Consider the following 56084-nt stretch of genomic DNA (forward strand, 5'->3'; position numbering starts at 1 on the left):
ACCCCGCTCTGGCCGCCGAGCAGAAACACCCGGCGAAAGATCGGGCTGGTGCGCACCAGGTAGGGGGTAAAATCGGTGCCGTTGAGGTTGGCCGCAAACGGCGTGCCGGTCAGCAGGCGCGCCGCCAGGTTGAGGGCCACCCCGTCGTTGGCGATGAGGATGCCCGGCTCGCTAAAACGCGCCGCCTCGCCGTGGCACAGCTGAAGCAGGTTGCTGTTGGCGTAGAAGAGGCACAGGGGCCCCGACACCTGCCCGGCGCGGCGCTCCAGCTCGGCGCGCAGCGCCTCGCGCGAGCCGTTGAAGATGGGAAACCCCAGGATCGTCTTGCACTCGTTCATCATTGGCTCCCTGCCGCTGGGGCGAGATAGTCGGCCAGCACGGCCATCTGTGGTTTGTCCTGCCCATCGCCGCTGGGCTGCACCGAGAAGGGGTAGCTGCCCCACCAGGGGCCGCCGGCCCAGTAGGCCCACCCCATCCAGGGGGCGCGCGTCAGCTCGGCCAGCATCACGTCGAGCACCGCCAGGCAGCCGCGGCTGGCCGGCACACCAAACTCGCCGAGCAGCAGCCGCTGGCCGTGCTGACTGCCCCACTCGCCGGCGGCGCGCAGTATGGTGCGCATCTTCTGCGGGTCGATGCAGTCGTTGTGGGTGCCCGAGTAGTCGCTGTCGGCGTACTGGTGCAGCTCGATCACGCTGCGCCCGAGCGGATCGCGCCAGCCGGCCAGCAGATCGGCGTTGCTCGGCTGGGCCGCGCTGCCGCTAAACCAGGCGTGGGCGCCGCTCCAGTTGCCGCCCGACACCACCACCAGGTTGGCCACCTTGGCCTCGCGCAGCCGGGTCAGCACCTCGCCGGCCAGGCTGACCCACTGGCTGCGGCCGATCAGGGCCGGCTCGTTCATCAGCCCCAGGGCCACGTGATCCTGTTGTTCTGCCAGCGCCCCGGCCAGCCGCAGCCAGAGATCGCTCAGGGCATCGGCGGCCTGCGGCGCCTGATCGAGCGGCAACCCTTGGCGCTTGCCGAAGTTGTGCAGATCCACCAGCAGGCAGAGATCGTGCAAGGCGCTGTAGCGCGCCAGCCGCTGCAACTCACCCAGGTGCAGTGGCGAGAGGGCGCCGCCGGTCTCGGGTTGCAGCCGCTCCCAGGTCACCGGCAGGCGCAGCAGGCGCATCCCCTTGCCACGGAAGTAGTCGAGGGTTTCGTTCGACGGATAGACAAAGTCGACGTTGATGCGCCCCGGCAGCGCCGTCGCCTTGAACTCGGCCCCGGCCAGGTTGACGCCGGGCAGGGGGCCTTCACTGAGGCAGTCGGCCCGCCCCGGCAGGGCCAGCAGCAGCCACAGCAACCACAGCAGGCGGCTCATGAGGGCTGCTCCTGCAAGCGCGGGCCCGACACCGCGTCCGCGTAAGCGGCCATGTAGCGCTGCGCCACCCCCTGCCACGAGTAGTGGGCGATCGCCTCGACCAGCCGCGCGCCGAGCGCCGGGTAGTCGCCCGCCAGCGCCTCGTGCCGGGCCAGCAGGCATTCCAGCTGGGTCGCCTCGTCCCCCTCCAGCAGCAGGCCGAGACCGGTCTCCTCCACCAGCCGGCGAAACGGCGGGATGGGGCTCAGCAGCGGATAGAGGCCGCCACTCATCGCCTCGATGGCGGCCAAACCAAACCCTTCGTGGCGCGACTGGCAGATGAAGTAACCCGCCTCGGCGATGAGCCCCTTGAGCGCATCTTGAGAGGGGTTGGCGGCGATCTGTACCGCCTCGCCCACCCCGAGCCGGCGCGCTTCGGTGGCCAGCTCGGCCGCATCGAGGTCGTACTCGCGCCCGGCCAGGGTGAGGCGCCAGCGGGGATCGCGCCGGTGCAGCGCCGCAAACAGGGCCAGCGTCTCCTTGAGCCCCTTGTTCTCGGCCCAGCGGCCGAAGTAGATGAGGTGGCGCGGCAGCTGCGCGCGCGGCGGCAGGCGGAACTTGTCGACGTTGACGCCGTTCTCGATCACCTCGATGCGCGCCGGGGCGGCCACCTGACCGAACAGGCGGCCGTCGTTGGCGCTGGTGGCGAAGATACGTCGGTAGGCGAGGCTGCTGGCGCGGGTGACGGTGTTGAAGAAAACCTTCTTGGCGCCGCTGGCAAACTCGGTGTGAAAGAAGATGCCGTGGGAGCAGGCCAGCAGCGGCTTGCGGTGCAGCGGCCGGGTCAGCGCCAGGAAGTCGAAGAAGAAGTCGACCCCGTGCACGTGCACCACGTCGGCCTCGCGGATGGCCGAGAGGATGTTCCAGCACAAGGGGTAGCGACTCGAGCCCGAGTAAGGCAGGCGGATCACCGGCACCCCCTCGCGCACCTCGTAGGCGGGCAGGCGTTCGCCTTCACCGCGAAACAGGCGATCCAGGGTCACCACGGTCGGCGCCTGCTGGCCACTGTGCAGCTGCTGCTGGGCGATGTTGTAGACCACATCCTCCAGCCCGCCGATGGAGGGGTGGTACTGACGCACCACATGAAACACCTTAATGGTCATGACGCTGCACTCCGGCATGGGAAAGGGCCTCCTGCCGTGCGCCGCCCTCGGCGCACAGGCTGCCGACCAGGAACCAGAGCAGGCCGGCCGACTTGAGGGCAAACAGGGAGGTGCCGCTGATCGAGAGGATCATGGCGATGTAAAGAGAGATGAGGGCGCGCACCCGCAGCGCCGGCGCACTGTGCAGCGGGATCAGCCACAGCAGCCCCCACCCCAGCAGCAGGAAGGGCAGGCCGAAGCGGGTCAGCACATAGGCATAGCCCATGTCGCCGTAGTTGCCGAGCGGCGATTGCAGCCCCAGCATGTCGCCCACCTCGAGGGTGCCGAGCACCTTGCCGGTGTAGGTGAGGCGGCCGACAAAGGAGTCGCTGTAGGCCCCCTCGAAGAAGCAGTTACTGTAGATGTAGACGGCCGCCATCATGGCCCATGGCGCCAGCGCCAGCAGGGCGGTGGCACGCAGCGGCAGCAGCAGGCGCAGGGCGATCAGCATGGCGCTCATGGCCAGCCCGAAGCGCGAGTCGGACAGGGCGATCAGCATGGCGGCGCCGGCGGCAAGCAGCAGGCTCACCCGCCGCTCCCCTTCCCGGCACAGGGCCCAGATCAGCACGATGACCGAGAAGTTGCCAAGTGACACTGGCTCGAGAAAGATCGAGGAGATGCGGTGCGGCCCGAACAGCCAGGGCAAGATGGTGCGGCCGATGCCGTCCGGGCGAAAGCCGTTGAGGGTGAGCGCCTGGCCGCTGAAGATGGCGCCGCCGTCGCGGCCGATCCCGCTTTGGTTGACGAAGTAGGAGAAGGTGTGGAACACCCGGATGTACCACTCCAGCGCCAGCCACTCGAACAGGCCGAGCAGCAGCGCCACCCCCACCACCAGCAGCAAGACCTTGTCGACCAGCGCCGCCGAGCCGTGGCGCAGCCCCAGCCAGAAGAAGAGCAGGATGATCAGGATGTCGCGCACCGACTTGGCATCGAGCAGGCCGCGCAGCACCGTCAGGGAGAGCAGGTTGACCAGCGCCAGCAGGGCGAGCAGGGCGAGGCCGAGGGGCAGGCGGCGGTAGACCAGCAGCAGCACGCCGCCGTAGATGAGCGCCTCGACCAGCGCCACCAGGGTCGGGTTGATGGCAAACAGCAGGGTGTTCACCATGCACAATAGGCTCTGATAGAGCACGCTCGCCAGCAGCAGCGCCAGCACGGCGCGCTCGCTTGACGAGGTGTGCGCCTGCAAGGCGGCCGGCAGCGGCCGGCTCCAGAGCAGGGCGCTCATGCCCCCGCCCCCGCCAGCAGGCGCCGGGTGGCCGGATCGACCGCGGCCAGCAGCGCCGTCAAGAAGCGCTGTTGCAGGGCGAAGGCGTGCTCGCCGCGCTCATCCAGGCTGGAGACCCGCAGCAGCACCCCGTCCGGGATCTCTTTGCGCAGGGCAAAGCCGAGCTGGGCCCATTTGCGCTCGAGGCCGGGGCGCACTACCTTGTCCCCCACCACCATCCAGTAAGTGAGCGGCTCGACCCGGCTCCCCTGACGGGTCAGCAGCCGGGTGGCGGGCAGCGCCTGCCCCAGCGGGGAGAGGGTGATGGGCTCACGCCCTTCAATCTGAAAGCCCTGCGCCACGTAGCAGATCTCCGGGCGATGCGCCTGGGAGAGATCGCTCGACTGATCCCGGCCATAGACCAGGGAGAGCATCACCTCGCTGCCGTCGGCGGCGCGGTAGACCCGGGCGATCTGCTGCTCGTAGAGGCTGGCCAGGGCCTGACGCGCCTCGCCGGAGACCTCGACCACAGCCCCACCCGGCACCAGCTGCCAGTCGGCAAAACGCGCCGGGATCTGCTGCTCCAGCGCCACCTGGTGGCGCTCGGCCAGCCAGACCCGCCCCTGCTGCCAGTGCCGGCCAAGCAGGCCGATGACCAGCAGCAGCGCCAGCAGCAGCAGGGTTTGTACTGCGTAGCCCTTCATGGGGTCACCTCCCGCGGGCAGGCAAGGCCGAGGCGATCGAGCAGGCCGTCGAGGCCGATGATGAGCAGCAGCGCCACCACGAACAGGAACAGGCCGGAGAGCTCGTGCACGAAGCTCTGCCCCACCGCGTTGCCCTGGTGATAGGTGAGCAGGGCGATAAAGAGCACCCGCAGCACGTTGGCCAGCACCGAGATGGGCACGATCAGCAGGCCGATGACCGCTTTGCGCGCCGCGCCGCCGCGCTTGACCACGTGCAGGTAGAGCAGGGCGATCGCCTCCAGGCTGAACAGGGAGTTGATGCCGGAGCAGGCGTCCGCCACCAGCAGCTGATAGGGGCCGAGGTAGAGCACCACCCCCTGGCGCGCCACCGGGTAGCCGAGCAAATAGAGCAGCCCCTCGGTGACGGCGGAGATAAACAGCTTGAGCGGCTGCACGATGACGTCGGTCAGCACATAGGGGAGCGGGATGACAAACAGCAGCAGCAGCAGCGGCAGCAGGAATTCGCGCAGCGCCGCGCGGCCAAAATAGAGCAGCACCACGGCGGCCAGCATCAGGATCAGCGAGCCGGCCGAGAACATCGGCAGTTGCAGCAGCTCGCCGAGCAGGTAGAGGGCGGACGCCAGCAGCAGCGCCACGGCGCCGAGGGCGCGTGCCGGCGCACCGCGCAGCGGGCAGGCCAGCAACTGCTGGATGAACAACCCGAGGGCCAGCACCAGCAGCAAGGCGGCGGTGCTCCCCCCCAGGCTCTCCCCTTGCGCGAAGTAGAGGCCGTGAAACAGGGGCACATAGAGGGCCGCCAGGGCGGCCAGCGCCAGCCAGAGGGCGGCGCCATGTCGCAGCTGCATCGCGTCAGTCAAGGTAGACACACCCCAGCAGCTCGGCCCGGATCAGGCGCAGGCGCGCCACCATGTCGGCCAGCGCCGGCAGCGGCGTGCCGTCGCGCCGCGCCAACAGCAGCACGCCGGGCACCAGGGAGACGAGGATCTGGGTGTCGTACCACTCGTGCTGATCCGGGGTGTGGTAGATCACCACCTCGTAGCGCTGGGCCAGCTCGGGCACCAGCTGCTGCATCCGCTTGCGCGACAGCAGCTCCTGCGGATTGGGGGCCGGGGTACCGGCCGGCAGATAGTCGAGATCCTCAAGCCCCGCCACCGGCTCGACCAGCCGCTCCAGCTCGCCGCGACCGGCCAGCAGATCGGACAGGCCGACCCGGCGCCGACTGCCGAGCAGGGCGGGCAGCGCGCTGCCGCGCAGGTTGGCGTCCACCAGCAGGGTGGCAAGACCGAGCTGGCTGAAGGCGATGGCCAGGTTGCCGGCCAAGGTGGCACGCGTCGCCTCGTCATCGACCCCTCCCAGCAGCAGGCTGCGCTGCCCCTGAGCCAGCCAGGCGAGCTGCAACTGGCTGCGCAGCGCCTTGATCTTCTCTTTTTCCAGCAACCGCTCGGCATAGGCCATGTAGAGGCGTTCGCTGAGCGCGCTGCCCGGCTCGGCCAGGAAGCTGGAGAACTGGCGCGCCACCATGGCGTGCACGTCGGCTTCGCTGAGCAGCCCCAGCTGCTGGGCCGCCTCGCCAAAGCGGGTGCCGTGCTCGTGCTGGTGCTTGAGGATCTGGCCGAGTTGCAGCTCGGTCAGCTTGCCGGCGGCCAGCAGCAGCTCGCCGACGCGCGGCATGCCGGCCGGCTCGAGCAGGCGTTCGCGGGAAGAGAGGGGCATCATGATTGACCTCCGCGCCAGTTGAGAAGCAGCCGGGGGGCGCGGGCGGGCGAACGCTCCCCTTGCAATGTGATGAGCACGGGCAGCCCCAGAGTGTGGGTGAGATCGTCGGCGCAGCGCACCCGGCGCGCGCGCAGCTCGACCAGAAAGCTCGCCAGGGCGCCGCAACCGAGCGCCAGCAGGGTGCCGAACAGCAGGTTGAAGAGCGGGCGCGGCGACACGGGGCGGGCCGAGGGCTGGGCCCGTTGCAGCACTGTGATGTTGGTCAGGCTGGCGTTGGACTGGATGGCCGCCTCGGACCACTTCTGCATCACCAGCTCGTAGCTGCGCTGGGCGTTGTCGACCCCGCGCTGCAATATGTCGAGCTCGGCCAGGCGATCCTTAAGAGCCAGCACCCGCAGCTTTTGCTGCGCCAGCTCGTCTTGCTGCGCCTTGAGGCGGGCGGCCATGGCCTCCACGCTCTGGCGGCGCTGCGCCTCGATGCGCCCCTGCTGATCGGCCCGCTCGCGCTCGGTGGCGGCGATCTGGGCATTGAGTTGCTGATATTGGGGGTGGCGGGTGCCGCTGCGCTCGGCCACCAGGCTGCGCTGCTTGCGCAAGTCCGCCAGCGCCAGGGTGAGCTGGGCCAGCAGCGGGTTGTCGTTGTTCTGGGCATCGGTCACCCGCGAAGAGGCGGCGATGTAGTCGGCCTCGGCCTGGGTCACTTGGCCGGTCAGCTCCATCAGGCGCTGACTCTCGGTGTCGATGCGATCGCGACTGCCGGCCAGGATGCCGTGCTGGCGCTGGTAGTCGGACAGGCGCGCCTGACGCTGCTCGAGATCCCGTTGCAGATCGACCATCTGCTCCTTGAAGAAGGATTCACTTTGCAGTGCCTGGCCGCTGCGGTTTTCGATCACCACGTGGCGGTAGGCATCGACAAAGCCGTTGGCGATGGCGGCGGCGAAGGCCGGATCCACGGCGCCGTAGCGCACCGTGATGGTGTTGCTCTCCTTGCCGGGCACCACATCGAGATCGCGCAGCAGGCCGGCTGCCAGCCAGCTGGCGATGTCGCCACCCTCGCCGCTGCGGGCAAAGCGCTCCTGGGCCTGGGGGTAGTCCGCCAGACGCAGATCCCGCACCACCCGCAGGGCGGTGGCGTGGCTGGCGACGATGGCCACCTGGGTGCCCAGATAGTTCTGCTGCACCACGGGGCCGAGGGAGCTGAACTGCACCGGATCGCTGCCGCCATCGACGGCGATCACCGCCTCGCTCATGTAGCGCTTGGGCAGCAGCAGGGTCATGGCCAGCACCAGCACCAGCACGGTGAGCGCGACCAGCAGCAACAGGCGGCGGCGGGCCAGCAGGACGCTAAAAAATTGGGTAATGGTCATCATGCTCGCTCCTAGAACCAGCTCTCGCCGACGAAGATGACCGCATCGGCCTTGAGCCCAGTGGTCAGGGTGACGGCCTGGTTGACCAGCTCGCCGTTGGCATCCTGGTGTTGCAGGCTGATGTCGCCGTGATCGGCGCGCGGGGTGAAGCCGCCGGCCAGGGCGATCGACTGCATCACGGTCAGCCCAGCGCCAAGCGGGTAGCTGCCGGGGCGCAGCACCTCGCCATAGACGTAGACCTGCGGCTGACGTGGCACCACCAGCTGATCGCCCGGTTGCAGCAGGGGATCGTCGTGCAGCCCCTCGGCACCGAGCTCGTAGCGGGTGCGCTGGTTGCCACGCACCAGCTCGATGCTCTGGCCCCCGGTCGGCGCGACGCCGCCGGCAGCGGCCAGCATGCCCGAGAGGCGGGTGTCGACCTTAAGCGGGTACTGGCCGGGGCGGTTCACCTCACCCCATACCGAGACCAGCTGGCTGCGGTATTCGGTCACCAGCAGGTTGACGTGGGGCTGGGAGAGCACGCCGGCGGCGCGCCAGCGCTCGGCCAGCAGCCGCTCCCCCTCATCGAAGCTGAGGCCCGCCATGGGCACCTGGCCGAGCAGGGGGACGTTGAGGCGCCCGTCGGCGGCGATCTCCGCCTCGAGGGAGAGATCCGGGTTGCCATAGACGCTGACCCGCACTATGTCGCCGGCCCCCATGCGATAAGGGGCGGCACCGGCCCAGCCGGACAGCAGCAACAGTGACAACAGGGCCAGGCCCCGGCGCAGTGAGACGTTCATCATTGCAATCCCTTGAGGCCGGTGGCGAGTTGGGCGGTCTGGGCCGGCCCCTCCTCGGCCGCGGCGGCGAAACGTTGCAGGTACTCGACGCTGGCATCGCCGCGCAGAGCGACCAGCTGCTGCTCGAGACGCTGCTGCTGACGTTGACGGGTCAACTCGGCGAGGATCTGCGCCTTGGCCTGGCTCAGGGTGAGTGGCGCCTCCTCGCGAAGCTTGAGGCGCATCAGCACCCGCTGGCCGTTGGCCCGATCCACCAGGGTGTCACCCGGATTGAGGGTGCGCAGCTGGGTGGCGAGTCGCGCGGGCAGCCCCTCGCTGCTCACCTGCACCTGCTGGCGGTTGAAGGGCACCCCCTTTTGCTTGAACCAGCGCTCGGCGGCCGTCTCGTCGGCGAGGGCGTCAAACTCCCGCAGCGCGGCTTGATCGAGGGCGGCCTCCGGCACCAGAAACGCGGTCAGCTCATAGCGCTGGCGCTGGCGAAACTCCGCCTCGTGCTGCTGGTAGTAGGCGCGGATCTCCTCCTCGGCCGGCGCCGCGAGCGGCGCCCCAGGGTGGCGCGCCAGCACCGACTGGGCCAGCACCTGACGGCGGGCAAACTCGAGCGCCTGCACCACCTGCGGGTCCCGATCCAGCTTGTCGGCCTGGGCGCGCTGCACCAGGATCTCCTGGCGCACCAGCTCGTCGAGCACCAGCTGCTTCTGTGCATCGCTGAGCTGACGCCCCGGCGGCTGCTGGGCCAGCAGGTAGTTCAGTTGCAGCACGGTCAGCTCCTTGCCGTTGACCCTGGCCAGCACCTGGCTGGCGGCCGGTTTTTCCGCCTCGCCGCAGCCCCCCAGCACCAACAACACGGCGGCGCCTAACAGCGCCACTCCCCTGTCTCTTTGCTTCATCCTCAATCCTTACGCTCAGTAGGCATTGCCCTTGGGTTTGACGGTCTGATAGGCGGTCATCAGGACGATGCGCAGGTCCATCCACAGTGACCAGTGGCGCAGATAGGCCAGATCGAACTCGATCCGTTTCTCCATCTTGTCGAGGGTGTCGGTCTCTCCCCGGCAGCCATTGACCTGGGCCCAGCCGGTGATGCCGGGGCGCACCTTGTGGCGGATCATGTAGCCCTTGATCAGCTTGCGGTAATACTCGTTGTGGGTGTTGGCGTGGGGACGCGGGCCGACGATGCTCATCTTGCCCTCGAGCACGTTGATGAACTGGGGCAGCTCGTCGAGGGAGCTTTTACGCAGGAAGCCGCCGATGGGAGTGAAGCGCTGATCGCCTTGGCGCGCCTGCACCACCTTGTCGCCATCCTCCATCACCGTCATGGAGCGGAACTTGTAGACGACGATGCTCTTGCCATCCATGCCGTAGCGCTTCTGGCGGAAGATGACCGGCCCCGGCGAGGTGAGCTTGACCGCCAGCGCGGTGCCGAGCATCAGCGGCCAGATGAGGGCCAAGATGGCGAGGGTGAGCACGATGTCCTCGGCGCGCTTCACCACCCCCTTGAGGCCGGTGAAGGGGGAGTCGCAGACGCACACCACCGGGATGCCGGCCACGTTGTCGACGTGACCCTGGATCATGTCGAACACGAAATAGTCGGGCACAAAATAGATGGAGACGGTGCTGTCTTGCAGGCTGTCGAGCAGGCTCATCACCCGGGGCTGAGAGGACATGGGCAGCGAGATGTAGACGTGGCTGATCCCCTCGCGCTGGATCACCTCGGCCATGCCGGCCAGGGTGGCCAGCAGCTCGCCCGGCTTGATGCGACCGGCGTCGAGGCGGGTCAGCTCGCGATCGTCGAAAAAGCCGACGAACTCCATGTTGAGATAGCCGTTGGCCCCGATGCGATCGCGCAGGGTCATGCCCGCCTCGTTGGCACCGACGATGGCCACCTTGCGCTTGGCCACCCGCTCGCCTCCCCCCATCAACAGCTGCACCAAACCGTGGGACGCCAACAGGGTGGCGGGCGCCAGCAGGGCCCAGGCCAGCAGATAGGGGGGATAGAAGTAGAGGTGCCAGGAGGCCAGGTAGCCGATGAGCGACAGGGTCGCCACCACGAAGCACCAGCCGAGCACGAAGCGCAGCAGCCCCCACCACATCAGCCCCTGGCTGCGCACCAGCAGCACAGAGCCATCCATCACCAGCATGGTGAGCAGGAAGGCCAGTGCCGCGAGCACCAGTTCGGTGCTGCCAAACGCCACGTCGAACAGGGGGTGCAGCAGATAGAGGGTCGCCACCACCAGCACCGGATCGATCACCGACTTGAACAGGGTCACCAAGGGTGAGATCCGCTCCAGCTCACCTTGCAGGGTGTCGAGGGAGGGGTAGAACGCCGCTCCCTCCTCGCGCTGTGGCTGGATCGCCTCCTGCTTGGCGGCCAGCTCTGCCATCACTTCGCTCATCCCGTACCTCAGTAGATGTAAGACAGGTTCAAGCCTGCGCTCTGGTAGTCATATTCCCGGTAGTCCTGGCTGGCCTCGCGCCGCCCCCACTCCCAGCTCAGCTGGGTGCTCCAGCGCTCACTCGGGCGCCAGTTAAGCGCCGCGCTGTAGGAGAGGGTGGTCTCGTCGCCGAGCAGATCGCCCCCCGCCAGCACGCCCGGCTGATAGTCGGCGCGTACCTGGGAAAGACGCTGCTCGAGGCCGAGCCGCTCGCTCCACTGCCAGACCCAGCCCAGCCGGGCCGTGTCATTGATGACCGACTGGTAGCGCTCGCCGCTCGGGGCCTCGCGCCGTTGCCAGCTGGCATCGAACTGGTGGTGGGCGCCCGCCTCATAGCGGGCCGCCAACCGACCCACCCAGTAGTGGCGCCGGCTGTCACCGGCATAGCGCCAACCGAGCCGGCCCAACTCCGCATCCAGGCTCAGGCGCGCCGTCACCGGCCAATGGCCGGTCAGGCTCAGGGTGTCCTGATCGCTGTCGCGCCCGCCCCCCGCCTGCTGGAGATAGTCGGTCTGCTTGTGCTCCCACCCCAGTAGCAGGCTCGCCCCCTGCCGGCTGCGCAGCCCGCTGGTCGCGCGCCAACCGCTCTCGTCCAGATCGAGCGGCTGGTAGAGGTGGCTGCCGTGGCGCAGCGTGCGCCAGCTGCCAGCGAGAGAGAGGGCCAGCATCCGCTCCTGCGGGTTGGCCAGCTCCCCCTCCAGACGCCGCTCGTCCTGCATGTCCTTGATGCCGAGCGCCACATCCTCGAAGGCACCCAGCCGGCGGCTCTCGCCATAACTCAGGCTGGGTCGCAGCCAGGGGCCCATGACCCCCTGCCAGCCCACCCGCCAGCTGTGGCCGGTGTGGGACATGCCACTGTTGCGGCGATATTCCTGGCGCTCGATATTGGCGCTGGCAAATAGCTGTTGCCGTGACCAGCGGGTGCCCCATCGCCCTTGCAGTGAACCGCTACCAATATCGTCACTGCGATATAATCCGCTGGGCAAAGATGTCTCGTCGTTTAACCGGAAGATATTATTGTCATGGCGGCTATTGACCGCCGTGGTCAGTGACCAGGTATCCCCTTGCTGCTGATTAGCCTGCACATCAGTGCCATATATTGCGGCACCCAATATCACCAGGAGATACCTCATCCCTGTCGCTCGCTTTATCAATTAAAATAGTGATGACCTGCCCGACCCAGCCATTCCTGACTGAGTCTGGGCAATTACACATTCGGCAAATAGCGAATCAGTTGATCAGGCGGCCTGCAGAGTCGGAATACGTTGGCTGCGACGGCGTTTGGACACCAGCAGGGTCAACAGGCCGACACCAATCAGGGCATAGACTTCCGGCTCGGGGATCGGCGCGGTCACGATACCGGCGATATAGGAGCCACCCAGCTGGGTACCGGTGACCACACCGGAGATCAGCAGGTCATAGCGACCGGCATCCGGCAGCACGAATTGCCAGGCGGCATCCAGGCTGTTGACCACCGGCGTGATGGCCACATAGCTGGACTTAACCACATCCCACACCGCCAGGGAGAAGTTGCCCACCCCGAAGATGTCGCCGAAGGTGAAGCTGACCACACCGGAGTTGGCCACCGCGGCCTTGTCCACATTGATCTGCCAGGTATCGGTGAAGTGGCTACCAAAGGCCTCTCCCGCATGGTCAAACAGGGTCGTTGCCGCCCCCGGTACACTGACATCCTGCACCGCCGCCATCGCCTGACCCGCACCAAGCAGCACCAACAACAAGAAAATGTTCCGTAACATTATGCGTTCCTCCATAGAACAGCTTTTAATGACATTTAATTGAATTAACCATTACAACAAAGCCAACCGATATAAATACCACCTCCTGCTTGAATCCAAGCTCCCTGTTATTTGATCAGTCGATCGAAACGGCAAGATAGCGATACCCTACACCGCACTGGCATTTGCTATTTTGTCAGTAAGCAAATTCTACAGGGCGTTATTGTATGTTCTTATCAAATAGATCCAATTACTGAGCGCCCACCCAATAACAAGTGAGCCTTCTAATAATTATTTTCTGAACCTGCGATTGATTTGAGCAGATCTTAACTAGCGTGTTTTTTTTAGATATAGGGGGAAAGACTGAAAATAGATAAAGGGGGATGAAATAGAAAACCACACCTTGGTATGAGGTATTTCTCATACTGGTGTGGTGGTGTCTATTAATATGTATTTACATGCTAGCAACAAGATAGATATTGCGCCGAATTGAAATAACCATAACCGCTTCAGCCCCCTCAATCCTTGACCCAGATCCCACCCGGCTCTTTTTCCACGGCTTTTTTCCACCTCCTCTGGCTGTTAAGCTGGCGCCCTTTCCCACAGGAGCCTCCCATGCTGACACTGCTTTCCCATACCCGTTATCGCCAGCAACCGTGGAGCAGCGGCAAGGGCAGTACGACCGAGATCCTGATCGCGCCCGCCCACGCCTCACTGGCCCGCCTCGACTTTGATTACCACCTCAGCATGGCCCCGCTCAAAGAGGGCGGCCCTTTACCGCTCTTTCCCGGTTTCTCCCGCATTCTGCTGCCGATCCGGGGGGCTGGTTTCGTGCTCAACGGACACCCCTACACCACCTTTGAGATTGCCCACGTCGATGGCGAGACACAGACCCACTGTGAGCTGCTCAAACGGGAAGTGACCGAGCTCGGGCTCCTCTACCGCCCCTCTCGGGTCAAGGCCAATGCCAGGGTGCTGACCCTTCCCTTTCCGCTGACCCTGACGCTGGAGCCGGCCAACACCTACTTGGTCACCCTGCTGGAGGGGAGCCTGCAAGCCGCCGGTCAGCCGCTGCAAGTGGGTGACACCCTGCACCTCTGCGGCGAGGAGAGTCTGGCGCTGCAATGCGAGCGCTCCGCCACCCTGGCCTTCTTCACCCTGCAACCGCTCACCTGAAGGGTGTACCCGGCGCGTGGCACGGGATAGGATGGGAATGAGAATAGTTTTCATAAGGAATGTTTCATGTCCCTCCCCGCTCCCCAGCGGCCACGCCTCATCCGGGTACGCCGCATCCAGGATGTCACCCCGCACCTGCGCCGCATCACCTTTCACAGCAATGAGCTGACCGACTATCCCTTCACCTGTGGCGGCGCCCACATCAAGCTGATGTTTCCCCAACCTGGGCAGCGCGACCCTGTGCTGCCCACCCTGACCGAGCAGGGGCCGCGCTGGGCGAGCCCGGCGGAAAAACCGCTGCTGCGCACCTTCACCCTGCGCGCCTTTCGCCGTGAACAAAATGAGCTGGATGTCGAGTTTGCCCTGCACGGGGAGAGCGGCCCGGCCAGCCGTTTTGCCCTGAATGCCCGCATCGGCGACACGCTCGGTCTCTCGCAGCCGGGCGGCCCCTCCCCCATGTTGCAGGCGGCACGCCACTATTACTTGGCCGGCGATCTCACCGCTCTGCCAGCCATCGCCGCCATGCTCGAGGAGATGGCCACGGATGCCACCGGCCGCATCGCGCTGCTGGTGCCCAGCCCGGCGGATATTCAGCCCCTGCCGGTGCCGGCCGGGGTACACATCGACTGGATCGTCGGCGGGCCGGAGGCGGCGCCGCAGCTGGTCGAGGCCCTGCTCGGCGCTCCGCTCGAGGCGAGCATGAGCCAGTTCTGGTTCGGCGGTGAAGAGCGCATCGTGGTGCCACTGCGCCGCCATGCCAGGCGCACGCTCGCGGCGCCGCGCAGCTGCGTCTATGCCGTTCCTTACTGGCGGCAAGGTCAAAGCGAAGAGGCCTACCACCCGGCGCGTCACGCCGTGATGGACGCCGAGGCATGAAAAAGGGCAGCCCGCAGGCTGCCCTTGTCCTCTCTCTGCCGGCTTAACCCAGCTTGAAAGAGCCCTTCATGATGGCCCAGTGGCCGGGGAAGGAGCAGAAGAAGCTGAGATCCTTGCCGGCCAGATCCTTGGCCGGGAACGTCACGCTGCTGCTCTCACCGCCACCGATGAGCTGGGTGTGGGCGATGACGCGGGGATCTCCCTCCTTGAGATAGCCGCTGGCCGCCCCTGCACTCATGCCATCGGTGGCCACCCCTTGCAGATCTGCCGTGGCGGCCAGCACCCAGTTATGGCCCATGGCGGTAACCGGCAGCTTGCCCACGTGCTTGAGCGTGACCGTCACCTCCTGACAACTGGCCGGCACACTCATGGCGTCAGTACTGAACTTCATGGCATCATCGGCCTCTATGGTCAGAGAGCACGCATCAGCAGCCAACACCGGCGCCGCTATGACGCCCAGTAACAGAAAAGGGATTGCATATCTCATCGTGATTTCCTCGCGGTAAACGTGGGCTCATCATAGCAAACGGACTCAAGACGGATATTGCGACATCTTCTCGCCCCCTGTATGGGGATGCCCCCCGCGCAGGGAAGCGCGTGCAAGCCACGGCCATGAACCACCGCCTCAGGCGGCCGTATGCATTGATCCCCCCCAGTGGGGCGGGTTTGCATTGTCACTTCATTAAGGAAAAAGAGATGAACCAAGAAATTGTCGTGATCGCCAATGGCGCCCCGTACGGAAGCGAGTCACTGTTCAACGCACTGCGGCTGTCGCTGACGCTGGCAGAGCGCGAAGGGGTCACGCTCAAGTTGTTTCTCATGTCGGATGCGGTCAGTGCGGCCCTGCCGGGGCAAGCGCCGGGAGAAGGGTACAACCTGCGCCAGATGCTGGAGATCCTGCTGGCTCAAGGGGTCCCCGTGCGACTGTGCAAGACCTGCTGCGAGGCCCGTGGCCTCAGCGCGCTTCCTCTCATTGAGGGGATTGAGATAGGTACCCTGGCCCAACTGGCCGACTGGACTCTGGCGGCCGACAAGGTACTGAACTTCTAACAGGGGCGGGCCGGTTACATGGCCGGCCGCCATCCCCCTTCATTGAGCGGCAACTCAGGGGCGGTGCGCAGATAGGCATTGAACTCTTTCATCGTCATGGGCTGGGCAAACCAAAACCCCTGTAGATAAGCGACCTGACGCTCGCGCAGAAAATCCGCCTGCTCCTGATTTTCGATCCCCTCTGCCACCGTCTTGAGGCCGAGCCGCTGCGCCAGATCCAGCGTGCCATCCAGAATATGGCGTGACAGGGCATCGGAGCCGATCATGGCCACAAAGCAGCGATCAATCTTGAGGTAATCCACCCGGAACTGTTGCAGGTAGCTCAGGCTGGAGTGGCCGGTACCAAAATCATCCAGCGCGATCTTGACGCCAATCTGATCGAGACGCTCAAACAGCAGCGTGGTGATCTCGGTCGGCTCAAGCAGTACCCGCTCGGTCAATTCCAAGGTGAGGCAAATCCGCCCCGGCGGAAACGCCGAGAGGAACGTCTGGCAATCTTCCAGCAACGAGAAGTCATGGCACTGGATCGGGCAGATGTTGAAACTAATGTGAAACTCGGGCGGCAACTGATCGAGATGGGCCGACAGCTCCCTGGCCACCTCCAGCATCAGCTCGCGAGTAATAGGAACGATAACCCCACACTCTTCCGCCAATGGCACAAACAGGTCGGGACGGATCATGCCAGAGCGGTAATGGTTCCAGCGCACCAGAACCTCAGCCCCGACGAGGGAGCCATCATGGCCGCTCACGATCGGCTGGATGAAAGGGACAAACTCACCGCGTAGCAGCGCTCTGCGCATCTCCATCTCGGGTGTCAGCATCCGTCCCCAGGTGACATAGACCATACCGCCCATGCCCAGCGCCAGGATCACCAGCACCATCATCATGCCCTCTTCACCGCTTAGCAATAAAGCGAGAGGGGCTTGTTCCGGCCGGCCTTGCCAAATGCGGTAGAGGTACTTGCTCGAACCATAAGACTGCCAGTTGAGATCGCCGTCGGGCCTTTGCTCCAGGAATTGCCCGGATTCATCCAACCAGGTATTGCCAATCTGTAGCAATTGCCGGCTCCCCAGCTTGCGGCTCGATGACTGCTCTATCAGCAACTTCTCACTGAGCTCGCTGGGATAGACCCCAACCAGCACAGCCCCATCCTCACTGTCTTGACGGAAAGAGAGGAGCGGGGTCAGTACATCACTATTGAGTTCATTGTGTTCACGCTCAACCAAGAGCAATGAACGGCCAGGTTCATGCAACTGGTTGACCGGTATATCCATTTCACCAAAAACGGACGAGCAGTAGGCGCGCTCTTTGAAAACCAGCGCCAGCGTTCTGACATAAGGAGAATGGGCCGCCAACATGCGCAGGGGCACCTCGGCACCGGCGCATGCTTTACCCACCAGAGACTGCGCCTCTCCGGCTGAATCTTTGACGTTATCGAGAATGTCATCCACCTGGCTGATCACGAGCGCCAACTCGAACTCCCGCTCAGCATTCAGCTTCGAGTACCCCTGCCAGCAGAGGATGGAAAAACCACTCAACAGCACGAGAAGGATGGTGAATATGCTCCAGAGACTACGCCATTTATTCCCGCGGGATGCGGCAATAGCGACCATTTAGTTATCTACCTCAATCAATAGCTAAATCAGCCTCCAATGCCGATTAATTATTGCCACTCGCATCCATGTTTTTTAGGGGAAAAGCATTCTATGCTGCCAAGTCCTGTATCGCCAGAACTTAACTCATGCTATTGCGTTTTTTGTTACTAACGGTACTCAATCTTGCCCTTGCTGCGTGTTCCGAGCCGGAAACCGCGCTGCGTATTGAAGGGCGCACCATGGGAACCTTCTATGCGGTGACCCTGGCCGACCCCTTCCCTGGCGGGGAAAAGGCCCTGCACCAGCAGGTGGAGGCTCGGCTGGCCCAGATAAGCCAGGAGATCTCCACCTACGATCCGAATTCGGTTCTCTCCCGCTTCAACCGCAGCCCGGCCAACACGCCCTTTCCCATTCCTGCGCTGATGGCCAGGGCCGTCGCGCAGGGGATAACTGCGGGGCAGACCACCCACGGCCTGCTGGATGTGACGGTCGGCCCCCTGGTCAATCTGTGGGGCTTTGGCCCGGACAAACGTCCGCAGCACACCCCAAGCGACGCCGAGATAGCCGCCGCGCGAGCGCGGGTGGGGATCGACAAACTGCACCTCACCCAAGGCAAAGAGGGGGCGTTACTGAGCAAGAGCCGCACCGATCTCTACCTCGATCTCTCCACGCTGGGTGAAGGTGTCGGAGCCGACGCTATCGCCGAACTGCTCGAACAGTCAGGAGTCCATCACTATCTGGTGGAGATCGCCGGAGCGGTGCGCAGCAAGGGACACAATCCCAACGGCGCACCGTGGCGCATAGCCATCGTCGATCCTTCGGATAAGCCGGGCGCCTTCCAGGCCGTGGTGGCCCCCAAGGAGATGGCGGTCAGCACGGCGGGGAGCTATCGCAACTACTACGAGCTGGATGGCAAGCGCTACTCACACATCATCAATCCGCGTACAGGAAAACCCATCACCCACAGATTGGTGTCGGCCACCGTCATACTGCCAACGGCGCTAGAAGCGGATGCCTATGATACCGCACTGATGGTAATGGGGCCTGAACAGGCCCTGACATTTGCGCAAAAAAACCGGCTGGCCGTCTACCTGATCGTCAAGACAGACAGGGGATTCGAAGCGCGCTACACGCCCCAGTTCACCCCCTATCTGGTGCAGTAAAGGGGCCCAGCAGCCCCTCGCTTCCATCACTCGATGGGGATGCGCTGGCCGCGCGGCGCCTCGGCCTGCTTGGGCAGGCTCAGGGTCAGCAGCCCGTTGTCAAACTTGGCCGTAACCCCCTCCAGTTGCACGTCCATCGGCAACTCGAAGCTGCGGGCCACACTGCCGTAGTAGCGCTCGCTGCGCAGCATCCTCTCTTCTTGCTCCTGGCTGTCGTGCTGGCGTACCTCGGCCCGGATGGTCACCACCCGGCCATGGATATCGAGATGGATATCCTCCTTACGCACCCCCGGCAGTTCGGCCAGCACAGTGTACCCTCCCTCCGACTCTTTCACGTCGAGGGTGATCTGGGAGGGCAGGGGCTCACCGTGCAGCGGCTTGATGGTAAACCCGGAGGCCAGGTCGCGAAACAGATCGTCGAACAGGTTGGCGCGGGCGGGTAACAGGCTCATCACATTCCTCCTCTTCGTGGGGCCTCCTCTGAGTGTAAAAAGGCCCCCTCCTACCGCAAGTCGATCCCGTTTGCGCTTGATCGCGATCAAAAAGTAACCGGCGGCAGGCCGTGAGACGGCTCGCAATCTTCTGTTCTATCAAATAATTACGTGGTCATGGCCCAAGCGGGCACAGTAAGATGAGGCATATCGACATGCAAGGAGCCACAGATGAAACTGCTATTGCTGGTCGCGGCCATCGGCCTCGCCTTCTATCTCTACTCGAGCAGTCAAGCCCGCCGCCAGGCCGGGGAAAACATGCGAATGGGTGATCAGTTTCTGCAAGAGAACCGGGGCAAACCGGGGATCAATGAGACGGACTCTGGGCTGCAATATGAAGTGCTGCACGAGAGCGAGGGGCCGCAGCCGCAAGCCGGCAACCGCGTCAAGGTGCACTACGAGGGACGTCTGCTCGACGGTACCGTGTTTGACAGCTCCTATGCCCGTGGTGAACCCATCAGCTTTGGCCTCAACCAGGTGATCCCGGGTTGGACCGAAGGATTACAACTGATGCACCAGGGCGAGAAGATGCGCCTGTTCATCCCCGCCCGCCTCGGTTATGGCGAGCGCTCTGCCGGCAAGATCCCCCCCGGCTCCCTGCTCATCTTCGACGTCGAGCTGCTCGGCATCGAGTAAGCCTGCACAGCAAAAGACCCGCGCCATGGCGCGGGTCTTTTTCGTTAGTCCCCCTCTCCCCCTGGTGGTTAGGCTCGCAAAGAGCAGGCCAGGAGCCCCCACCGCCAGGCTCTAGACAACGTCCGCAGAAGCCGCAAGATGCAGGCGGCCACCCAAATGGGTGACAGTGACACACACAAATGAAAACAAATATCATTTAGATTTCACTGCAAATATACTCCCCTCGCCCGGCCTCTTCGACTGCCGGCACACCGTCAAGGGCCAGCAAGAGCCCCCCTCAACGACATGGAGTTTTCAATGCAGTCAGGCAGTTTCCCCCTTCGTCCCCTGGCCGTGGCACTGGGTCTGTTGACCCTTCCCCTGCAAGCTCAGGCCGACGACACCGCCCATGAGACACTGGTGATCACCGCCACCCAGACCCAACACACCGAGCTGAGCGCTCCGGCCAGCGTCTCCGTGGTGACCCGCAGCGATCTTGAGAAGATGAACGCCACCACCCTCAGCGAAGCGCTCAAGGGGGTGACCGGGGTCAACATAGCCCCCGCCAGCGCATATGGCCGCAGTGAAATCCGCCTGCGCGGGCTGGAGGGCGACTACACCCTGCTGCTCATCGACGGCCGCCGCGTCAACTCGCGCGAGGCCCTGAGCTCGGCCTACGCCAACGATTTTGACCTCTCCTCCATTCCCATGGCGGCCATCGAGCGCATCGAGGTGCTGCGCGGCCCCATCTCCTCCCTCTACGGCGCCGATGCCCTCGGCGGGGTGGTTAACGTCATCTTGCGCAAGGCCGGTGAACACACCGAGGGGGCAGCCTCTTACACCTCGACCCACCCGACCGAGGGCGACGGAGGAGACGGCAACCGAGGCAGTGGCTACCTCTCGGGCGCCCTCATCGATCGGGTACTGCTCGGCAATCTGGTGGTCGAAGGCAACCACAAGCAGGCATGGCAGAGCGATCTCAGCCGTAACGCCAGCAGCGATGCCAGTGAGAAACGTGAGAAGTGGAGCGCCCTCTCCAACCTGACCTGGCTCATCGACCCGCGCCAAGAGCTGGAGCTGGGCGGCAGCTATGCCAAGGATGACCGGCTGGCCCACTGGAACAACTACGGCGCCACGGTGAAAAACGATCAGCAGATGGAGCGTCTTGGCCTGCATCTGACCCACAGCGGACGCTGGGAGTATGTCGACAGCCGGCTCGGCTATGCCTTCGAGCAGGCCGATCTCCATGATGACTCGCAGCTGATGACGGCACTGACCCAGCGGCCGGGAGAGGTGACCCAGACCAACCACACCGTCGATGGTCAGCTCAGCACCCTGTTGGGCGATCACCGGGTGACGGCAGGCAGCGAGTACCGCATCAGCGAGCTCAAGCACAACGTCAACCTGACGAAAAAAGCGAGCGTCGATCAGTATGCGCTCTACCTGCAAGACGAGATTGGCCTGGGCGATCTGACCCTGACCCTCAGCGGCCGGCTGGACGATCACCAGACTTATGGCAGCGAGTTCAGCCCGCGCGCCTATGCCCTCTACGCGCTCACCGATGCCTGGGTGCTCAAGGGGGGCATTGGCCGCGCCTTCAAGGCGCCGACCATAGCCCAGACCGACGCCGATTATGCCGTTCCGGCCTGTCGCGGCCGCTGCTCCATCATCGGCAACCCGGATCTCGAGCCGGAGACCGCAGTCAGCTATGAGGCGGGCACGGCCTACAACAGCCAGCACTACGGCGGCGCCCTCACCCTCTTTCACAACGATATCCGCAACAAGATCCAGAGCGATGCCTGGAGCGCCAACCACAGACCGAGCGTGATGACCTACTACAACGTCGATGACTCGCGAATTCAGGGGGTCGAGCTCAGTGGCTGGCTGGCGCTGCAACCCGGGCTGACCCTGTCGGCCAACGGCACCGTGCTCAATGCCGAAGACAAGAGCACAGGGCTGGATCTCTATAAAACCCCGGAGCACACCTTCAATGCCGCGCTGGCCTGGCAAGCAGTACCCGCTCTGGATACCCGTCTTGGCTGGAACTATGTCGGCAGTCAGACCATTCCGGTACCGCGCATGAGCGGCGCCACCTATGAACGCAGCGAAGGCTACCACACCTTCGATTTCGGCCTGGTGTGGCAAGCCATGCCCCAGCTCGACATCCGGGCGGGCATGACCAACCTCACCAACACCCAACGTGACGGGGTGGCCACCGACGCCGACCTGATCCTTGAAGGACGCACCCTCTACGCCGGACTGGATTACCGGCTCTGACCGACAGCCCCGCCATGCGGGGCTGCTCTTTTTCAGGGTGACTGGATCTGCTGCGCCGAGAAGGCAATGCTGTAGGGGTCTTCACGATGAAGGGAGTCATCGTCTTGCTGCTGCGTCTTGCTGCCCTGCTCTGCACTTCACTGGCCCTGGCCGGCCAGCCGGAGCCCGCGCCAGTGGTCACCACCACCGCCAACCGCCTCAACGCCACGGCACCCGACACGGGCCGCAAAGAGCGGATCGAGGTCTATAAATTCCGCCAGGCCAACGGCGTGGTCAGCTACTCGGATCAGAGCCCGAGCGACGGCCACTACGAGCTGCTGGTGTTCGAGTACTGCTATGCCTGCGATCCCGCCTCCCCCATCGACTGGCGCCGCACCGGCCTTTATGTGCAGGACTACGCCGCCACCATCCAGGCGGCGGCCCGCGCCTATCAGGTTGAACCGGCCCTGATCCGCGCCCTGATCCACGCCGAGTCGGCCTTCAATCCGCAGGCGGTCTCGCGCAAGGGCGCCATGGGATTGACCCAACTGATGCCGGGCACGGCCCGGGATCTCGGGGTGGGCGATGCCTTTCTCGCCGAGCAGAACATCTTCGGCGGGGTCAAATACCTCTCGGCCCTGCTGCGCCAATACAAGGGCAATATCCAGCTCGCCACCGCCGCCTACAACGCTGGGCCCGGCGCCGTCGATCGCTACAAGGGGGTGCCCCCCTATGCCGAGACCCGCGCCTATGTCGAACGCATCGCGCTACTTCACCAACGCTACCGGGATGCCCTCGGCAGCGGCAATCGCCCATAAAAAACGCACCCCGAGGGGTGCGTTTTGCAAGGGAGATACACATTACTCTTTTTCGGCCACCATGCGGTAAGCCAGGGCACCGATCACACCACCGATGATCGGGGCGACCCAGAACAGCCACAGCTGGCTGACCGCCCAGTCACCCACAAACAGGGCCACTCCGGTACTGCGCGCCGGGTTGACCGAGGTGTTGGTCACCGGGATGGAGATGAGGTGGATAAGGGTCAGGCACAGGCCGATGGCAATCGGGGCAAAACCGGCCGGAGCACGGCTGTCAGTGGCGCCCATGATGACAAACAGGAAGAAGGCGGTCATGACCACTTCGCACACCAGGGCTGCCATCAGGCTGTAGCCACCCGGGGAGTGTTCGCCATAACCGTTGGAGGCAAACCCAGCCGCCACGTCAAAACCGGCTTGGCCGCTTGCGATGACATAGAGTACGGCACCCGCCAGCACGCCACCGATCACCTGAGCAACGATATAAGGCAGTACCTTGGACGCGGGGAAACGACCACCGGCAAACAGACCGACAGTCACGGCCGGGTTGAGGTGGCAACCGGAAATGTGGCCGATGGCGAAGGCCATGGTCAGCACGGTCAGACCGAAGGCAAGTGACACGCCCAGCAGACCGATACCCACATCAGGGAAAGCGGCGGCCAGTACGGCACTGCCGCAGCCACCCAGCACCAGCCAGAAGGTGCCAAGTAATTCAGCGGTATACGATTTCATTTGTGATCTCCTCTGTTGTCATGAAGCGGCCCGCAGACCGGCTCCGGGCGCATTATGGAAACTAGGCGCCATTTGACCAGTACGCCAGCGGGGGATGGAAATTGTGACTCAAATCACAACCCAATGATTAATAACACAAAAAGTATACACACATAAAAAAAGAGCCTGATGGCTCTTTCCGGTACCACGACAGTTCTTGTCCGTTTGGCTAGCGAAATCGCCCATGAGCAGTGCCGGTGACGCGTCCGGCCATGCGGATCAGGCTCTGCCGGGTGTGCAGATGACACAGGGCGATGGCCAGCGCATCGGCAGCATCCGCCTGGGGCGTGCCCGGCAGTTTCAGCAGGTGCTTGACCATATGCTGAACCTGCGTCTTATCGGCGCCCCCCGTCCCCACCACCGCCTGCTTGATCTGGGTCGGTGAGTACTCCCCGACCGGCAAACCGGCGTTGACGGCCGCCACGATGGCGCTGCCCCGTGCCTGACCGAGCTTCAGTGCTGAGTCTGCATTGCGTGCCATGAAGACCCGCTCGATGGCAAATTCATCCGGTGAGAACTGGGCGATGATCTCGCTCACCCCGTCATACACCTGCTTGAGGCGCTGCGGCAGCTCGCCGAGATCGGTGCGAATACACCCCGAGCCCAGATATTCCACCAGCCCCCCCGTCACCCGGATCACCCCGTACCCCGTGATCCGCGACCCCGGATCGATTCCCAAAATAACGCTCATCGACTCACATAGATTGAACTGCAATGGGCGCCACGATAACAGAGTTGCGCCCCCTTGGCCTCTTTCACCTTGCCCAAGGCTGAGCTGGCGCGCTTGCCAACCACAGGGCGGGCCGAGCCATGAAGCAAAGACCACACCTCAGAGACGCGGGCGATGGAATGCGTCACGCCTTAGCGCTGCGGCACCTGGTGGAGGCACCTGCGCGGGCTCATTGCCCTGGCTGGGCCAACTGCTGACGATAACGCTGGGGGGCGCAGCCCTGCTCACGCTGGAACATGGCGATAAAGGCCGACGTGGAGCTATACCCGAGCCGCCAGGCAATCTCTTGTACCGGCATGTCGCCGCGCAGCCAGGCCAGCGCCTTGACCATGCGCAGCCGGGTGCGCCACTGGCCAAGGCTCATGCCGAGCGCCTTCTGACAACGGCGCGCCAGGGTGCGCTCCGTGGTGTGCAGTACCCGCGCCCACTCGGCCAGGGTACGGTTATCCTCCGGCGCCGCCTGCAACGCCGCCAGCAAGGGGGCGAGCAGCCGGTCGCGGCTCTGGGGCAGATAGCTCGGCTGGCAGCGGGTGCGCGCCAGCTTCTCGATAAAGAGCGCCCCCTGCCGCGCGTCCCACTCGTCCACCATGTGGCCGACGCGGCGCTGGGTGAAGTCTTCTAACAGGGCGCGCAGCAAGGGAGTGAGCGCCAACAACTGGGGCTCGCGCGGCAGGCGCGGGGCCAGCTCGTGACTCACGTAGATCGAGGTGTAATCGAGGGTCTGCTCGTTGAAGGCGCTGTGGGGCATATCCGCCGGGACCCAGATGAGGTAATCCGGCGGCGCCACCAGCCGCTCTCCCCCTATCTCCACCACCATGACCCCCAGACTGATGAGGCTGAGCTGGCCCCAGGGGTGGCTGTGCTCGGCGCAGGCGTTGCCCCCCTGGATCTGGCTGTAACGAAAATAGAGGGGATTGGGGGGAGCCAGCAGGCGATCCTGCTCGGCCAGGGTGAGCGCGCTCATAGAGAATGTCTCAAAGCGATGATGCGATGTCTTATTTACGCTACTTGCCGAGTTAAAGACAAGGTTAGACTCCTGCCATAGACCCAAGGAGTGCCTATGCCTGTTCTCTTCCCCCTGCTCGCCATCCTGATCTGGGCCGCCAACACCGTGGTGTCCAAGGCGGCGGCCGATCTGATCGATCCGGCCGCCATCTCCTTTTATCGCTGGGTGATAGCGGCGCTGGCCCTCTCCCCTTTCTGTCTGCTGCCACTGTGGCGCCGCCGCGCCGACCTCCGCCCCTGGCTGGGCAAGCTGCTGGTGCTGGCCGCCCTTGGCATGGTGCTTTACCAGTGCCTCGCCTACTACGCCGCCCACCAGACCTCGGCCACCAACATGGGGGTGATCGGCTCCCTCATCCCCCTGTTGACCGTGGTGCTCGGCGCCCTGTTTTTTGGCAACCGTCCCGGTCGGCAGGCCATCAGCGGCGTACTCATCTCCCTGCTTGGCGTGCTCTGGCTGCTTGGCAAGGGCCATCCGGCCACCTTGCTCGGTGGCGTCAATCCGGGGGATCTGATGATGCTTGCCGGCTCCACCAGCTACGCCCTCTATGGCCTGCTGCTGCGCCGCTGGCAGCTCCCCTTCGGCCCTTGGCTCAACCTCTATCTGCAAGTGCTGCTGGCGGTGTTGTTGCTGATCCCGGTGGCCGCCAGCGCCGACTCGCTGGCCGTCACCGGGGAGGCTATCGGGCTGGTGCTGTTTGCCGGCCTCGCCTCCTCGCTGTTTGCCGCTTACTGCTGGCTGCGGGGGCTGGCCACCCTGGGGCCGGAGCGCACCGCCATCTTCATGAACCTGATGCCACTGCTCACCGCCCTCATCGCCGTGGTGAGCCTGGGTGAGCCGATCCACGGTTACCACCTGCTGGGGGGCGGATTGATCCTGACCGGCGTCGCCATCAGCCAATATCGGCCGCGCCGGGTGGCGCTTGCCGCCGAGTCGGCCTGAGCGAAGGAAAAATAAAAAGGGAGCCCATGGCTCCCTTCTCTTTCACGCCTCGCCGCGCCAGCGGTAGAGCCGTTCAGGCCGGCCCCGCTGGCCATAGCTGAGCTCCACCACCAGGTGATCTTCCGACTCCAGGTACTCGAGGTAGCGGCGCGCCGTGGTACGGCTCAAAGAGAGGCGCAGCGCCAGGGTATCGGTGGAAAAGCACTGCTCGCGTTCACTGGCCAGCAGATCGAGCACCTGGCGCAGGGTGAGGGCGTCGATCCCCTTGGGGGTCTCGCGCCCCTCGCGGCTGCGCCCCTTGCCGAGCAGGCGATCGAGATCCCCCTGCTCAAGGTGGCCGGCCCCCGCCAGCCGGCGGCACAGGGCCTGTACCTCGCCCAGGCTCTGCTGGATGCGCGACAGGCGCAGCGGCTTGATGATGTAATCTTGCACCCCCAGGTGCAGCGCCCGCTGGATGCTCTCGACGTCGCTGGCGGCGGTCACCATGATCACTAGCGTCTCGATGGCGCGCGCGCGCAAGGAGGCCACCCACTCCAGCCCGGAGCCATCGGGCAGGGAGACATCCACCAGCAGCAATCTGGGCTGCTCGCACTCTAGCCGAGCCTGCGCGTCGGCCAAGGAGGGGGCGCAGCCCACTAACTGGAAGCCGGGGGTGGTGAGGATCAGCTCGCTGAGAATACCGCCGATCCGGACATCGTCTTCGATGATCAGTGTGGTGATGGGTTCCATAATGACACCAGTTGCGCTTTGTCGAGGTAGATGCCGAAGAGGGTGGTACGGGCGGCAGTGCGGCGCCATTCTATCACGCCCCCCAGCCGCTCGGCGGTCTCCTTGACCAGATAGAGCCCAACCCCGTGGTCGCCGCTCTGGCGGCTGACCCCGTAGTCGAACAGATGATCGGCGAGCGCTTCGTCCACCCCTTCGCCGCTGTCCTCTACTTCTATCACCAAACGGCGGCCGGCATCGTTGATCGAGAGCAGGACCCGCGGCATTACCTGCTCCCGGTTGGCCCTGGCCGCACGGATGCCGTTGTCGAGCAGGTTGCCGATGAAGGTGATGAGATCCGCCGACAGCCAGGGGGGGCACTCCTCCAGCGCCGAGCCCTCGTCAAGCTCAAGGTGCACCCCAAGCTCGCGGGCACGGCTGAACTTGCCAAGGATGAGGCCCGCCACCGGCTTGTCGTGGATGGCGTGCAGCAAGGATTGCAGCAGTGACTGGTGCTCGTCGTGCTCGCGCTGGATCAGCTCCACCGCCTCGTTCACGTGGCCAAGCTGGAGCAGGCCGGAGAGGCTGCTCAGCTTGTTGGCAAACTCGTGGGTCTGCATGCGCAGCAACTCGGCGTATTGACGCAGATGGGTCACCTGCACCGCCAGGGTGCCGGCCGCCTCGGGGCGGGTGAAGATAAACAGCCAGCCGGCCCCGCCTGTGATGGGCTGCCAGCGCCCGACGAAAGCATCCCCATGCACACTAAAATGTGTCTCGAGCGCCCCGTCGACCAATCCTCGCGCCAGCTCGGGGGCCAGCGCCTCCAGCCGGCAGCCGAGCTGGGCATAGCGGCCGGGCTGCGGTAGCCGCAGCTGGTAACAGGCGGCGCTGTTGAGCATGCTCACCCTCCCTTCAGCGTCGAGGGCGATGATCCCCTCGTTGATGCTCTCAAGCACCAGCTCCTGCTGGGCGAAGCGCCGCGCTATGGTCTCGGGCTCCAGATCGAGCAAGGTTCGCCGCAACCGTCGCTGCATCGCCGCCGCCAGCAACAATCCGGCCCCCAGCACTGCCAAAATGGCCCACAGCAGCAGGGCAAGGCGATCCCGATAGGTGCCCTCCACCGTCTTCATCAGATAACCGACCGCCACCGCCCCCAGCGTCTGTCCATCTGCACCGATCACGGGGGCAAAGCAGCGAATCGCCGGCCCCAGCGTCCCCTGATCCTTAGAGCAGTAGCTGCGCCGCTCAAACAGCGCCGGCCAAATGTCTTCCCCACGAAAACGCTGGCCGACCAGCTCGGGGGAAGGATGAGAGAGACGCAAGGCGTGGCGGTCGGTCACCACCATGTAAGCGGCATCGGTACGCCGGCACAGGGCCTGAACATAGTCACGCAGGGTAGGATCGGCGCCACGCAGTAGCGCCTGCTCGATGCGCTGGTCGGCCGCCAGCAGGCGAGCCAGATCGCTCCCCTTCTCCTCCAGATTGCTCTCGAGCAGATGACGGATAAAGAGCGCCAACAGGCCACCCAGGATGAGCAGCAGTAGCAGGGAGAAACACAGGGAGAGAAAGACCAGTTGATGACGCAGCTTCACGGCAGCCACCTTGCCCCGACGATGAAAGGGGCATGATGGCGGCCCGCTGGGGATGGGTCAATCAGGGGCGATCACGACTGGCGCCATGGATAACCTTATTTCCGTGACTCACATCACAAAACAATTTACTTAGCACGCTAACTAAATATAATGCTTAGCAGACTAAGTAATAGGAGCCATGAGATGGATAAGCACATCGAGCGTCTGCGCGAACTCTCGCTGGCCGAGCGGCTGGGCAGGCTGTTTCGCCTGTGGAGCCGGGTGGCCGATCAGCAGTTGGCTCCTCTCGGCCTGACCTACCCGCGCTGGACGGCACTATGGAAGCTGTCGCGGCTCGGCGACGAGGTCAGCCAGAAGTGTCTGGCCGATCACCTCGAGATCGAGGTGGCCTCCCTCATGCGCACCTTGGGCCAGCTTGAAGAGCAGGGTCTGGTGACCCGCCACAGTTGCAGCGCCGACAAGCGCGCCCGCGTCGTCAGCCTAACCGATGCCGGCCGTGAACTGCTCGGCCACATCGAGGCCCGCATCATGCAAGCCCGCCGCGAGCTGCTGGCCGGGATCAGTGAGAGCGAGCTGGCCCGTTTCGAGCAGACCATGAACCACATCTATGAAAATGCCCTGACCAAGTTGGCCAAGGGTTGTAGTGAGCAGGAGTAACCCCCAGATGACACCGGATCAACAATTCGCCCGCTGGGTCAAGGGCGTGGCCATCGCCTTCGGCCTCATCTTCGTCTATTTCCTGCTGGCCGACCTCAAGATGCCGCTCACCCCGCAGGCCATGGCCACCCGTGGCGTGGTCAAGGTCGCCCCCCAGGTCAGCGGCCGCCTGACCGCCGTCTACGTGCACAACAACCAGAGCGTGCACAAAGGGGCCCTGCTGTTTGAACTCGATCCGGTGCCGTTCAAGCTCGCCGTGGAGCAAGCCGAGCTCAAACTCGAGCAGGCACTGCAAGAAAACGCCGAACTCGACGCCAGGATCAGTGCAGCCCATGCGGACGTGAACGCCGCCACCACCCGCCGTGAGCTGGCCGAACGCGAGGCGCATCGCATCACCGCCCTGTTTGCCCGCAACCTGGTCTCCCAGCAGGCCCGCGATGAAGCCAGCAGTGCACTGCGCACCGCCCAGGCCAATCTGCAAGCCAGCCAGGCGACCCTGGCCCAGCTCAAGGTCAGCCGTGGCGCCCAGGGCGAGACCAACCTGCGCATCCGTCAGGCCCACAACGCATTGGAGCAGGCCCGTCTCAATCTGGCCTACAGCCAGGTGCGCGCCGAGCAGGATGGGATAGTGACCAACCTGCAACTGGAAAATGGCGCCTTCGCCACGGCCGGCAGCCCGCTGCTGGCCCTGGTGGCCGACCAGGTGGAGATCATCGCCGACTTTCGCGAGAAGGCGCTGCGCCACGTCAATCCCGGCTATCAGGCGCTGATCGCCTTCGACGGTGAGCCCGGCACCCTCTATCCGGCCAAGGTGGTCAGTCTGGACGCCGGGGTGAGCGCCGGCCAGTTCGATGCCAACGGCAAGCTGGCGACCCCGACCGAATCGGATCGCTGGGTACGCGATGCCCAGCGCCTGCGCCTGCACCTACGCCTCGAGCAGCCGGCCCACGGCATGCTCCCCGCCGGAGCCCGCGCCACGGTGCAACTGCTGCCGGACAACCCGCTGCTCGGCCTGCTGGCCCGCGCTCAGATCCATCTGCTGAGCCTGCTGCACTACATCTACTAAGCCCCTTCCCGCTGCGGCCGGCCCCCACGCCGGCCACCTAGGAGATCCCATGCAACTGTGGCATCGTCCCCTGACGACCAATGATCTGCGCCAGTGCCTGCGCATTGCCACCGGAGCCACCCTCGGTTTTCTGCTGTGCAAGACGATGAACTGGAACTACGGCGTCTTCTTCACCGTCACCCCCATGTTGCTGCTCGGCATGGTGCCGGTGATGAACGGCCACGCCAGTCGCCAGATGCTCGCCTCAGCGGTGATGTGCGGCCTTGAGGTGGGGCTGCTCGGCGGCTTGTTCGGCTCCCACCCTGGGCTGATGACCCCGATCGCCTTCCTGCTGTTTCTCTACCGCTTCGCCTGCATGTCGAAGGGGAGCCTGTTTTTGTTCGGCGCCAACGGCGTGCTCAACCTCAGCATCATGCTGCACTTCGCCAGCTACCCGAGCACGGATCTCAACGATCTGATCCTGAGCAACCTGATGGCCACCGTCAGCTCGGTACTGCTGGCCTGGCTGCTCACCGTGCTGCTGCCCGACACCGAGCCGCGAGCGCGCCCAACCCCACAACCCAAGGAGCCGCATCGGATGCGCCACGAAGCGCTGCTCGGTGCCACCATCGCCACCTTGTCGTTTCTGGTGTTCCAGATTTTCAACCTGCGCGACTCCATGTCGGCCCAGGCCACCACCCTGCTGGTGCTGTTCCCGATGCACTGGAACGGCGCCCTCGGCTATGCCCGCAAGCGGGCCATCGGCACCCTGCTCGGGGTCAGCTTCGGCCTGACGGCGCAACTGGTGCTCTATGACTGGTCGGGACAACTGCTGCTGGTCGCGCCTGTGCTCTGGCTCGGCGCCATGCTCTTCTCCTATGCCCACGTCAAGGAGGGGGGCGGCTCGGGGGCCGGTTTCGGCTCGCTCACCACCCTCGGCATCCTGTTCGGTCAATACCTGACACCGGGCAACGATCTGGTGTTCAGCGCCCTCTACCGGGTCAGCAGCATCGCCGTCGCCATCGTGGCCACCCTCACTTGCTGCTACCTAATGCACCGCCTGCTCAACCGCTTCGACTCCACCCGCTTCGGGCACTGAGCCTCCTTGAGAGTGCGGGCAACACCCGTTAGGCTGCCCGTAAACTCACACCACGGAGCCACACCGATGAAACCAGCCCTGTTGCTGCTGGCGGGCAGCGCACTGCTTGCCGGATGCCAACCCCAAGACGCCTTGACCGTCCACGGCGGCGATCCCATCACCTACCTCTGCGATCAGCAGGCCAAGGTGACGGTGCGTTACTTCTCCCTGTCCGATGACAGCCTTCACTTCGTCAAGCTCACCCTGCCCGATGGCACGCCATACACCCTGCCCCAGGTGGTCTCGGCCTCCGGTGCCCGCTTCAGCGATCTTCAGCAGCTGGTGTGGTGGAACAAGGGGGACGGTGGCTTTGTCGAGCAGCTCGATGACGATGGCGAGTGGCAGATCCTGCTCGATAACTGCCGCGAGGAGTGAGTAAAAAGGGCCGCAAATGCGGCCCTGAAAACGCCTCCATGAAGAGGTCTGCATTTGAAAACCCTTTCCATGATTTATGTAACTTAACAACAAATAAAGTTGATCGGGATCACACAAACGCCTAGGATGAAGTTGTGACCTGAGTCACATTCCACAATCAGATTGATGAGGTGAATTATGTTTGAACATCTTGCAGTGCTGTTCCACCTGAAGGGCGCCACCAGCAACGAAGCTCGCAGCGAAGAGAAGGTCTCTTATGCTCCTTCCACCCGCGGCTACTACTTCCGCTACGGTGCCTGATGGCCCGACTCCCTTCAGAAAAATGTTGTAAAAGAACATACACACATAATGACAACAGGATCCCCATGTCGGGGTGCTGTCCTGCCCAGGCCAACTCAACCACGGCCGACCTGAAACTCCAACACCAGAAAAAATGAAATGGGGCCTAAGGCCCCATCTTTATTTCATTTCCCGCTCTGTTCTCCTCGTATCAGCGCTAGATGGCGCGCTCTAGCACGATCACCTGTGCCGGCTCGGGCAAGGGGTGATGGCATGCCACCTGATGACCCTCTCCCAGCAATTGCGGCGCCTCACTGCGGCAGCGCTCGCTCGCCCGTGGACAGCGCTGATGAAAGTGGCAGCCCGGTGGCGGGGCTATCGGGGAAGGCACGTCACCGCTTAGCAAAATACGCTGGCTGCGCCGGCGCGGATCCGGCACCGGAATGGCCGAGATGAGCGCCTGGGTGTAAGGGTGACGCGGCGCCCGGTAGAGATCCTTCGCCTCGGCCAACTCCACCACCCTTCCTAAATACATGACGGCGATGCGATCCGAGATATGTTTGACCACCGACAGATCGTGGGCGATGAAGATCATCGCCAGGTTCATCTCCTGTTGCAGGGTCAGCAGCAGGTTGAGGATCTGGGACTGCACCGAGACATCGAGGGCCGACACCGCCTCGTCACACACCAGCAGCTTGGGCTTGAGGGCAATGGCGCGGGCAATGCCGATGCGCTGGCGCTGACCGCCGGAGAACTCGTGCGGGTAGCGATCGGCGGCCACGGCGGGCAATCCCACCTTCTCCAGCAGCTCGCGCACCCAGATGCGGCGCTCCTCACTGCGGCCCTTGCCGTGAATGATGAAGGGCTCCTCGAGGATCTGGCCAACCGTGTGGCGGGCATTGAGCGACTCCACGGGGTCCTGAAAGACGATCTGCATCTCCTGGCGCAGTGAGCGCATCTCCTTAGGGGAGAGGTGGGTGATGTCGCGCCCTTCAAAGGTGATGGTGCCGGCGGTCGGCTCGAACAGTTTGAGCAGGGTGCGCCCCAGGGTGGACTTGCCGCAGCCGGATTCGCCCACCAGCCCGAGCGTCTCGCCCTGGCGCAGGGAAAGGGTGATGCCATCCACCGCATAGACCGTGTAGCCACGCCGCAACAAGCCGCCGCCCATGGCGAAGTGCTGCTTGAGATCCGTGATGGTAAGCAGAGGCTCGTTCATGCTCTCACCTCCTTCCAGTGGTGGCAGGCCACGCTGTGCTGCCCGGCCAACTGCTCCACCGGCGGCACAGTACCGACACAGAGTTCGCTGGCATGAGGGCAGCGGTTACTGAAGCGGCAGCCCGCCGGCATCTCACTCAGGGCCGGCACCTGGCCGCGAATGGTCTTGAGCTGCGTCTTGGGTTCGTCCTCAAGACGCGGGATCGACGCCATCAGGCCGTGGGTATAGGGGTGATGCGGCTGCTCGAACAGCTCGAACACATCGGCCTGCTCCACGGCGCGCCCGGCGTACATCACCACCACCTCGTCGCACATCTCGGCCACCACCCCGAGATCATGGGTGATAAAGAGGATGGCCATGCCGGTCTGGGCTTGCAGCGCCTTCATCAGATCCAGGATCTGCGCCTGTATCGTCACGTCCAGCGCCGTGGTCGGCTCATCGCAGATGAGCAGCTCAGGCTCGCAGGCAAGCGCCATGGCGATCATCACCCGCTGGCGCATGCCGCCCGACAGGTTATGGGGATAGGTGTCATAGCGCCGCTCCGGCTCGGGGATGCCCACCTTGCGCAGCATGGCGATGGCCGCCTCGCGGCGCTGGCGCCGGTCGTAGTCGGGGCGGTGCAGCTCATAGACTTCAGCCAACTGCTCCCCGACCGTCTTGACCGGGTTGAGGGCTGTCATCGGCTCTTGGAAGATCATCGAGATGCGGTTGCCACGGATGCGGTAGAGATCCTTGGCCGGCAGCCCCAGCAGATCGAGAGTGCCCAACTGGATCGCGCCCCCCACCACCCGCCCATGGGGCCTTGGCAGCAGGCCCATGATGGCCAGTGCCGTCACACTCTTGCCGCAGCCGGATTCACCGACGATACCGAGGGTCTGGCCCGGGTGCACCGCAAAGCTCACCCCATCGAGTACCCGCACTGTCCCTTCATCAACGCTGAACTCGACGGCGAGATCGCGCACCGCCAGGATGGGAGCCTGCTCCATATCAGCCCCCCTGGCCACGCTGCCAGCTCTTGTCGATCAGGGTCAGCGGCGCCAGCGCCTTGCCACTGCGCTTGTCGGCCAGCACCTCTTGGCGTTTGTCCTCGTCAATCCAGAGCAGGCCACCCGAGCTGTGGGGGTAACCGTCCATCGGCCAGTAGAGCAAGTCCGGAGTGCTCTTGGTGGCCGGCACCGTCGGTAGCATCACGTAGCGCCAGCTGGCGGCCCGCACATAGTTGAGCTCATAGCCCGGCACGAAGATGGCCAGATCATAGATACGCTGCTGGATCTGGCGCGACAGCTCGGCCCGCTGGCCCAGATCGAACTCCTTGCCGTAGGCATTGATCAGCGTGTCGAGCGCCTTGTCGGCCACGTTGAAGAAGTTGTTGGTCTGCGGCTTGTTGGCGTTATCCGAATGAAACGACTCCCAATACTGGGGATAGAGGCCACCGCCGCCCCAACCCAGCCAGGCTGCCTCGTGCTTTTTCTCCAGCATGGCCTTGAAGCCGGTGGCCCCGTCCACCAGGTTCAGCTCGAGATCGAGCCCCGCCTTCTTGGCCTCCTCTTTCAAGAAACTCAAGCGCTTGGCATGCTCGGAGACGGTGAAGGTGACCGCCAGGGTGAGGCGCTCCCCCTTGGCATTTTGCAAGATGCCGTCCGGCCCCTGCTTGGTGTAGCCGGCCTTGGCGAAGTAGTCGCGCGCTTTTTGCACGTCGTAACCGCGCTCAGGCAAGGCCATCTCGGTGAAGGGGCCAAACCCCGAGCCGAAGGTGGTGACCCGCACGTAATCGCCGCGCAGCACGGTGGCGATCATCTTGTCCATGTTGATGGCGTGCTCGATGCCCAGGCGCACATTGAGATCGGCCAGTTTCGGCACCGCCGTATTCAGGTGCAGCCCCTGACCGCCCTGCTTGGTGTCGGTATAGGCCATCACCTTCTGGATGTAGCCCTTGTCAAACTCCGGCCCCTTGGCTTTTTCATGCCACCAGGTGGGCTGGACCATCTCGAAGCTGTCGAGCTCCCCCTTCAGGAAGTGGCGAAAGGCGATGTTCTGATCGCGGATCACCTTGATGTGCACCGTGTCGACGTTGAAGCGGTGCTTAAAGAAGCGATCGTCCTTGGCCCACCACGCCTTCTGACGGCTGAAGGTGACCGATTTGCCCTTCTTCACCTCGCTGATGACATAGGGCCCGGTGGTCGGCACGATAGCCCAGTTGTACTGTTTGACCCAGTTCGGGCCGAGCTTGTAGAAGTGCTTGGGCTGGGGCCACAGCTCGGTGGTGTTGAGCAAGTCCAGCTTGCCCTTGGCGCTGCCCGCCTTGACCTTGATGGTGTGCGCGTCGACCTTGCTCACCTCGACCACTTCGGTGGTGTAGTAGTTGTTGAACCAGGGCCCCTTGATGTGGGGCGAGCGCATCATCTCATAGCCGAAGGTGTAATCCTCGGGCACGACCGGCTGGCCGTCAGACCACTTGGCGCGCGGGTCGAGCTTGAAGTAGACGGTCTGGTTGTCCGGGGCGATGGCCCAGTGAGTGGCGAGCGCCGGGATGGGATTGCCCGTGTTGGGGTGAAAGCTGATCAGCCGCAGCTGGTTGTCGAGAATAAAGGAGCGAAACGACCCGTTGGAGTCGGGCCCCACGGTGCGAAAGGTGAGCGGGAAGCTGTCCACGTAGAGGTTCAGCGTCCCCCCCTGCTTGGCCTGCGGCGAAGCAAACACTGGGTCTGTGTCGTTGGTCTCCCAGATGAGCCCATCAGGCAAGGCATCGGCCCACACAAGCGAGCCGTTCACCAGCAGCATCAGGCCGCCTATCCATTTGATTTTATTATTCATCCTAACACTCCAAAGCGCCCTTTAACGGCCGCAGCACCTCATTTGAAAAAGCATCACTCGTAGCGGGTAAACTTGCGCGGATCGAACGCCTCGCGCACCGCCTCACCGATAAACGAGACCATGATCAGCACGGCGCTCACCGCCGCCACCACTGAGCTTACGATCCAGATGGCGTCGAGGTTGTTGATCCCCTGGGAGAGCAGCTCCCCCCAGCTTGGGGTCGGCGGCGCCAGACCAAAGCCGAGGTAATCCAGCGCCGTCAGGGTCGAGATGTTGGCCACCACCGCAAACGGCGCCAGGGTCACCACCATCACCAGGGTATTGGGCAGTATATGGTGGAAGATGATGCGCCCGGTGCCCGCCCCCTGGGCACGCGCCGCCATCACGTAGTCGCGGGCCCGCTCCTTGTAGGTGAGGGTGCGCATGTACCAGGTGATCCCCATCCAGCCAAACAGCACGTTGATGCCGACAAACAGGCCGAAGTTGGGCTTGGTGAGCGACACCAGGATCATGATGACGTAGAGAAAAGGGATCTGAGACCAGATCTCGATAAAGCGCTGTAACACAAGGTCAAACCGCCCACCGAGAAAGCCCATCAGACAACCGATGGCCACCCCGATGAGATAGCTGGCCACCAGCACTATGCCGGCAAAGGCGATGGCGATGCGAAAGCCGTACACCAGGCGCGCCAGCACGTCGCGCCCGCTGGTGTCGGTGCCGAGAAAATGGCGATCCGCCGCACTCGGGGCGTAAGGGGGGTAGGCATCTTGCTTGAAGTCCTGCTCATAGGGGTTCCATGGCACAAGAGGCAGCAGCACCCAATCCCCCTGCCCCTCATCGGCCAGCTTGGCCTTGAGCTGGCGATAGTTGGTCTCGTAGTCGTAATCGAGGCCGAAACGGCTGCCGGGGATCACGTCGCCATAGGTGGGAAAGAGCCACTGCCCCTGATAGTGCACCACCAGGGCGCGGCTGTTGACCAGCAGCTCGGCCACACAGGAGAGCAGCACCAGGGCACTAAACAGCACAAACGAGTAGTAACCGCGCTTGATAGAGGCAAAGCGCTTGAATTTCTTGCGGGTAACGGGACTGAGCTGCATGGTTTACTCCCCGAAGCGCACGCGTGGATCGACCAGGGCGACGCAGATATCCGAGAGGATGTTGCCAAGCAGCATCAGCACAGAGGTGATGGCCAGTATGCCCATCACGGTCGGGTAATCGCGCTCGACGATCGCCTCATAGCCGAGCAGGCCGATGCCGTCGATGTTGAAGATGGTCTCGATGAGGAAGGAGCCGCCGAAAAAGACGGTCAGCACGCTGCCGAAGTGGCTGGCGATGGGAATGAGGCTGTTACGCATGGCGTGACGGGTGACCGCCTGGCGAAACGGCAGCCCCTTGGCCACGGCGGTGCGCACATAATCGGCCGACAGGTTCTCCATCAGGCTGTTTTTCATGGTCATGGTGAGCACGGCAAAATCGCCGATGGCGTAGGCGATGAGCGGCAGCAAGGCATGGGAAAAGACGCTCTTGACCTTGTCCCAGTTGCTCTCGAGATACTCGTAGTCGTCCCCCGGGAAGCCTCCCATCGGCAACCACTCGAGGTGAAACGCGAAGACGGTGATGAGAAAGATCCCCACCACATAGGCCGGCAGCGCATAGGCGGTGTAGATGAACATGGAGCTGGCCGAGTCGAAGCGGCTGTTGTGACGCAGCGCCTTGGCGATGCCGAGCGGGAGTGAGACCAGATAGCTCAACAGAAAGGTCGCCACGCCGAAGAAGGCGGTGACCGGCAGGCGCTCCTTGATGAGATCCCACACCGGCTCGTAGTAGCGGGTCGATTCACCGAGATCGAGGCGAACCAGCTTCTGCAACCACTCCCAATAAGCGACCAGCATCGGCTTGTCGAGGCCGTAGAACGCCTTGAGCTCCTCGATCTGCTCGTCGGAGAGGGCCTGCCCCCCCTTGCTCGCCGTCGAGCGGTGTCCCTCCCCCTGGGCAACCTGGGCCTGCAACAGCATGCGCTCGACCGGCCCGCCGGGCACGAAGCGGGTAATGGTGAAGACGAGCAGGGTGATCCCGATAAACGTCGGGATGATGAGCAGCGCCCGACGTAGGAAATACGACAGCATGGTGGCTTCGTCCTTATTGTTTTATTGTGGCCAGTCACTTCCTGTGGCTGGTCCCATCCTTCCTGGCATGTCTGACTGGACTATCATGTGAATCCAAATGATCAGCAGGGCCACTGTAAAAGCTCCGCAACAAAAATCAAGTACCCTTGGCACAAGCTCGCCTTTTGCAGAGAAACATCTCACTTCATGCAATTCGAAGCATTATTCTGCATTCGCATCGACATGGTGCATCACGCCCCAATATAGCGCATCAGCCTCGATACTCTCTATATATCCAGCCACCATGCAACAAACCCAAAACATTGAAAACAAAGCAATAAAAAACACAACACTCAAAGTTGAGCTTGGCGGATGGTGAAAAGAAAAACGTTTTACATCATTCGCAGCCAGTGCGTTGGTTTCAGAGGAATACTCTGAACGGAAGGGAGAATTTAGAATAACGTTTAATATGACCCTGATTATTCAATAAAGTTCCACTTTGGCATTTAATGCCACCATGCTGCGTCAGTTTTGTGGGGAATGTCAGAAAAAACCCACACGACTCAGATAAATAAACTGTCGTTAATGCTTTTTTCAGAAAAAACGTGAACCCCGTCTCTTTTTATCCCCGCCTTCTTACACAATTGACGCCCTCCTCCGAATCTTGATAAGCGTATTGCAACGTCGCCATAGAGCGTGCGTTTGGAAGCAAACAAAATAAACAATCAGGAAGGATACTGCGATGCTAAGGAAAAGCAGGCTTTCTGCTGCGATCGCGCTCGCCTTGGTGAGCGCTGCAGCAGCGGCCCCCTCTGTCTTTGCCGCCGAAGAGGGGCAGAATGTCGAGAAGCTTCAAAAGATCAAGGTGACCGGGTCGCGCATCTCTCGCGTCGACGTGGAAGGGGCCACCCCTGTGGTCTCCGTCTCCAAGGTCAAGATCGAACAATCCGGCCAGCAGACGGTCGCCGACTACCTCAAGCAAGCCTCTTACAACTCCTTCGGGGGTTACTCCGCCCAGTCCGGCAGCTCCTTCCAGTCCCAGGCCACCGTCGGCCTGCGCGGCTTGGGCTCGGAGCGCACCCTGGTGCTGCTCAACGGCAAACGAGTGGCCGGCTCCCCCACCATGGGCGGCACCGCCATCAACCTCAACACCATCCCCATGTCTGCGGTGGAGCGGGTCGAGGTCAACCTCGACGGCGGCTCGGCCATCTACGGCTCTGACGCCATCGGTGGCGTGGTCAACGTGGTGCTCAAGGAGGGGTACGAGGGGCTGGAGTTCCAGGGGCGCCTCGGCAGCCCGACCGAAGACGGGGGCGACGAGAAGAGCGGCTCCATCCTGGCCGGTATCGCCGGGGAGAAGGGCTCCCTGATGGCCGTCTACGAGCACGACAAGAAAGACATCATCTATGCCCGCGATCGCGACTACCTCTCCAAGCAGGGGAATAACGCGCCGAGCGTCTATGGCCGCAACGTGGAAGGGATCACCGGCACCGATGCCGATGGCAAGCCAACCTGGAGCTACGGCCCGCTGGCCGGTGCCACCAATGCCGACGGCACCTGTAAGGAGCCGTTCGTCAATCACGATGGGGGGTGCAACTTCAACTACGGCAAGTTTGCCGCCACCACCGCCTCGCGCAGCCGTGACACCCTGTATGTGAATGGCCGCTATCACATCAACGACAGCGTCGACTTCGTGCCGCAGCTCATCGCCTCGCGCGTCGAGAGCTTCGGCCGCTTCGCCCCGGCCGCCGGCAGCTTCGCCGTTGACCCGAGCAATCCGAAGAACGCCCAGTTCTTCACCGACAACGGCCTGGATGCCGCCGCCACCCTGGGCGCCGGCGAGATGGCCTACGCCTACTACCGCTTCAACAACGTCGGCACCCGCGACAACCTGGTCACCGACACCACCGGCTCCATGAACCTGGGCTTCGAAGGCACGCTGCCGACCGAGAGCGTGGGCGACATGCAGTGGAACGCCGGCTACATGTACTCCAAGACCGACAACAAGGAGAACGGCACCGGTTACGTGCTCAAGTCCGCCGCCCAGCAGGCGGTGGCCGACGGCAAGCTGGTTAAGGGCGAGTTTGATGCCAGCACCACCGCCTCCATGACCGCCGACACCAGCCGCCGCTCCACCATGGATTTCTACCAGTGGTATGCCGGGGTCCAGTGGGACATGGGCGAACTGCCGGCCGGGCCGGTGAGCTGGTACGCCGGTGCCGAGTACAACGACTGGGTCTATGAGGACAAGTACGATGCCCAGTCCGAGGCCGGCAACGTCATCGGCTCCTCCGGTAACTCCTCCGGTGGCGAGCGCGACGTGACCGCCCTCTACCTCGAAACCCTGGTGCCGGTCACCGAACAGGTCGAGCTGAGCGTCGCCGGTCGCTACGACAAGTACAGCGACTTTGGCAGCGCCTTCTCGCCCAAGGCCAGCGTGCGCTACCAGCCGCTCGACAACCTGATGCTGCGGACCTCCTGGTCCCGTTCGTTCCGCGCCCCGAGCCTGAGCGATCTCTACTCGGCCGACTCCTTCTCTGCCGACTGGGGCAAGGACTATGTCTACTGCCAGGCCAACGGCATCGCCGCTGCCGACTGCCCGAACCAGCAGTACGACACCACCCGCACCTCCAACGAGGATCTCAAGGAGGAGACCGCCGACACCTGGAACTTCGGTTTCAGCTACAGCCCGCTTGAGGATCTCAACCTCTCGCTGGACTACTACACCATCAAGATCGACGACGTGATCCAGCTCAACTCGTTGCAGTCGCTCATCTATGACGAACTCAACAACGGCGGCTCGCCGTACATAGTTCGTAACAGCCAGGGCAAGATCAAGGGCGCCACCGCCCCCATGGTCAACCTCGGCACCCTGAAGACCAGCGGTCTCGACTTCAAGCTCGACTACCGTTACGACTTCCCGATGGCGACCGTGCGCTATGACTTCGGCGGCACCTACATCCTCAAGTTTGAGGAGGGCCTCTACGCCGGTGGTCCCTCGGTGGACAAGATCGGCTGGAACGGCCTGCCGCAGATGCGCTTCAACTCAGGGGTCGGCGTCAACGTGCCCCAGTGGTGGAACATGGATGCCTATCTGAGCGCCAACTACATCGACTCCCAGAGCCAGGACTACATCGCCGACACCGGCAAGGAAGTGGGCCACATCGCCTCCAACACCGTCTGGAATATCAACGTGGGCGTCCAGACCCCGTGGGACGGCAAGGTGCAGGTCGGCGTGAAGAACATGTTCAACCGCGAGCCCTCCCTCGAGAGCGACGGCTTCACCTACGACGAGAACATCTACAGCATCGACGGCCGTGTCTACTACCTCGACTACACCCAGAAATTCTGATCGGCCTACCGGCTGATGAGAGACCCAGGCCGGCCCTGATCGGGCCGGCCTTGCCCAACGTCCAAGGAAGTTACGGAGATAGGGTAATTCTATGAAAACAAGGACTAATAAAATGAAGAGAGCGCTTCTGGGCAGCCTGGCTTCGGCCGCCCTGTTGACCAGCTTCGCCGTGAGTGCCGCCACCGCCACCCAGACGGTCGACACCCAAACTGCCACCGACCAAGCCGCCAAGGCCTCCCAGCAGAAGATCGACCACTACGCCGACTCCGCCGAAAGCGCCCTGGCCCAGTACAAGAGCGCCCTGCGCCAGCTCGACAGCCTCACCACCTACAACCAACAGGTCGCCAAGATGGTCGAGTCCCAGCGCAGCGAGCTGACCTCGATGGAGCGTCAAATCGCCCAGATCGACCAGACCAGCACCGAGGTGGTGCCCCTGATGCTCAAGATGATCGACGCCCTCGAGCAGTTCGTGGCCCTCGATCTGCCGTTCCAAAAGCGCGAGCGCGAGGAGCGCGTGGCGGCCCTCACCGATCTGATGAACCGCGCCGACGTCACCATCTCCGAGAAGTACCGCAAGATCCTCGAGGCCTACCAGATTGAGGAGGGGTTTAGCCGCTCCATCGAGGCCTACAAGGCCAGCTTGCAGCAAAAAGATGGCAGCGAGAAGACCTATGAGTTCCTGCGAGTGGGCCGCATCGCCCTGCTCTACCAGTCTCCGGACGGTCAGGAGACCGGCATGTGGAACAAGAAGAGCCGCCAGTGGGAAGCCCTACCCCAGGAGTATCGCAGCGCCGTCGAACAGGGCCTGCGCATCGCCAAAAAACAAGCGCCCCCCGCCCTGATCAAGCTGCCGGTCCAAACTGCGGAGAAAGCATAATGAACGCCATCAAACACGCCGTCGCCGCCCTGATCGCCGGCGCCGCCCTCTTCACCCTGCCGATCAGCGCGGCCGAACCACCGGCCGATCTCAACGCCCTGCTGAGCCAGCTCAAGAGCGAGAGCGCCGCCGAGTCCAAGCTCAACGCCGAGCGCGAGGCCCGCTTCCTCGCCGACAAGAACCAGCAGGCCGCCCTGCTGGCCAAGGCCAAGGCCGAACTCAGCGCCGAGCTGGCCCGCGGCGAGAAGCTCAAGGCCAGCTTCGATGCCAATGACAAGCAGCTCACCGAGCTGACCGAAACCCTGCGCCAGCGCTCTGGCAACATGGGCGAGATGTTCGGGGTGCTGCGCCAGTTCGCCGGCGAGTTTCGCGGCATCTTCAACAACTCGGCGCTACGCCTGCAATACCCCGAGCAGGGCAAGCTGCTGGCCAAGCTGGCCGACAGCAAGGAGCTTCCCTCCAGCGACGAGCTGGCCCAGTTCTGGACCACCCTACTGAGCCGCATGGTCGACGCCGGCAAGGTGACCCAGTTCCCGGCCACCGTGGTGTATGGCGAGGGCAACCAGGGCGAACACACAGTGACCCAGATCAGCGAGTTCAACACCCTGGCCGACGGCAAGTACCTCTCCTTCATCCCCGAGACCGGCAAGTTCGAACAGCTGCCGCGCCAGCCCGACAGCGCCATCCTCCAGCCGGTGAGCGACTTCGAGCAGGCCGACGGCAGCGTCAAGCCCATCTACATCGACCCCTCCCGCGGCGTGATCCTCTCGCTGCTGGTGCAGACCCCCAACCTCAAGGAGCGCCTCGACCAGGGAGGTGAAGTCGGCTACGTCATCATGGCGCTCGGCCTGCTCGGCCTGCTGCTGGCCCTGTTCTGCGGTGCCCGCCTCTCCCTATTGGGCCGCGCCATGCGCAAGCAGCTCAAGTCCGACAGCGCCATCAAGGGCAACCCGATCGGCGAGATGTTGGAGGCCTATCAGGCCCACCGCGGCGACAACATCGAGGATCTCGAGTCCAAGTTCGACGAGATCATCCTCAAGCAGGTGCCCAAGCTCGAGAAGGGGCTGAGCGTGCTCAAGCTGATCGCCTCGGTGGCGCCGCTGCTCGGCCTGCTCGGTACCGTGGTGGGGATGATCGCCACCTTCCAGGCCATCACCCTGTTCGGCACCGGCGATCCCAAGCTGATGGCCGGCGGCATCTCCGAGGCCCTAGTGACCACCATGCAGGGTCTGGTGGTGGCCGTGCCCATCCTGTTCCTCTACACCATGGTGCAGACCCAGAGCCGCCGCCTGATCCAGTTGCTGGAAGAGCAGAGCGCCGGTTACGTGGCCCGCTATCAGGAGCGCCTGCACGCCAAGGCAGCGTAAGGAGACGTCCATGTGGTTCTGGTTGATTGAGGAGATCGAGGCGCTGCGCTACTTCCTCGGTCTGGGGGGAGAGGTGCTGGTTGCCCTCTTCTTCCTGACCCTGATGATGTGGGCGCTGCTGCTGGAGCGCTGGCTCTATTTCCGCACCGTCTACCCGCAACAGGTCAAGGAGACCCGCTCGCTTTGGCTGGCGCGCGGCGATCACCGCTCCTGGTCGGCCAAGCAGATCCGCCGCGAGCTGGTCTCCCGGGTCGCCATGGCCGTCGACAAGGGGATGCCGATCATCAAGGTGCTGATCGCCCTGTGTCCGCTGATGGGGCTGCTGGGGACCGTGGTCGGCATGGTGCAGGTGTTTGACACCCTGGCCATCACCGGCACCGGCTCGCCGCGCGCCATGGCCTCCGGCATCTCCAAGGCCACGGTACCGACCATGGCCGGCATGATTGCCGCCCTCTCCGGGCTGTTCTTCGTCAACCGCCTCGACCACAGGGCCAAACTGGCGGTCGAGAAGCTGGAAGACAGCCTGAAACACGGTTAATGCAGGAAGCACAGGCCGGGGCTCCCCCCGGCCGCACAAGGAGTTCTAGCTATGAGAAAACGTCACAGCGACAGCGGGGCAGACGAGGCGGCCATCGACCTCACCCCCATGCTGGACATCGTGTTCATCATGCTCATCTTCTTCATCGTCACCACCTCCTTCGTCAAGGAGTCCGGGGTCGAGATCAACCGTCCGAGCGCCAGCACGGCCGAGACGGTGAAGAAGGGCAACATCATGGTCGCCGTGCGCGCCAATGGCCAGGTCTGGATCGACAAGCGCAGCGTCGAGGTGGGGGCCGTGCGCGCCAACGTCGAGCGGCTGCGGGCCGAAAACCCCGAGAGCGCCGTGGTGATCCAGGCCGATACCGAGTCCCGCTCCGGGCTGGTGGTTGAGGTGATGGATCAGATCCGCATGGCCGGCGTGCAGAACATCTCGATCGCCGCCAGCAAGAGCAGCTGAGGCCGGAGGGAGCCCCATGAGATACCTGATATCACTGGTGGTCTCCTGTGTGGTGGTGTTCTTCCTGTTTCTCGGGATGAACAAGCTGATCACACCGGATCACCGGGAGCTGAGCGAGAAGGAGGAGGTCACCATGGCCGACTTCATCCGCATCAAGCCCCAGGAAACTGTCCAGGAGCGGCAGCGTGAGCTGCCCAAACCGCCGCCGCCGAACCGCCCGCCCCCGCCACCCGAGATGGAGGTGGCCAGCACGGATCGGCCGCAGATGGAGAGCGCACCGATGGACATGCCCAAGCTCGACATCCCGGTCAACATAGCGGGCGGCAATGCCCTCGGCGCCTACAGCACCGGCACCGGTGGCGGCGGCGTCGGTGGCAACAACGGCGCCATCGCGCTGGCCACCTTCGAGCCCATGATGCCGCGCAAGGCGGCCCTGGCCGGGTTGGCGTCGGGCAAGGTGGTGGTGGAGTTCACCGTCACCGAGCGCGGCACCGTCACCAACATCCGCATCGTGCGCGAAGATCCGCGCAGCTATGACCTCGGCAAGGAGGCCAGGAAGACCATCGCCAAGTGGACCTTCAAGCCGGCCATGGTCGATGGCAAGCCGCAGACGAGCCGGATGCAGCAAGAGATCGAGTTTGTGGTCAACTAAGGAGTGGCGATGAAAGGATGGAAACAGTGGGGCCTGGCCCCCATCGCCCTGGCGGTGCTCATCAGCACCGCCCCTCGGGCGGCCGAGCAGCCGGCACTTTCAGATCGCGCCTACCGGGCGGTCAACAAGGCGCAGGCACTAATCAGTGAGAAGCGGTACGGCGAGGCCAACGGCAAACTGCAAGAGGCCCTGGCCGGCGCCGGCGAGCGTATCTACGACAAGGGGGTCATCTTGCAGACCCTGGGCTTCGTGGCGGCGCAGCAAGAGAAATACGGCCAGGCGACCCAATACTTCGCCGACGCCATCGCCACCGGCGGCCTGCCGGCCCCGGTGGCTCAGCAGGTGCGTTACAACCTGGCCCAGCTCTACATGGCGCAGGGCAACTTTGGCGCCTCGGTGAAGACCATGCAGGCGTGGTTTGCCAACCTCGGCAAGGATGAGAAACCCACGCCCCATGCCTACATCACCCTGGCCAACGCCTATGTCCACCTCAAGCAATATAAGGAGGCGATCCCGGCCGCCGAGCAGGCGATCCGCCTCTCCGGCGCCAAGGCGCCCGAGTCCTGGTATCTGCTGAAGATGGGCGCCCACTATGAGCTCAAGCAGTACAAGGGGGCGACCGAAGTGCTCACCACACTGGTCGGCATGTTCCCGGAAAAGAAGAAGTACTGGACCCAGCTCTCGGCCATGCACCAGCAGGCAGGCAACGATCTCAAGGCCCTGGCGGCCCTCGAGAACGCCTATAAGCTGGGGCTGCTGAGCGAGCCGGCCGAGCTGATGCGCCTTTGCAACTACCTCGCCTTCAACGGTATTCCCCACCGCGCGGCCCGCGTGATGGAGCGAGCCATGAAGGAGGGGAAACTGGCGCAAAGCGCCGCTAACCTCAAGACCCTGGCCAACTACTGGCACCAGGCCAAGGAGCTCGACCCGGCCATCGACACCATGCAGGCCTCCCTGCGCCAGTCCGGCGATCCGGAGTTGCAGCTGAAGATGGCGCGCATGATGGTGCAGGCCAAGCGCTATGGGGATCTGGTGGCGCTGGCGGGCAAGCCGGCCCCCGGCGCCAGTGGCGAGCAGCGCGCCGAGCTCAAGTTCCTGGCCGGCGTCGCTCTGTTCGAGCAGGACAAGCCGAAAGAGGCGCTCACCGCCTTCAGCCAGGCGGCCCAGAACGGCAACATCAGCGGTCGCGCCACCCCCTGGATCAGCTTCCTCAAGGAGCAGACCGTGGGTGGCGAACGCACCGCCCAATAACACACACAGCGCGGCCCGCCCTGGCGGGCCCAGCCCCAGCCTTGGTGGCTATTGGCCGCTCCCCGGAGCGGTCTTTTTTATGGCTTATGCAACGCGCGGCAAAGCATTTCCTATTTTGGACGTCTAGACGTAGAAACACTCGTTGACATGGACATCCGGACATCTTAGCATCATCCACTATCCAGGCAGGGTCTGACAGCCATTCCTCTGCCCGTCATTCCAGCCTGTAGCCCCCCATACTGCAGCACAGTCAACACGGATGATTTCATGATTCAGTTGAAAGGTCTCAGCAAAGTCTATGGCGATGGCAGTGATGCCGTGTACGCCCTGCGCGAGGTGAGCCTTGACGTCCCGCAGGGAAAGATCGTCGGGGTGATCGGCGCCTCGGGTGCCGGCAAGAGCACCCTGATCCGCTGCGTTAACCTGCTCGAGCGTCCGACCACAGGTCAGGTGATCGTCGACAGCCAGGATCTGACCGCCCTCTCCGATAACGAGCTGACTCAGGCGCGCCGCCAGATCGGCATGATCTTCCAGCACTTCAACCTGCTCTCCTCGCGTACCGTCGCCGGCAACGTGGCGCTGCCGCTCGAGCTGGCCGGCTGGGACAAGGCGCGCATCGGCGCGCGGGTGAAGGAGCTGCTGTCCCTAGTGGGGCTGGAGCAACGCGCCCACGCCTACCCGGCCGAGCTCTCCGGCGGCCAGAAGCAGCGGGTGGCCATCGCCCGCGCCCTGGCCCCCTCCCCCAAGGTGTTGCTGTGCGACGAGGCCACCTCGGCCCTCGATCCCCAGACCACCCACTCGATCCTGGCGCTGCTCAAGGAGATCAACGCCAAGCTGGGGCTGACCATACTGCTCATCACCCACGAGATGGACGTGGTCAAGCGCATCTGCGACGAGGTGGCCATCATCAGCGACGGCCGGCTGATCGAGCACGGCGAAGTGGCCTGGTTCTTCAGCCACGCCAAGACCGAGCTGGCCCGCGACTTCATCCGCTCGACCATCCACCTGCCGGTGCCTGACGAATACCAGGCTCGCCTCAGCCCGACCCGGGTCGCGCAGAGCAATCCGCTGGTCAAGCTCGGCTTTACCGGCAACACGGTCGACAGCCCGCTCATCTCCGAGGTGAGCCGCCGCTTCAACATCGACATCAGCATCCTGTCGGCCGACATCGAGTACGCCGGTGGGGTCAAGTTCGGCTTCCTGCTGGCCGAGCTGTTCGGCAGCCCGGAGCAGTGCGACGCGGCGCAGGCCTTCTTCATCGAACACCATATTCAACTGGAGGTGCTGGGCTATGTCCGAAGCAATGATTAACCTGCTCATCACCGCCCTCGGCGACACCCTCATCATGGTGGCGGCCTCGGCCCTGTTCAGCTGCCTGCTCGGCTTGCCGCTCGGCGTGGCATTGCACGTGACCAAGCGCGGCCAGATCCTGGCCAGCCCGCTGCTGAACCAGACCCTCGGACTGGTGGTCAACGTCGGCCGCTCGGTGCCCTTCATCATCCTGCTGGTGGCCATCATCCCGCTCACCCGGCTGATCGTCGGCACCAGCATCGGCACCGCTGCCGCCGTGGTGCCGCTCACCATCGGTGCCATTCCCTTCTTCGCCCGCCTGGTGGAAGGGGCCCTGATGGAGATCCCGGAGGGGCTGGTCGAGGCGGCGCGCGCCATGGGCGCCAAACCGCTGCAGATCATCGGCAAAGTGATGCTGCCCGAGGCGCTGCCCGGTATCATCAACAGCGTCACCATCACGCTGGTGACCCTGGTCAACTATTCGGCCATGGCCGGCGCCATCGGCGGCGGCGGGCTCGGTGACGTGGGGATCCGCTACGGTTATCAGCGCTTCGACCCCCTGGTCATGCTGGTCACCGTGGTGATCCTGGTTATCCTGGTCCAGCTCATTCAGAGCCTGGGTGAACATCTGGTCAAGCGGGTCGATCACCGCTGAGCCCTGTCTTTTACATTGGAGGTAAAGCTATGAAATTGGGTATCAAATCCGTTGCAGCCACGCTGCTCGCCGCGCTGGTACTGGTGGGCTGCGGCCAAAAAGACGCTGACAAGAATCTGAAGGTCGGCGCCATCGCAGGGGCCGAGTCCGAGCTGGTCGAGACCGCTGCCAAGCTCGCCAAGGAAAAATATGGCCTGAACGTGGAAGTGGTCACCTTCTCTGACTACGTCACCCCCAACGTGGCGCTCAACGACGGCAGCATCGATCTCAACGCCTTCCAGCACAAGCCCTACCTGGACGCCCAGATCCGTGATCGCGGCTTCAAGCTGGTGCCGGTCGGCAACACCTTCGTCTATCCGATCGCCGGCTACTCCAAGAAGATCAAGACGCTCGCCGACCTTAAGGATGGCGCTCAGGTCGCCGTACCGAACGATCCGACCAACCTGGGCCGCTCCCTGATCCTGCTGGCCAAGCAAGGGCTGCTGACCCTCAAGGATGGCGCCGGTTTGGAAGCCACCGTGCTCGACATCGTGGCCAACCCGAAGAAGCTGAAGATCGTCGAACTGGAGGCCGCCCAGCTGCCGCGTTCCCTGGAAGACGTGGATCTGGCGGTGATCAACAACACCTTCGCCAGCCAGATCGATCTGACCCCGACCCGCGACGGCCTGTTCGTCGAGGACAAGGACTCCCCTTACGTGAACCTGATCGTGGCCCGCGAGAACAACAAGGATGACGAGAAGGTGAAGCAGTTCGTGCAAGCCTTCCAGAGCGAAGAGGTCTTCCAGAAGGGCAACGAGCTGTTCAAGGGTGGATTGGTCAAGGGTTGGTAACGAATCCAGCAATCACACCACTAAGGCCACGCTCGACGTGGCCTTTTTTATGGCATTCGCTATCATAGCCACAAAGCACGCGTAATTGTCTGGATCCCCATGCACCAATGGTATCTCGCCTACTGCAAGGCCAAGGAAGAGGCTCGCGCAGAGGTACACCTGAAGCTCCAGGGTATCGACTCCTACTATCCCATGGTGGAGGTGGAGAAGATAAGACGGGGCAAACGGGTCAAGGTAAAGGAACCCATGTTCCCCAACTACCTGTTCATCTATGTCGATCTCGAACTGGTGCCCCCGATCCGTATTAAATCCACCCGTGGCATCGCCCGCATCATCCAGTTCGGCGAACAGTTGACGCCGATCCCGAAAGAGCTGATCCATCGCCTGATGAGTCAGGATGACAGCGATGAGGCCCGCGCCCTCTATACGGATCTGCCGCAACCGGGCGACAAGGTCTTCATCGAGTCAGGGCCGCTGCAAGGCTTCGAGGCCATCTACCAGGAGCCCGATGGTGAGAAGCGCTCCATCCTGCTGGTCAGCCTGCTCAACCGCCAGACTCAGGGCAGTTTCGATAACCAGAGTTTCCGCCGCAGCTAGCGGCGCAGCGCAATGAGAACGCCCGGCCAATGGCCGGGCGTTTTGTTGTGCGGGCCACGCGGGCCTGCGCACTAACGTATGGGTTCCCCAGGCCAGGGCGGTGCCACACCCATCGGCTGGGGGTGGTGATGCGAGGGCTCGGCGACGCTCAGCCCGATATCCTGACGCAGATGGGCAGAAAGGGGGAGCGGCGCCTGCCGTTCACGGCACTCCAACTCGCGCACGCGAGCGGCCAGCAACAGGGTCAGGGGACGCAATAAAATCAGTTCGATCGACATAAGATGCTCCGTTTGAACATGCCGTTCTCCCGGAGAAGAGGACATCACCCACGAGAGAACCGCGGGTGATGAAAGAGTATGGAATTACCCGTTCACGCCACGCGCAAGAGACGCACGAACATCGCCACCCAAGAGGGGGCGCAGGTTCGCAGCTTGAGTCATGGAATGGCTCATGGTGATCTCCTCGCGTAAAAGTGAAACAGGTTGCAGCAATCTAAATCAGGCCGCCCGGCCGGACAATGGCTCCCCCCCGATTGGGGAGAGGCTCAGGCGCCGGCCGAGAGCAGGCGGTACTCCGCCAGCGCATAGGTGTCGGTCATGCCGCTCACGTAGTCGATGAGCAGACGCACCCGGTAGTACCACTCCTGATCGTGCGCGTCGGCAAAGCGGGCATCAGGGTGCGCCAGCGCTCTGCGATAGGCCCGCACATGGCGTGCCGAGAGGCGGTGACACAGCCGCCTGGCCAGGAAACTGCCAGGGCCACCATTGCCCTCAAGCACGGCCTGGAACTCGGAGCCCGGTAGCGCCAGCAAGGTGGCGTAGGTACCGAGGATGCCACGCAGTGCGGCAAAGCCCTCCAGCTCGAGCGACTCCACCTCGCGCCGCTTGAACACATGGCGGCGCGACACCTGGCGCAAGGTCTCGAGGGCCTGGGCCGCCGGGCTCTGGCCGTGCAGCAGCGGCTCATCGTGGCGGCCCGCCAGAATCGCATCGTGATGGGCGAGGTAGGTCTGGGCGGCCAGCGCCACCAGATCGCGCTCCAGCGCAAAGCGAAACGCCGGAAAGAAGCCATCGCGGCTCTGCTCGGCCTGGGTGATGAGGTTGGCCATGTAGTTGTCCGGCTGAGCCTCGTGCAGGGCCGCCAGCAGCTCGACATGGGAGAGCAGGCGGCGATCCACCGCATCCTCCAGATCGGCGATGCAGTAAGAGACGTCGTCGGCCGCCTCCATGATGTACACCAGCGGGTGGCGACTGCCGGGGGCCAGCCCAAGACGCCTAGCCACCTCCGCCATCACAGGAGCCTCGCTTAAGTAGACCCCGCGCTTGGCTCGCCACCCCTGCGCCTCGGCCCCCCCCGGATATTTACACAAGGCCGCCAACTGGCCGAGGGTGAGATCCAGCTCATGCAGGTGGTGCACCAAGCGCAGGCTCTGGGCATTGCCGTCAAAATGGCAAAGGTCGGTGAAAAAGGGCTCCCATGCCGCGCTCATGGCGCGCCCCAGTGCCTGCGGGTAGAGCGCCGGCAAGTGCTGCTGGCACCAGGCCCCGATCACCTGCTCGCCGAAGTGGCCGAACGGCGGGTTGCCCACGTCGTGCAGCAGGCAGGACATCTCCACCAGACTCAGCAGGGTCATCGGCGGAACACCGGGATCGGGCACGCGGGCCAGGATGGCCAGCACGATGCGTCGGCCCGTCTCCTGCACCTCGAGCGAGTGGGTCAGGCGGCTGCGCACCGAGGCCTGCACGTCGAGGGGGAAGACCTGGGTCTTCTGTTGCAGGCGGCGCACCGGGGCGGCCTGCACGATGCGGGCGCGATCGCGCTCGGTGGCCTCAAGCAACCCCTCGGCCACCTGCTGATGCCAGCGCAGGGGCGGAATCAATCTCTGGTACATCGCTTATTACTCCCTCAGCCAGTCGCGCAGGCGGGCCAGATCGCCCGGGTATTCACGGCGCATCGCCTCAATCCAGTCCTCGACGTTTTCCCACCATGCCGGCAGATCCGGGCTCTGGATCTGCTGGGCCAGTTGCTGGATACGGTGCAGACCGATGGAGCCGGCGGCGCCCTTGATCTTGTGGGCCTCTTCGGCAATGCCCTGCTGGTCGCGGGCCACCATGTTGGAGTCGAGCACCGCCATGTAGTCCGGCATCATCTTCTCGAACAGATCGACGCTCGATCGCAGCACCGGCTTGCCCACGGCCGCGGCATAATCCGTGAGGAAGGAGAGATCGAGCACCTCGCCATCGACGCAGGTTGGCGCCGCCTCATCCTCCCCCTCGATACCGCCAAACAGCCGGCCCAGTACATCTCGCACCGCCGCAGATCGCAGCGGCTTGCGGATCACATCGGCCATGCCACGGGCCAGATAGGTGTGACGATCGGTCACCAGGTTGGCGGTCAGCGCCACCATGGGCGGCAGGCTGTCGCCATAACGGGCCAGCAGCCGCTCGGCGATGTCAAAGCCGGTCATGTCCGGCAACTGGATGTCGAGCAGGATCAAGTCAAAATCATCCGGGTTGGCTCGGATCAACGCCTCGGCGCCGTTGCGCGCCACCTCCACCCGATGGCCAAACTTGGCCAGCAGGGCGCACGCCACCGTGACGTTGAGCTCCACATCTTCAACTAACAGAATATCGAGCGGCGGAACCACCAGTTCGGCCTCCCGGCCTGACGGCGCCTCGGCCAGCTCGACCTCCAGCTCCACCGTGAAACAGGCCCCCTCACCCAGATCGCTGTCAACCGTCAGGGTGCCCCCCATCGCCTGCACCAGCTGCCGGGAGACCGCCAGCCCGATCCCGGTGCCGATGGCCTGCTGTTGCTGCCCCTGCACCTGATAGTAGAGGGCGAAGATCTTCTCCTGCTCGCTGCGGGCAATCCCGACGCCGGTATCCTCCACCTCGAAGTGCAGCGCCAGGTGGTGCTTATCCTCATCAAGGTGAGTCAGGCAACGGATGGTGACGCCGCCGCTCTCGGTGAACTTGACCGCATTGCCCACCAGGTTCCACAACACCTGACGCAGCCGGGTGCCGTCGGCCAACACAAACTGGGGGATCTCTCCATCCCGGTCAAAGTGCAGATAGAGCCCCTTCTGCTCGGCTTGAATGCGCGACAGCATCTCCAGCTCATCGAGCAAGGCAGGCAGTTCGATCTGGGCCGGCGCAATTTCGAGGCGGCGGCGGTCGAGCTTATCCAGATCGATGATGTCGTTGAAGATGTTGCCGAGGGTCACGGCGCTTAAGTGAATGGTCTTGAGCTGCTGCTGACGGGTCTCATCGAGGGGGGTGTCGAGCAGGATGCGGCTTAACCCCACTATGCCGTTGAGCGGTGTGCGCAGCTCATGGCTGATGGTGGAGATGAAGGTGGTCTTGTCGCGGCTCGCCTTCTCAATCTTGTCCTGATACTGCTTGCGCTCGGTGATGTCGCGGCCAAAGCCAAGCAGGCCGAGGCGCTTGCCGAAACGATCGAAGAAGGGCACCTTGCGCAGCTCGAAGTAGGCCTTGCGCCCATCGGGATACTCCAGCCACTGCTCGTAGGTGAGCGACTGATTGTCGGCAAACACCTGGCGATCGGTCTCCACCACCTTGGCCGCGATATCTTCCTTGTAAACGTCAAAGGGTGTCAGACCAATGAGCTCGGCCTCACTGCGCCCGGTCAGCTCCTCCATGGCCCGGTTGCAGCCGGAGAACTGCTCCTTGTCGTTGCGGTAGTAGACCAGATCGGGGGAGCAGTCGATAAAAGAGCGCAGCAGGGCGGTGCGCTCCTCGAGGTTGAGCTGGGCCTTCTCGCGCTGGAACACCTCGTTTTCGAGATCCTCGATAGCCTGCTGGCGCGCCGCCTCGAGGCGCTGGGTCTGGGCTATCTGGGCGTTGAGCTGGGTGATGTTCTCCTGCAACTGGCGGTTGAGTTCAAGATCGCGCTCGCGCATCTCTTGCAGCTTGCGCACCATGCGGCTCAGGCGCTGGCGCGAATCCTCCAGCTGATCCACCACGATGGAGAGGAAGTAGACCGCCCAGGGCGTCACCAGCAGACCGAAAAAAACCGAACGCACCAGGTCGACCATGTCGACCGCTCCGCGCAGAAACAGGGTGACCCCCATCTGGATGGCCACCGCCAGCACTATGATGCCGGCCGCCAGCAGCATGCTGAAACGCACCAGCCCGAGTCGGGTCATCAGATCGACATAATATTGAGCCCACGACTTGATCTGTTTCATCCATTCGCACTCTTGTCACAATTGCGCCTCAGCATACCAGCCTGGGGGGGGCGACTCACCTGTTGCCGTCTCCAAGTTGTGCGCGAGCACACTTTAGGGTTTACTCTGCTCGTCACGGCGTCACCGTTTAGCGCGGCCACGCCCCTCAAACAGCCTGAGTTCAGCTTGCACGATTAGACTGCGAGCCCCAGGCTACTCTTCCCGCAGTGGAGACAAGATCACATGACCAAATATTCTCTGGTCGCATTGGCCATTCTCGGCGCCCAGGCAGCCCAGGCCGATGTCCTGACCATCCCCAATGAATCCGGTTTCTCCGGCTTTGTCATGGCAGGCGTCACAGCCCAGGAGTACCAGTCCAACTTCTTCAAAGGCGACAAGGGCGAAGCCAAGATTGACTCGGTCTTCCAGTCCCCCTCCCATGAAAGCTCGGTGCAGCCGCTGCTCGGCGCGGATCTGCGTTACACCTTCGCCGATACCCGCACCCAGCTGTTTCTCGGCAACCTGATCCAGGACGCGGTGCGCTATGACCTCGCCCAGCAGTTTGGCGTGCGCCAGCAGGTGGGCACCTATGGCATCCTCTCTGCCGGTTATGTCTTCTCCGCCATGCCCGCCAAGACCTGGGCCGACCCCTATCAGGTCGGTCGTAATCGCAGCAAGACCGACTATAAGACCCAAGGCGCCCGTTTCGCCTGGGATGACATCGGCGGCAGCCACGTCAACTTGGCTTATACCTGGCGCACCAGCAAGGTCGACAGCGAGCGCAGCGGCGAGCAGCTGATCAGCCTGGGTCAGCTGACCCGTGACGAGGCCAACTTGCTGGATCGCAACGGCAACCTGCACCGGGTCGAACTCTCCTATGACTGGCGTCTGCAACAGGATCAGACCCTGACCCCGGCCATCATCTACAAGCGCGCCGATCTCGACGGCAAGGCCGAAAGCAGCGACACCACCCATCTGCAACTGACCTATGCCAAGACCGGCCCACAGTGGAGCCTGGTCGGCAACGTCTTTGGCGGCAAGCGCAGCTATGACGAGGCCAACCCCATCTATGGCAAGAAGGCCAATGCAGACGAGTGGGGCCTCAACGGCACCTTCTTCTGGCACCAGCTGTTTGGTGTCGACAAGCTGAGCGGCGTGCTGAGCGCCGGCTGGGCCGAATCCAACTCGGATATCAATTTCTACGACACCGAGATGAGCACCTTCAGTGCCGGCCTGATGTACAGCCTGTAAGGCCCATCACGAAAAAGAGGCTCCCCGCGGGGTGCCTCTTTTTTTTTACAGCCAATCCTTGAGGCGATACCAGAGCATGCCTAGGGCCAGCAGGGGGGAGCGCAAGTGCCGCCCTCCCGGAAAGCGCCGATGTGGCACGCAAGCGAACAGCTCAAAGCCGCGACTCTGACCGTGGATCGCCTCGGCCACCAGCTTGGCCGCCAGATGGGTGGCATTGAGCCCGTGCCCGGAGTAGGCCTGGGCGTAAAAGACGTTGGGGTGATCCGAAAGGCGCCCGATCTGGGGCAGGCGGTTGGCGCCGATCCCCAGCATGCCGCCCCAGGCAAACTCGATACCGCCCCCGGCCAGCTCGGGGAACACCCGCAGCAGCTTGGGCAGCATGAACGCCCTGATGTCCTTCGGATCGCGCCCCGAATAGTTGCACGCCCCGCCAAACAGCAGGCGCCCATCGGCCGACAGGCGATAGTAGTCGAGCGCCACGTTCTGGTCACACACCGCCATGTTCTGTGGCAACAATCGCTCCCGCAGCCGCCTGGGCAGCACCTCGGTGGCGAGGAGGTAGGAGCCCGCCGGCAGCACCTGGGCCCCGAGCCTCGGATGCAGCTCGCCAAGATAGGCGTTGCAGCCGAGCACCAGGGTCTCGGCCTCGACCCGGCCATAACGGGTGGTGACTGCCACTTTCCGGCCATAGTCGATGCGAGTCACCAGCGAGTGTTCGTGGATGCGAGCCCCCAGCGAAGCGGCGGCACGCGCCTCGCCAAGCGCCAGGTTGAGCGGATGCAGGTGGCCTGAGCCCATGTCGACCAGACCGCCGATGTAGCGATCCGAGCCGACGATGCGGTGGATCTCGGCGCGCTCCACCTGACGCAGCGCGAAGGGGTAGCCGAG

The 56084-nt window shown here is 63.6% G+C and carries 55 protein-coding genes (1 of these 55 running past the window's edge); 25 read left to right on the forward strand and 30 right to left on the reverse strand.

What is annotated here, in order from left to right:
• From BN1134_RS07600 to BN1134_RS07660, 13 genes are all read right to left on the reverse strand, one after another.
• Positions 1-338: hypothetical protein (locus BN1134_RS07600; RefSeq protein ID WP_042046350.1), on the reverse strand; the 338-nt coding region annotated here is incomplete at its 3' end.
• Complete coding sequence (locus BN1134_RS07605; RefSeq protein WP_052449440.1) at positions 338-1360, reverse strand: glycoside hydrolase family 5 protein; 1023 nt, start codon at positions 1358-1360, stop codon at positions 338-340. The genes BN1134_RS07605 and BN1134_RS07600, both read right to left, overlap by 1 nt.
• Positions 1357-2502, reverse strand: coding sequence for a glycosyltransferase family 4 protein (locus tag BN1134_RS07610; protein ID WP_232300610.1), 1146 nt, complete (start codon positions 2500-2502; stop codon positions 1357-1359). The genes BN1134_RS07605 and BN1134_RS07610 overlap by 4 nt, the downstream gene beginning before the upstream one ends.
• Positions 2492-3766, reverse strand: a complete 1275-nt coding sequence (locus tag BN1134_RS07615) for a hypothetical protein (protein ID WP_042046352.1) — start codon at positions 3764-3766, stop codon at positions 2492-2494. The genes BN1134_RS07610 and BN1134_RS07615 overlap by 11 nt, the downstream gene beginning before the upstream one ends.
• Positions 3763-4449, reverse strand: a complete 687-nt coding sequence (gene epsI / locus BN1134_RS07620; protein ID WP_052449442.1) for an exosortase-associated protein EpsI, B-type — start codon at positions 4447-4449, stop codon at positions 3763-3765. The genes BN1134_RS07615 and epsI overlap by 4 nt, the downstream gene beginning before the upstream one ends.
• Positions 4446-5294: an exosortase gene (gene xrt / locus BN1134_RS07625; protein ID WP_042046354.1), complete on the reverse strand. Its 849-nt coding sequence runs from the start codon at positions 5292-5294 to the stop codon at positions 4446-4448. The genes epsI and xrt overlap by 4 nt, the downstream gene beginning before the upstream one ends.
• Positions 5295-5298: 4 nt before the next feature.
• Positions 5299-6165, reverse strand: coding sequence for a cyclic di-GMP-binding domain-containing protein, MshE-related (locus tag BN1134_RS07630; RefSeq protein WP_042046355.1), 867 nt, complete (start codon positions 6163-6165; stop codon positions 5299-5301).
• Positions 6162-7535, reverse strand: a complete 1374-nt coding sequence (locus tag BN1134_RS07635; RefSeq protein WP_042046356.1) for a Wzz/FepE/Etk N-terminal domain-containing protein — start codon at positions 7533-7535, stop codon at positions 6162-6164. Before BN1134_RS07635 ends, BN1134_RS07630 begins: the two co-directional genes overlap by 4 nt.
• 8 nt (positions 7536-7543) lie before the next feature.
• Positions 7544-8311, reverse strand: coding sequence for an SLBB domain-containing protein (locus BN1134_RS07640; protein ID WP_042046357.1), 768 nt, complete (start codon positions 8309-8311; stop codon positions 7544-7546).
• Positions 8311-9201 (reverse strand): EpsD family peptidyl-prolyl cis-trans isomerase, encoded by an 891-nt coding sequence (locus tag BN1134_RS07645; protein ID WP_084214748.1) that lies wholly within the window; start codon positions 9199-9201, stop codon positions 8311-8313. Before BN1134_RS07645 ends, BN1134_RS07640 begins: the two co-directional genes overlap by 1 nt.
• Before the next feature lie 15 nt (positions 9202-9216).
• Entirely contained in the window at positions 9217-10704 is a 1488-nt protein-coding gene (locus BN1134_RS07650; protein WP_198133153.1) for an undecaprenyl-phosphate glucose phosphotransferase, read from the reverse strand.
• Between the two features lie 8 nt (positions 10705-10712).
• Positions 10713-11876, reverse strand: coding sequence for a hypothetical protein (locus tag BN1134_RS07655; RefSeq protein ID WP_156991704.1), 1164 nt, complete (start codon positions 11874-11876; stop codon positions 10713-10715).
• Between the two features lie 105 nt (positions 11877-11981).
• Positions 11982-12500 (reverse strand): FxDxF family PEP-CTERM protein, encoded by a 519-nt coding sequence (locus tag BN1134_RS07660; RefSeq protein ID WP_042046360.1) that lies wholly within the window; start codon positions 12498-12500, stop codon positions 11982-11984.
• A gap of 594 nt (positions 12501-13094) precedes the next feature.
• Between BN1134_RS07660 and BN1134_RS07665 the strand changes: the two genes are divergently transcribed.
• Both BN1134_RS07665 and BN1134_RS07670 read left to right on the forward strand, forming a co-directional pair.
• Entirely contained in the window at positions 13095-13655 is a 561-nt protein-coding gene (locus BN1134_RS07665; RefSeq protein ID WP_042046361.1) for a HutD family protein, read from the forward strand.
• Positions 13656-13721: 66 nt separating this feature from the next.
• On the forward strand, positions 13722-14531 hold the full coding sequence (locus BN1134_RS07670) for a siderophore-interacting protein (RefSeq protein WP_042046364.1): 810 nt from the start codon (positions 13722-13724) through the stop codon (positions 14529-14531).
• Positions 14532-14574: 43 nt separating this feature from the next.
• On the opposite strand, the gene azu is transcribed toward BN1134_RS07670, so the two are convergent.
• Entirely contained in the window at positions 14575-15018 is a 444-nt protein-coding gene (gene azu, locus BN1134_RS07675; protein WP_042046365.1) for an azurin, read from the reverse strand.
• A gap of 209 nt (positions 15019-15227) precedes the next feature.
• Here azu and BN1134_RS07680 point away from each other — a divergent pair, with 209 nt between their 5' ends.
• Positions 15228-15581, forward strand: coding sequence for a DsrE/DsrF/TusD sulfur relay family protein (locus tag BN1134_RS07680; RefSeq protein ID WP_042046366.1), 354 nt, complete (start codon positions 15228-15230; stop codon positions 15579-15581).
• Positions 15582-15595: 14 nt separating this feature from the next.
• Here BN1134_RS07680 and BN1134_RS07685 read toward each other — a convergent pair whose 3' ends face one another.
• Positions 15596-17044 carry an EAL domain-containing protein gene (locus BN1134_RS07685; RefSeq protein WP_232300611.1) on the reverse strand — a complete coding sequence of 483 codons (1449 nt, stop codon included), beginning with the start codon at positions 17042-17044 and terminating at the stop codon, positions 15596-15598.
• Positions 17045-17322: 278 nt separating this feature from the next.
• On the opposite strand from BN1134_RS07685, the gene BN1134_RS07690 reads away from it, so the two are divergent.
• Positions 17323-18339 (forward strand): FAD:protein FMN transferase, encoded by a 1017-nt coding sequence (locus BN1134_RS07690; RefSeq protein ID WP_042046369.1) that lies wholly within the window; start codon positions 17323-17325, stop codon positions 18337-18339.
• A gap of 26 nt (positions 18340-18365) precedes the next feature.
• On the opposite strand, the gene BN1134_RS07695 is transcribed toward BN1134_RS07690, so the two are convergent.
• Positions 18366-18791 (reverse strand): Hsp20/alpha crystallin family protein, encoded by a 426-nt coding sequence (locus BN1134_RS07695; RefSeq protein WP_042046370.1) that lies wholly within the window; start codon positions 18789-18791, stop codon positions 18366-18368.
• A gap of 210 nt (positions 18792-19001) precedes the next feature.
• Between BN1134_RS07695 and BN1134_RS07700 the strand changes: the two genes are divergently transcribed.
• The 3 genes from BN1134_RS07700 to BN1134_RS07710 all read left to right on the forward strand — a co-directional run bounded on the left by BN1134_RS07700 (position 19002) and on the right by BN1134_RS07710 (position 22519).
• A complete protein-coding gene (locus tag BN1134_RS07700; protein WP_042046371.1) occupies positions 19002-19466 on the forward strand; it encodes a BamJ family beta-barrel-assembly machinery protein in 465 nt (154 codons plus the stop codon).
• Between the two features lie 297 nt (positions 19467-19763).
• Positions 19764-21722, forward strand: coding sequence for a TonB-dependent receptor domain-containing protein (locus BN1134_RS07705; protein ID WP_084214749.1), 1959 nt, complete (start codon positions 19764-19766; stop codon positions 21720-21722).
• A gap of 86 nt (positions 21723-21808) precedes the next feature.
• Positions 21809-22519, forward strand: a complete 711-nt coding sequence (locus BN1134_RS07710; RefSeq protein WP_084214750.1) for a lytic transglycosylase domain-containing protein — start codon at positions 21809-21811, stop codon at positions 22517-22519.
• Positions 22520-22561: 42 nt separating this feature from the next.
• Here the strand turns inward: BN1134_RS07710 and aqpZ are convergent, their stop codons facing one another.
• The 3 genes from aqpZ to BN1134_RS07725 all read right to left on the reverse strand — a co-directional run bounded on the left by aqpZ (position 22562) and on the right by BN1134_RS07725 (position 24981).
• The gene (gene aqpZ, locus BN1134_RS07715) at positions 22562-23248 is read right to left on the reverse strand and encodes an aquaporin Z (protein WP_042046373.1); all 687 of its coding nucleotides are present in this window, start codon (positions 23246-23248) and stop codon (positions 22562-22564) included.
• Positions 23249-23456: 208 nt separating this feature from the next.
• On the reverse strand, positions 23457-23978 hold the full coding sequence (gene ruvC / locus BN1134_RS07720) for a crossover junction endodeoxyribonuclease RuvC (RefSeq protein ID WP_042046374.1): 522 nt from the start codon (positions 23976-23978) through the stop codon (positions 23457-23459).
• 208 nt (positions 23979-24186) lie between these two features.
• A complete protein-coding gene (locus BN1134_RS07725; protein ID WP_042046375.1) occupies positions 24187-24981 on the reverse strand; it encodes an AraC family transcriptional regulator in 795 nt (264 codons plus the stop codon).
• A gap of 96 nt (positions 24982-25077) precedes the next feature.
• Between BN1134_RS07725 and BN1134_RS07730 the strand changes: the two genes are divergently transcribed.
• Complete coding sequence (locus tag BN1134_RS07730) at positions 25078-25962, forward strand: DMT family transporter (protein WP_042046376.1); 885 nt, start codon at positions 25078-25080, stop codon at positions 25960-25962.
• A 42-nt stretch (positions 25963-26004) separates the two neighbouring features.
• On the opposite strand, the gene BN1134_RS07735 is transcribed toward BN1134_RS07730, so the two are convergent.
• Entirely contained in the window at positions 26005-26691 is a 687-nt protein-coding gene (locus tag BN1134_RS07735) for a response regulator (protein WP_042046378.1), read from the reverse strand.
• Positions 26670-28259: an ATP-binding protein gene (locus tag BN1134_RS07740; RefSeq protein ID WP_042046379.1), complete on the reverse strand. Its 1590-nt coding sequence runs from the start codon at positions 28257-28259 to the stop codon at positions 26670-26672. The genes BN1134_RS07735 and BN1134_RS07740 overlap by 22 nt, the downstream gene beginning before the upstream one ends.
• 183 nt (positions 28260-28442) lie before the next feature.
• Here BN1134_RS07740 and slyA point away from each other — a divergent pair, with 183 nt between their 5' ends.
• From slyA to BN1134_RS20290, 5 genes are all read left to right on the forward strand, one after another.
• Entirely contained in the window at positions 28443-28916 is a 474-nt protein-coding gene (gene slyA / locus BN1134_RS07745; protein WP_042046380.1) for a transcriptional regulator SlyA, read from the forward strand.
• 7 nt (positions 28917-28923) lie between these two features.
• Entirely contained in the window at positions 28924-29982 is a 1059-nt protein-coding gene (locus BN1134_RS07750; protein WP_042046382.1) for an HlyD family secretion protein, read from the forward strand.
• A gap of 49 nt (positions 29983-30031) precedes the next feature.
• Positions 30032-31060, forward strand: a complete 1029-nt coding sequence (locus BN1134_RS07755) for a DUF2955 domain-containing protein (RefSeq protein ID WP_042046383.1) — start codon at positions 30032-30034, stop codon at positions 31058-31060.
• 66 nt (positions 31061-31126) lie between these two features.
• Positions 31127-31474, forward strand: a complete 348-nt coding sequence (locus tag BN1134_RS07760; protein WP_042046385.1) for an MliC family protein — start codon at positions 31127-31129, stop codon at positions 31472-31474.
• A gap of 177 nt (positions 31475-31651) precedes the next feature.
• Entirely contained in the window at positions 31652-31774 is a 123-nt protein-coding gene (locus BN1134_RS20290; RefSeq protein WP_264293144.1) for a hypothetical protein, read from the forward strand.
• A 196-nt stretch (positions 31775-31970) separates the two neighbouring features.
• On the opposite strand, the gene BN1134_RS07765 is transcribed toward BN1134_RS20290, so the two are convergent.
• From BN1134_RS07765 to BN1134_RS07785, 5 genes are read right to left on the reverse strand one after another with little or no spacing between them, the layout of a single operon-like run.
• Complete coding sequence (locus tag BN1134_RS07765) at positions 31971-32969, reverse strand: ABC transporter ATP-binding protein (protein ID WP_042046386.1); 999 nt, start codon at positions 32967-32969, stop codon at positions 31971-31973.
• Positions 32966-33955: an ABC transporter ATP-binding protein gene (locus BN1134_RS07770; protein WP_084214751.1), complete on the reverse strand. Its 990-nt coding sequence runs from the start codon at positions 33953-33955 to the stop codon at positions 32966-32968. Before BN1134_RS07770 ends, BN1134_RS07765 begins: the two co-directional genes overlap by 4 nt.
• Position 33956: 1 nt before the next feature.
• On the reverse strand, positions 33957-35783 hold the full coding sequence (locus BN1134_RS07775) for an extracellular solute-binding protein (protein ID WP_042046388.1): 1827 nt from the start codon (positions 35781-35783) through the stop codon (positions 33957-33959).
• Between the two features lie 53 nt (positions 35784-35836).
• The gene (locus tag BN1134_RS07780) at positions 35837-36880 is read right to left on the reverse strand and encodes an ABC transporter permease (protein WP_042046389.1); all 1044 of its coding nucleotides are present in this window, start codon (positions 36878-36880) and stop codon (positions 35837-35839) included.
• A 3-nt stretch (positions 36881-36883) separates the two neighbouring features.
• The gene (locus BN1134_RS07785; protein ID WP_042046390.1) at positions 36884-37909 is read right to left on the reverse strand and encodes an ABC transporter permease subunit; all 1026 of its coding nucleotides are present in this window, start codon (positions 37907-37909) and stop codon (positions 36884-36886) included.
• 721 nt (positions 37910-38630) lie between these two features.
• Between BN1134_RS07785 and BN1134_RS07790 the strand changes: the two genes are divergently transcribed.
• From BN1134_RS07790 to rfaH, 11 genes are all read left to right on the forward strand, one after another.
• Positions 38631-41240, forward strand: coding sequence for a TonB-dependent receptor plug domain-containing protein (locus tag BN1134_RS07790; RefSeq protein WP_042046392.1), 2610 nt, complete (start codon positions 38631-38633; stop codon positions 41238-41240).
• Positions 41241-41352: 112 nt separating this feature from the next.
• Complete coding sequence (locus BN1134_RS07795; protein WP_042046393.1) at positions 41353-42117, forward strand: DUF3450 domain-containing protein; 765 nt, start codon at positions 41353-41355, stop codon at positions 42115-42117.
• On the forward strand, positions 42117-43484 hold the full coding sequence (locus tag BN1134_RS07800) for a MotA/TolQ/ExbB proton channel family protein (protein WP_042046394.1): 1368 nt from the start codon (positions 42117-42119) through the stop codon (positions 43482-43484). Before BN1134_RS07795 ends, BN1134_RS07800 begins: the two co-directional genes overlap by 1 nt.
• Before the next feature lie 10 nt (positions 43485-43494).
• The gene (locus tag BN1134_RS07805) at positions 43495-44022 is read left to right on the forward strand and encodes a MotA/TolQ/ExbB proton channel family protein (RefSeq protein WP_042046395.1); all 528 of its coding nucleotides are present in this window, start codon (positions 43495-43497) and stop codon (positions 44020-44022) included.
• A 51-nt stretch (positions 44023-44073) separates the two neighbouring features.
• Entirely contained in the window at positions 44074-44481 is a 408-nt protein-coding gene (locus BN1134_RS07810; protein WP_042046396.1) for an ExbD/TolR family protein, read from the forward strand.
• 16 nt (positions 44482-44497) lie between these two features.
• Positions 44498-45133 carry an energy transducer TonB gene (locus BN1134_RS07815; protein ID WP_042046398.1) on the forward strand — a complete coding sequence of 212 codons (636 nt, stop codon included), beginning with the start codon at positions 44498-44500 and terminating at the stop codon, positions 45131-45133.
• Positions 45134-45142: 9 nt separating this feature from the next.
• Entirely contained in the window at positions 45143-46384 is a 1242-nt protein-coding gene (locus tag BN1134_RS07820; RefSeq protein ID WP_042046401.1) for a tetratricopeptide repeat protein, read from the forward strand.
• Between the two features lie 267 nt (positions 46385-46651).
• Positions 46652-47695 (forward strand): methionine ABC transporter ATP-binding protein MetN, encoded by a 1044-nt coding sequence (gene metN / locus BN1134_RS07825; protein WP_042046402.1) that lies wholly within the window; start codon positions 46652-46654, stop codon positions 47693-47695.
• A complete protein-coding gene (locus tag BN1134_RS07830) occupies positions 47676-48329 on the forward strand; it encodes a methionine ABC transporter permease (protein WP_042046403.1) in 654 nt (217 codons plus the stop codon). The genes metN and BN1134_RS07830 overlap by 20 nt, the downstream gene beginning before the upstream one ends.
• 29 nt (positions 48330-48358) lie before the next feature.
• Entirely contained in the window at positions 48359-49159 is an 801-nt protein-coding gene (gene metQ / locus BN1134_RS07835) for a methionine ABC transporter substrate-binding lipoprotein MetQ (protein WP_042046405.1), read from the forward strand.
• A gap of 99 nt (positions 49160-49258) precedes the next feature.
• The gene (gene rfaH / locus BN1134_RS07840; protein WP_042046407.1) at positions 49259-49756 is read left to right on the forward strand and encodes a transcription/translation regulatory transformer protein RfaH; all 498 of its coding nucleotides are present in this window, start codon (positions 49259-49261) and stop codon (positions 49754-49756) included.
• A gap of 71 nt (positions 49757-49827) precedes the next feature.
• Here rfaH and BN1134_RS19640 read toward each other — a convergent pair whose 3' ends face one another.
• The 3 genes from BN1134_RS19640 to arcB all read right to left on the reverse strand — a co-directional run bounded on the left by BN1134_RS19640 (position 49828) and on the right by arcB (position 53966).
• Positions 49828-50034: a hypothetical protein gene (locus BN1134_RS19640; protein ID WP_156991705.1), complete on the reverse strand. Its 207-nt coding sequence runs from the start codon at positions 50032-50034 to the stop codon at positions 49828-49830.
• A 266-nt stretch (positions 50035-50300) separates the two neighbouring features.
• On the reverse strand, positions 50301-51647 hold the full coding sequence (dgt, locus tag BN1134_RS07850; RefSeq protein WP_042046410.1) for a dGTPase: 1347 nt from the start codon (positions 51645-51647) through the stop codon (positions 50301-50303).
• 6 nt (positions 51648-51653) lie between these two features.
• Entirely contained in the window at positions 51654-53966 is a 2313-nt protein-coding gene (gene arcB, locus BN1134_RS07855) for an aerobic respiration two-component sensor histidine kinase ArcB (RefSeq protein ID WP_042046411.1), read from the reverse strand.
• Positions 53967-54188: 222 nt separating this feature from the next.
• Here arcB and BN1134_RS07860 point away from each other — a divergent pair, with 222 nt between their 5' ends.
• Positions 54189-55196 carry a DUF2860 family protein gene (locus BN1134_RS07860; RefSeq protein ID WP_042046412.1) on the forward strand — a complete coding sequence of 336 codons (1008 nt, stop codon included), beginning with the start codon at positions 54189-54191 and terminating at the stop codon, positions 55194-55196.
• Between the two features lie 45 nt (positions 55197-55241).
• On the opposite strand, the gene BN1134_RS07865 is transcribed toward BN1134_RS07860, so the two are convergent.
• Positions 55242-56084 carry the 3' portion of an NAD(P)/FAD-dependent oxidoreductase gene (locus tag BN1134_RS07865; RefSeq protein ID WP_042046413.1) on the reverse strand. It continues 450 nt past the right edge of the window, so the window shows 843 of its 1293 coding nt (coding positions 451-1293); its start codon lies beyond the right edge, outside the window; its stop codon occupies positions 55242-55244.

This window comes from Aeromonas simiae (assembly GCF_000820125.1).
Classification (GTDB): domain Bacteria; phylum Pseudomonadota; class Gammaproteobacteria; order Enterobacterales; family Aeromonadaceae; genus Aeromonas; species Aeromonas simiae.

Coding starts and splice junctions, on each gene's coding strand:
- BN1134_RS07605 (WP_052449440.1), bottom strand. CDS start 1,360: ATGAGCCGCCTGCTGTGGTTGCTGTGGCTGCTGCTGGCCCTGCCGGGG.
- BN1134_RS07610 (WP_232300610.1), bottom strand. CDS start 2,502: ATGACCATTAAGGTGTTTCATGTGGTGCGTCAGTACCACCCCTCCATC.
- BN1134_RS07615 (WP_042046352.1), bottom strand. CDS start 3,766: ATGAGCGCCCTGCTCTGGAGCCGGCCGCTGCCGGCCGCCTTGCAGGCG.
- epsI (WP_052449442.1), bottom strand. CDS start 4,449: ATGAAGGGCTACGCAGTACAAACCCTGCTGCTGCTGGCGCTGCTGCTG.
- xrt (WP_042046354.1), bottom strand. CDS start 5,294: ATGCAGCTGCGACATGGCGCCGCCCTCTGGCTGGCGCTGGCCGCCCTG.
- BN1134_RS07630 (WP_042046355.1), bottom strand. CDS start 6,165: ATGATGCCCCTCTCTTCCCGCGAACGCCTGCTCGAGCCGGCCGGCATG.
- BN1134_RS07635 (WP_042046356.1), bottom strand. CDS start 7,535: ATGATGACCATTACCCAATTTTTTAGCGTCCTGCTGGCCCGCCGCCGC.
- BN1134_RS07640 (WP_042046357.1), bottom strand. CDS start 8,311: ATGAACGTCTCACTGCGCCGGGGCCTGGCCCTGTTGTCACTGTTGCTG.
- BN1134_RS07645 (WP_084214748.1), bottom strand. CDS start 9,201: ATGAAGCAAAGAGACAGGGGAGTGGCGCTGTTAGGCGCCGCCGTGTTG.
- BN1134_RS07650 (WP_198133153.1), bottom strand. CDS start 10,704: ATGAGCGAAGTGATGGCAGAGCTGGCCGCCAAGCAGGAGGCGATCCAG.
- BN1134_RS07655 (WP_156991704.1), bottom strand. CDS start 11,876: ATGAGGTATCTCCTGGTGATATTGGGTGCCGCAATATATGGCACTGAT.
- BN1134_RS07660 (WP_042046360.1), bottom strand. CDS start 12,500: ATGTTACGGAACATTTTCTTGTTGTTGGTGCTGCTTGGTGCGGGTCAG.
- BN1134_RS07665 (WP_042046361.1), top strand. CDS start 13,095: ATGCTGACACTGCTTTCCCATACCCGTTATCGCCAGCAACCGTGGAGC.
- BN1134_RS07670 (WP_042046364.1), top strand. CDS start 13,722: ATGTCCCTCCCCGCTCCCCAGCGGCCACGCCTCATCCGGGTACGCCGC.
- azu (WP_042046365.1), bottom strand. CDS start 15,018: ATGAGATATGCAATCCCTTTTCTGTTACTGGGCGTCATAGCGGCGCCG.
- BN1134_RS07680 (WP_042046366.1), top strand. CDS start 15,228: ATGAACCAAGAAATTGTCGTGATCGCCAATGGCGCCCCGTACGGAAGC.
- BN1134_RS07690 (WP_042046369.1), top strand. CDS start 17,323: ATGCTATTGCGTTTTTTGTTACTAACGGTACTCAATCTTGCCCTTGCT.
- BN1134_RS07695 (WP_042046370.1), bottom strand. CDS start 18,791: ATGAGCCTGTTACCCGCCCGCGCCAACCTGTTCGACGATCTGTTTCGC.
- BN1134_RS07700 (WP_042046371.1), top strand. CDS start 19,002: ATGAAACTGCTATTGCTGGTCGCGGCCATCGGCCTCGCCTTCTATCTC.
- BN1134_RS07705 (WP_084214749.1), top strand. CDS start 19,764: ATGCAGTCAGGCAGTTTCCCCCTTCGTCCCCTGGCCGTGGCACTGGGT.
- BN1134_RS07710 (WP_084214750.1), top strand. CDS start 21,809: ATGAAGGGAGTCATCGTCTTGCTGCTGCGTCTTGCTGCCCTGCTCTGC.
- aqpZ (WP_042046373.1), bottom strand. CDS start 23,248: ATGAAATCGTATACCGCTGAATTACTTGGCACCTTCTGGCTGGTGCTG.
- ruvC (WP_042046374.1), bottom strand. CDS start 23,978: ATGAGCGTTATTTTGGGAATCGATCCGGGGTCGCGGATCACGGGGTAC.
- BN1134_RS07725 (WP_042046375.1), bottom strand. CDS start 24,981: ATGAGCGCGCTCACCCTGGCCGAGCAGGATCGCCTGCTGGCTCCCCCC.
- BN1134_RS07730 (WP_042046376.1), top strand. CDS start 25,078: ATGCCTGTTCTCTTCCCCCTGCTCGCCATCCTGATCTGGGCCGCCAAC.
- BN1134_RS07735 (WP_042046378.1), bottom strand. CDS start 26,691: ATGGAACCCATCACCACACTGATCATCGAAGACGATGTCCGGATCGGC.
- slyA (WP_042046380.1), top strand. CDS start 28,443: ATGGATAAGCACATCGAGCGTCTGCGCGAACTCTCGCTGGCCGAGCGG.
- BN1134_RS07750 (WP_042046382.1), top strand. CDS start 28,924: ATGACACCGGATCAACAATTCGCCCGCTGGGTCAAGGGCGTGGCCATC.
- BN1134_RS07755 (WP_042046383.1), top strand. CDS start 30,032: ATGCAACTGTGGCATCGTCCCCTGACGACCAATGATCTGCGCCAGTGC.
- BN1134_RS07760 (WP_042046385.1), top strand. CDS start 31,127: ATGAAACCAGCCCTGTTGCTGCTGGCGGGCAGCGCACTGCTTGCCGGA.
- BN1134_RS20290 (WP_264293144.1), top strand. CDS start 31,652: ATGTTTGAACATCTTGCAGTGCTGTTCCACCTGAAGGGCGCCACCAGC.
- BN1134_RS07765 (WP_042046386.1), bottom strand. CDS start 32,969: ATGAACGAGCCTCTGCTTACCATCACGGATCTCAAGCAGCACTTCGCC.
- BN1134_RS07770 (WP_084214751.1), bottom strand. CDS start 33,955: ATGGAGCAGGCTCCCATCCTGGCGGTGCGCGATCTCGCCGTCGAGTTC.
- BN1134_RS07775 (WP_042046388.1), bottom strand. CDS start 35,783: ATGAATAATAAAATCAAATGGATAGGCGGCCTGATGCTGCTGGTGAAC.
- BN1134_RS07780 (WP_042046389.1), bottom strand. CDS start 36,880: ATGCAGCTCAGTCCCGTTACCCGCAAGAAATTCAAGCGCTTTGCCTCT.
- BN1134_RS07785 (WP_042046390.1), bottom strand. CDS start 37,909: ATGCTGTCGTATTTCCTACGTCGGGCGCTGCTCATCATCCCGACGTTT.
- BN1134_RS07790 (WP_042046392.1), top strand. CDS start 38,631: ATGCTAAGGAAAAGCAGGCTTTCTGCTGCGATCGCGCTCGCCTTGGTG.
- BN1134_RS07795 (WP_042046393.1), top strand. CDS start 41,353: ATGAAGAGAGCGCTTCTGGGCAGCCTGGCTTCGGCCGCCCTGTTGACC.
- BN1134_RS07800 (WP_042046394.1), top strand. CDS start 42,117: ATGAACGCCATCAAACACGCCGTCGCCGCCCTGATCGCCGGCGCCGCC.
- BN1134_RS07805 (WP_042046395.1), top strand. CDS start 43,495: ATGTGGTTCTGGTTGATTGAGGAGATCGAGGCGCTGCGCTACTTCCTC.
- BN1134_RS07810 (WP_042046396.1), top strand. CDS start 44,074: ATGAGAAAACGTCACAGCGACAGCGGGGCAGACGAGGCGGCCATCGAC.
- BN1134_RS07815 (WP_042046398.1), top strand. CDS start 44,498: ATGAGATACCTGATATCACTGGTGGTCTCCTGTGTGGTGGTGTTCTTC.
- BN1134_RS07820 (WP_042046401.1), top strand. CDS start 45,143: ATGAAAGGATGGAAACAGTGGGGCCTGGCCCCCATCGCCCTGGCGGTG.
- metN (WP_042046402.1), top strand. CDS start 46,652: ATGATTCAGTTGAAAGGTCTCAGCAAAGTCTATGGCGATGGCAGTGAT.
- BN1134_RS07830 (WP_042046403.1), top strand. CDS start 47,676: ATGTCCGAAGCAATGATTAACCTGCTCATCACCGCCCTCGGCGACACC.
- metQ (WP_042046405.1), top strand. CDS start 48,359: ATGAAATTGGGTATCAAATCCGTTGCAGCCACGCTGCTCGCCGCGCTG.
- rfaH (WP_042046407.1), top strand. CDS start 49,259: ATGCACCAATGGTATCTCGCCTACTGCAAGGCCAAGGAAGAGGCTCGC.
- BN1134_RS19640 (WP_156991705.1), bottom strand. CDS start 50,034: ATGTCGATCGAACTGATTTTATTGCGTCCCCTGACCCTGTTGCTGGCC.
- dgt (WP_042046410.1), bottom strand. CDS start 51,647: ATGTACCAGAGATTGATTCCGCCCCTGCGCTGGCATCAGCAGGTGGCC.
- arcB (WP_042046411.1), bottom strand. CDS start 53,966: ATGAAACAGATCAAGTCGTGGGCTCAATATTATGTCGATCTGATGACC.
- BN1134_RS07860 (WP_042046412.1), top strand. CDS start 54,189: ATGACCAAATATTCTCTGGTCGCATTGGCCATTCTCGGCGCCCAGGCA.